The 57671-nt window shown below is 51.1% G+C and carries 41 protein-coding genes (1 of these 41 only partly in view); 38 read left to right on the top strand and 3 right to left on the bottom strand.

Translation table 11 applies throughout. The annotated features are described in order from the left end of the window. The 7 genes from GGC63_RS01160 to GGC63_RS01135 all read left to right on the top strand — a co-directional run. On the top strand, positions 1-1313 hold the 3' portion of the coding sequence (locus tag GGC63_RS01160; protein ID WP_192700773.1) for a response regulator transcription factor. The gene continues 211 nt to the left of window position 1, outside the view; 1313 of the gene's 1524 nt are visible here — the last part of the coding sequence; its start codon lies beyond the left edge, outside the window; the stop codon is at positions 1311-1313. A 176-nt stretch (positions 1314-1489) separates the two neighbouring features. Then, positions 1490-2815, top strand: a complete 1326-nt coding sequence (locus GGC63_RS01155) for an ABC transporter substrate-binding protein (protein ID WP_192700772.1) — start codon at positions 1490-1492, stop codon at positions 2813-2815. A gap of 24 nt (positions 2816-2839) precedes the next feature. Next, positions 2840-2995: a hypothetical protein gene (locus GGC63_RS34230; RefSeq protein ID WP_225947852.1), complete on the top strand. Its 156-nt coding sequence runs from the start codon at positions 2840-2842 to the stop codon at positions 2993-2995. Further along, on the top strand, positions 2985-3725 hold the full coding sequence (locus GGC63_RS01150) for a carbohydrate ABC transporter permease (RefSeq protein WP_225947851.1): 741 nt from the start codon (positions 2985-2987) through the stop codon (positions 3723-3725). The genes GGC63_RS34230 and GGC63_RS01150 overlap by 11 nt, the downstream gene beginning before the upstream one ends. Next, positions 3722-4558 carry a carbohydrate ABC transporter permease gene (locus GGC63_RS01145; RefSeq protein WP_192700770.1) on the top strand — a complete coding sequence of 279 codons (837 nt, stop codon included), beginning with the start codon at positions 3722-3724 and terminating at the stop codon, positions 4556-4558. The genes GGC63_RS01150 and GGC63_RS01145 overlap by 4 nt, the downstream gene beginning before the upstream one ends. Before the next feature lie 196 nt (positions 4559-4754). Beyond that, a complete protein-coding gene (locus GGC63_RS01140; RefSeq protein ID WP_192700769.1) occupies positions 4755-6056 on the top strand; it encodes an ABC transporter substrate-binding protein in 1302 nt (433 codons plus the stop codon). A 117-nt stretch (positions 6057-6173) separates the two neighbouring features. Next, entirely contained in the window at positions 6174-9329 is a 3156-nt protein-coding gene (locus GGC63_RS01135) for a beta-galactosidase (RefSeq protein WP_192700768.1), read from the top strand. 228 nt (positions 9330-9557) lie between these two features. On the opposite strand, the gene manA is transcribed toward GGC63_RS01135, so the two are convergent. Then, a complete protein-coding gene (gene manA, locus GGC63_RS35030) occupies positions 9558-11492 on the bottom strand; it encodes a mannose-6-phosphate isomerase, class I (protein ID WP_318780960.1) in 1935 nt (644 codons plus the stop codon). A 100-nt stretch (positions 11493-11592) separates the two neighbouring features. Between manA and GGC63_RS01120 the strand changes: the two genes are divergently transcribed. The 17 genes from GGC63_RS01120 to GGC63_RS01045 all read left to right on the top strand — a co-directional run bounded on the left by GGC63_RS01120 (position 11593) and on the right by GGC63_RS01045 (position 33450). Next, the gene (locus GGC63_RS01120; protein WP_192700767.1) at positions 11593-12636 is read left to right on the top strand and encodes a LacI family DNA-binding transcriptional regulator; all 1044 of its coding nucleotides are present in this window, start codon (positions 11593-11595) and stop codon (positions 12634-12636) included. A 48-nt stretch (positions 12637-12684) separates the two neighbouring features. After that, on the top strand, positions 12685-12969 hold the full coding sequence (locus tag GGC63_RS34225) for a hypothetical protein (RefSeq protein ID WP_225947850.1): 285 nt from the start codon (positions 12685-12687) through the stop codon (positions 12967-12969). Then, positions 12969-13481: a phosphotransferase family protein gene (locus tag GGC63_RS01115; RefSeq protein ID WP_264081997.1), complete on the top strand. Its 513-nt coding sequence runs from the start codon at positions 12969-12971 to the stop codon at positions 13479-13481. The genes GGC63_RS34225 and GGC63_RS01115 overlap by 1 nt, the downstream gene beginning before the upstream one ends. Before the next feature lie 161 nt (positions 13482-13642). Continuing rightward, positions 13643-14023 (top strand): VOC family protein, encoded by a 381-nt coding sequence (locus tag GGC63_RS01110; protein WP_192700766.1) that lies wholly within the window; start codon positions 13643-13645, stop codon positions 14021-14023. Positions 14024-14402: 379 nt separating this feature from the next. Beyond that, positions 14403-15836 (top strand): L-fucose/L-arabinose isomerase family protein, encoded by a 1434-nt coding sequence (locus GGC63_RS01105; RefSeq protein WP_192700765.1) that lies wholly within the window; start codon positions 14403-14405, stop codon positions 15834-15836. A gap of 12 nt (positions 15837-15848) precedes the next feature. Next, on the top strand, positions 15849-16706 hold the full coding sequence (locus GGC63_RS01100) for a transketolase (protein ID WP_192700764.1): 858 nt from the start codon (positions 15849-15851) through the stop codon (positions 16704-16706). Continuing rightward, the gene (locus GGC63_RS01095; protein WP_192700763.1) at positions 16696-17634 is read left to right on the top strand and encodes a transketolase family protein; all 939 of its coding nucleotides are present in this window, start codon (positions 16696-16698) and stop codon (positions 17632-17634) included. Before GGC63_RS01100 ends, GGC63_RS01095 begins: the two co-directional genes overlap by 11 nt. An 11-nt stretch (positions 17635-17645) precedes the next feature. Further along, on the top strand, positions 17646-19145 hold the full coding sequence (gene glpK / locus GGC63_RS01090; protein ID WP_192700762.1) for a glycerol kinase GlpK: 1500 nt from the start codon (positions 17646-17648) through the stop codon (positions 19143-19145). Between the two features lie 539 nt (positions 19146-19684). Next, positions 19685-20548, top strand: coding sequence for an ABC transporter permease (locus tag GGC63_RS01085; RefSeq protein ID WP_192701380.1), 864 nt, complete (start codon positions 19685-19687; stop codon positions 20546-20548). Next, the gene (locus GGC63_RS01080; RefSeq protein ID WP_192700761.1) at positions 20548-21417 is read left to right on the top strand and encodes a carbohydrate ABC transporter permease; all 870 of its coding nucleotides are present in this window, start codon (positions 20548-20550) and stop codon (positions 21415-21417) included. The genes GGC63_RS01085 and GGC63_RS01080 overlap by 1 nt, the downstream gene beginning before the upstream one ends. 68 nt (positions 21418-21485) lie before the next feature. Then, positions 21486-23027, top strand: coding sequence for an extracellular solute-binding protein (locus GGC63_RS01075; protein WP_192700760.1), 1542 nt, complete (start codon positions 21486-21488; stop codon positions 23025-23027). Positions 23028-23132: 105 nt separating this feature from the next. After that, positions 23133-24428: a Gfo/Idh/MocA family protein gene (locus tag GGC63_RS01070; protein ID WP_192700759.1), complete on the top strand. Its 1296-nt coding sequence runs from the start codon at positions 23133-23135 to the stop codon at positions 24426-24428. A gap of 60 nt (positions 24429-24488) precedes the next feature. After that, positions 24489-26666, top strand: coding sequence for a glycoside hydrolase family 105 protein (locus GGC63_RS01065; RefSeq protein ID WP_318780959.1), 2178 nt, complete (start codon positions 24489-24491; stop codon positions 26664-26666). Between the two features lie 94 nt (positions 26667-26760). Next, positions 26761-29037, top strand: coding sequence for a helix-turn-helix domain-containing protein (locus GGC63_RS01060; RefSeq protein ID WP_225947921.1), 2277 nt, complete (start codon positions 26761-26763; stop codon positions 29035-29037). A gap of 38 nt (positions 29038-29075) precedes the next feature. Next, positions 29076-31127, top strand: coding sequence for a glycoside hydrolase family 65 (locus GGC63_RS01055; RefSeq protein WP_192700757.1), 2052 nt, complete (start codon positions 29076-29078; stop codon positions 31125-31127). 26 nt (positions 31128-31153) lie between these two features. Next, positions 31154-32293, top strand: a complete 1140-nt coding sequence (locus GGC63_RS01050; RefSeq protein WP_192700756.1) for an oligogalacturonate lyase family protein — start codon at positions 31154-31156, stop codon at positions 32291-32293. 17 nt (positions 32294-32310) lie between these two features. Beyond that, the gene (locus tag GGC63_RS01045; RefSeq protein WP_192700755.1) at positions 32311-33450 is read left to right on the top strand and encodes a glycoside hydrolase family 105 protein; all 1140 of its coding nucleotides are present in this window, start codon (positions 32311-32313) and stop codon (positions 33448-33450) included. 203 nt (positions 33451-33653) lie between these two features. Here GGC63_RS01045 and GGC63_RS01040 read toward each other — a convergent pair whose 3' ends face one another. Then, complete coding sequence (locus GGC63_RS01040; RefSeq protein ID WP_192700754.1) at positions 33654-34892, bottom strand: MFS transporter; 1239 nt, start codon at positions 34890-34892, stop codon at positions 33654-33656. Positions 34893-35032: 140 nt separating this feature from the next. Here GGC63_RS01040 and GGC63_RS01035 point away from each other — a divergent pair, with 140 nt between their 5' ends. Beyond that, positions 35033-35677: a TetR/AcrR family transcriptional regulator gene (locus tag GGC63_RS01035; RefSeq protein WP_192700753.1), complete on the top strand. Its 645-nt coding sequence runs from the start codon at positions 35033-35035 to the stop codon at positions 35675-35677. A gap of 157 nt (positions 35678-35834) precedes the next feature. Here the strand turns inward: GGC63_RS01035 and GGC63_RS01030 are convergent, their stop codons facing one another. Then, positions 35835-36785, bottom strand: coding sequence for a DMT family transporter (locus GGC63_RS01030; RefSeq protein WP_192700752.1), 951 nt, complete (start codon positions 36783-36785; stop codon positions 35835-35837). Between the two features lie 434 nt (positions 36786-37219). On the opposite strand from GGC63_RS01030, the gene GGC63_RS01025 reads away from it, so the two are divergent. The 13 genes from GGC63_RS01025 (at position 37220) to GGC63_RS00965 (ending at position 57259) form a co-directional block, all read left to right on the top strand. After that, on the top strand, positions 37220-41740 hold the full coding sequence (locus tag GGC63_RS01025) for a discoidin domain-containing protein (protein ID WP_192700751.1): 4521 nt from the start codon (positions 37220-37222) through the stop codon (positions 41738-41740). Between the two features lie 220 nt (positions 41741-41960). Further along, the gene (locus GGC63_RS01020) at positions 41961-42389 is read left to right on the top strand and encodes a MarR family winged helix-turn-helix transcriptional regulator (RefSeq protein ID WP_079908911.1); all 429 of its coding nucleotides are present in this window, start codon (positions 41961-41963) and stop codon (positions 42387-42389) included. Positions 42390-42426: 37 nt separating this feature from the next. Continuing rightward, positions 42427-43389, top strand: a complete 963-nt coding sequence (locus GGC63_RS01015) for an acetylxylan esterase (RefSeq protein ID WP_192700750.1) — start codon at positions 42427-42429, stop codon at positions 43387-43389. 138 nt (positions 43390-43527) lie between these two features. Continuing rightward, positions 43528-44151: a class I SAM-dependent methyltransferase gene (locus GGC63_RS01010; RefSeq protein ID WP_192700749.1), complete on the top strand. Its 624-nt coding sequence runs from the start codon at positions 43528-43530 to the stop codon at positions 44149-44151. A gap of 538 nt (positions 44152-44689) precedes the next feature. Beyond that, positions 44690-46234, top strand: a complete 1545-nt coding sequence (locus GGC63_RS01005) for an ABC-F family ATP-binding cassette domain-containing protein (protein WP_192700748.1) — start codon at positions 44690-44692, stop codon at positions 46232-46234. A 111-nt stretch (positions 46235-46345) separates the two neighbouring features. Continuing rightward, positions 46346-47761: a HEAT repeat domain-containing protein gene (locus tag GGC63_RS01000; RefSeq protein ID WP_192700747.1), complete on the top strand. Its 1416-nt coding sequence runs from the start codon at positions 46346-46348 to the stop codon at positions 47759-47761. Positions 47762-48172: 411 nt separating this feature from the next. After that, complete coding sequence (locus GGC63_RS00995; protein WP_192700746.1) at positions 48173-50263, top strand: right-handed parallel beta-helix repeat-containing protein; 2091 nt, start codon at positions 48173-48175, stop codon at positions 50261-50263. A gap of 121 nt (positions 50264-50384) precedes the next feature. Further along, on the top strand, positions 50385-50999 hold the full coding sequence (locus GGC63_RS00990; protein WP_192700745.1) for a nitroreductase family protein: 615 nt from the start codon (positions 50385-50387) through the stop codon (positions 50997-50999). A gap of 193 nt (positions 51000-51192) precedes the next feature. Beyond that, positions 51193-52227, top strand: coding sequence for a metallophosphoesterase family protein (locus GGC63_RS00985; protein WP_192700744.1), 1035 nt, complete (start codon positions 51193-51195; stop codon positions 52225-52227). A 373-nt stretch (positions 52228-52600) separates the two neighbouring features. Then, positions 52601-53506, top strand: a complete 906-nt coding sequence (locus GGC63_RS00980) for a carbohydrate ABC transporter permease (protein ID WP_079908927.1) — start codon at positions 52601-52603, stop codon at positions 53504-53506. After that, positions 53503-54327: a carbohydrate ABC transporter permease gene (locus GGC63_RS00975; protein WP_079908928.1), complete on the top strand. Its 825-nt coding sequence runs from the start codon at positions 53503-53505 to the stop codon at positions 54325-54327. Before GGC63_RS00980 ends, GGC63_RS00975 begins: the two co-directional genes overlap by 4 nt. 76 nt (positions 54328-54403) lie before the next feature. After that, a complete protein-coding gene (locus GGC63_RS00970) occupies positions 54404-55765 on the top strand; it encodes an ABC transporter substrate-binding protein (RefSeq protein WP_192700743.1) in 1362 nt (453 codons plus the stop codon). A gap of 228 nt (positions 55766-55993) precedes the next feature. Further along, positions 55994-57259: a M48 family metallopeptidase gene (locus GGC63_RS00965; RefSeq protein WP_192700742.1), complete on the top strand. Its 1266-nt coding sequence runs from the start codon at positions 55994-55996 to the stop codon at positions 57257-57259. Positions 57260-57671 lie beyond the last annotated feature (412 nt).

Raw genomic sequence — 57671 nt, 5'->3', positions numbered from 1 at the left:
AAAAAATAAAACCATCGCTCGCTTTCATCGTTTTAAGCGGCTACAGCGAATTCGAATATGCGCGGCAAGCCTTAAGATTTGGCGTCAGCGAGTATTTGCTTAAGCCGGTGAATAAGCAGGAACTGTACGGCGCCTTGGAGCGGCTGCACGAAGCGATTCGAACGGAGCAATTACGCCAACAGAACGAGCAGGCGGAATCCTTGAAGAAGCTGTTAGACATACAAGGCTCCGTTGAGGAGGCGGAGAAAGCCATTCGCCATTTACCTCAGGATTTATTGGCTAAACCTGTCACCGTACTCTGCGTAAAATCCGATCTGCCTATGGAAAGAAAGGCTGTAGAGACATGGGAGAAGGAACAGTGTGCGTCTTCGTTCTTCAAGGTTCTGATGTTTTCCGAGTGGGAGGCCTGCGTTGTCTGCACCCATGAGCCTATGACCGAGCAGGAGCGGTATGAAAAGTCTGCTGGGCTTGCGGAATCGTTAATGAGTCGGCTTAGCGGTATTTTATCCGCGGGAATCGGACCTGCCGTTTCGGATTGCTTTAAGCTTGGCGATGCCTATCAGGAAGCAATTCGCGCGTGTGATTATGCCATCTATTCTCCATATCGAACACAGACCGTAGGCTCCAAGGAGCTTCCCGCGGCTCCGGCTTCCATAGCCATAGGCAAGCTTGAGAAGAGAATGAAGTCGTCCCTGGACCTGCTGGATATTCATAAAATCCGCGAGGAACTGCAAGCTGCCTTTGTGGAGATGGCCCAAATGAAGGCTGAGAAGAAGCGGGTTATCGAAGCCTGCTCGAAATGGATCTACTTCATTCAGCATGAAGTGCCGGAATTCCATGAGGCTGCTACGCTGCACTTCGGCCAGGACATCTCTGTCGAGACGCTGTTGTTACGTCATCTTCGCTTTCATGACATTCAGAATCAAATGGTCCGTCTGGTTACGGAGACTCTAACTCTGGTCAAGGATACGCGGGACGGAAGCAAGAGCCGTGTTATCGACAAAATCAAAAGAATCATTGCCGAGCAGTACCGGAATGATATTGAGCTGCCCCGGCTTGCAGACCAGGTGTACTTGACGCCAAGCTATTTGAGCAAATATTTCAAATCGGAAACAGGCCAGACGTTAACCGAGTATTTGATCAGCATTCGTATTGAAAAGGCCAAGGAGCTGTTAAAGCATCATGCCGAAATGAAGTCCTACGAGGTGGGGGACCTGGTGGGCTACCCGGATCCCGCCTATTTCAACAAGCTGTTCAAACGCATCGTAGGTCTAACGCCAAAAGAATATAAGGATAAGGTTAGATTGCCCTAGCGATAGGGCTATTTGCTTGTTCATTTGATCGTATTTGTGTAAAAGAAGACAAGAAATACGAATTGAGTACATTTAACAAGCATCCGCGGCTCATTATAATGAATCCATGAAAACGATATCAAACAGCCTGCCGGGGTATGCTATGTAAAAAGAGACTAGGAGATTCCTGCTAAAAGATGAAAAAGACACTATTCCTGCTTTTCTCTGTATCGCTGCTGCTGGCATCCTGCGAAGCCGATGAGATCCATCGTAACCCGGCTGTACCCGATTCGGTGCAGTACGCGGAGCATCCGTCCCCGGAACCGAAAGTAAAAGGGACCATCACCGTTACAACCAACCGTGTGGATTTGGTGAATGACGGAACGTTCCAGCAATATGCCAATGCGTTCAAGGCCAAGTATCCCGATGTTGAAAGCGTTGTATTCGAGCCCATCTCCAATTACGAAAGTGATATCCGAATTCGTCTTACGACGGGCTCCGCCGGCGATGTGCTGCTGATCCCGGGCAATATCGCCCAAGATCAGCTGGGAGATTTTTTTGAGCCGATTGGTGATGTGGCCGACAGCCTGGGGAAGCTGCATTTCAAAGATTTTAAAGCTTACAACCAGGACATTTACGGCATAGTTTCCGGTGTTTCCGTCGAGGGGATCATCTATAACAAAAAAGCGTTTGCCGATGCCAAGATCACGCGGCCTCCGACGACGCTGGATGAATTTTATGAAGCCTGCAGCATGCTGAAGCGTGCCGGTAAGATCCCCCTATATGTGAATTATGGTGATCAGTGGCCCTTGAAGCAATGGAGCGAGATCCTGGCGACGATGATGAGCGGCAAAGGCAGCTTTCTGGATGAAATGACCGGTCAAGACGCTCCTTTTCAAATCGGTAACGAATTCGGAAAGTCATTGACCATTCTTCGCACCCTGATCCAAAACCGCTATGTTGAACCGGATCTAAGGAATAGCAGCTGGGAAGCTTCCAAGATGGATCTATCCACCGGCAAAGCGGGGATGTATTTCCTGGGCAATTGGGCTATCAATCAGTTAATCGGAGCGGGGGCGAAATCGGAGGACATCGGCTTTTTCCCGCTTCCTTACGATAACAGCGGGACATACCATGCTTTGATGAATAACGATTGGTTTTATGCCGTAAGCAAGGTCAGCAAGAATAAAGAGACCGCGAAAGCATGGATCCGCTTTATGGTGGAGGAATCGGGATACGATATCCGATCCGGCTTTATCCCTCCTCAGATTGAGAGAGAGTGGACGCTTCCCCAGCTGGATGAATTTTTCTCATATGGCCCGGAGCTGTTTGAGAATGCGCCTGCCTCACCCTTGTGGTATGCCATAGCGAATGCATCCAAAATTGATTTCTTTGAAGGAGAGTATTTGCAAAAAGCGGCTATTGCGGATGACTTAAGCAGCAGCTTTGAGGAGCTGAACAAGAAATGGAAAGAGGGCAAATTCCGTGCCCAATATGGTCAAATGGATGGACCGGCAAAGTAACGACATCAGATCGAGAGGAAAGGGATGAACCAAGGTGAATTTAAGCTACAAAACGCAAAGGACAGTCATATTGGTTTCCTTTTTGACTATCCCCTTATTGCTTTTAGCCATATTCTCATATTATCCGGCAATCAACCTGATTTATTACAGCTTTCTGAAGTGGGATGGATTGACCGATAAAACGTTCGTAGGGCTGCAAAATTACAAGGAAATTTTGACGAATATCGAGTATTTCGGTGTGCTTAAGAACAACCTGTACTACTTTGCAGGCGGTCTCCTGCAGACGATGTTTGCCTTGTACTTTGCCGTGGTGCTCAACTCGAAGCTAAGAGGCCGCAATGTGTTCCGGGTTATTTTGTTTCTGCCTTATATCATGCACAGTGTGGCCATCGTGTTTATGTTTCAAGCGCTTTACAATAATCAGTACGGCACCTTAAACGCGCTGCTCGACGCGGTCGGACTGGGCAGTCTGCAGCAGGATTGGCTCGGCAACAAAAAGCTGGTGAATTACGCATTAGCCTTCGTATCGATGTGGAAATATATGGGACTCAGCATGGTCATCTTCCTGGGTTCCCTTCAATCGATCCCCCATGACTTATACGAAGCCGCAAGAATCGACGGTGCATCGACTTTTCAGCAGTTTTGGAGAATTACACTGCCGAGCATTCGGAGGGTGATGGAGCTCTTGCTGCTGCTTACGCTGACAGGTGCTTTGGAAGCGTTTGAAATTCCGTATATTATGATGCTCGGCGCCAATGGCACGGACACGTTCATAATAAAGACCGTCGAAGTCGCTTTCCAGTTCAAGGAAGTGGGCTTGGGATCAGCTATGGCTGTCATCATGCTAATCATCGTATTGCTATTTGTAGGACTTCAGCGCCTATTGTTTAAGGGAGGGGAGAACGTATGAGGGGAGAGGAATCCAAATCTATTAAATCCTTTTACTACCTGACTTTGTTTATCGGAGCCTTCGTCGTATTGTTTCCTCCGTATACGATCTTTATCACATCGTTAAAGACGAAGCAGGAGTTTTTGCAAAGCCGGTTTGCGCTTCCGGAGCATTGGCTCAACCTGGATAACTACATCTATATTTTTCAGAAAACCAAAATTATCTCCACAGCGCTGCCCAATACGTTGTATATTATCTTGCTTTCCGTCGGCGGCAACATCATTCTTGGGACAATGGTTGCCTATGCGCTCGGGAGATTCGAATTCCGGCTTAAAAAATTTATCATTGGCGCTTACCTGCTGGCTTCCGTGATTCCTCTTGTGACCACACAGGTCGCCACTTACAAGCTGATGAATACACTCGGGCTAATCAATAACATTCACGCGCCTATTTTATTGAATCTTGGAGCCGACGTCATTTCAATCATTATATATTTGCAGTTTAGCCGAAACATTTCTTATACATTGGACGAGAGCGCAATGATTGAGGGGGCTTCTTTGTTCCGAATTTACTGGAATATATTTTTCCCGCTGCTCCTTCCAGCCACAGTAACCGTTGTTATTTTGCGGACGATTTACATTTATAATGATTTTTATATCCCGTTTCTGTATATGACCAAGTCGTCCTTGCAGGTGGTTTCGACCTCGATATTCCAGTTCGTCGGCCCTAACGCGGCAAGCTGGAACTATATCTCGGCTATGATTATCGTTATTTTTATTCCGGCCATTATTTTGTTCTTGTTTCTTCAAAAATTCATTTATGCAGGTGTCACGAGCGGATCTGTTAAAGAATAATCAACCTGCTAATAACAAGCTTTCTGCCGCTGCCGGTATGGAAGCTTGTTTTTTGTTGTGTTCTAAGCCTGACCCAAGGCTGCAAGAGGATAATTGAAGACAAGAATTATTAACCTAAACCAATGTAATCGTTCTCTTTTCCCTATACAATCTCCTTGTAAGCGATATCAACTTGTAGAAGGGGAGTATGTATCAAATGAAGAAAGTAGTAGGAACCATGCTGGCGGTAGCTCTTTCCGCAACGGCTCTTGCAGGATGCTCGACGGATAACACAAACGGGACGGCACCGGGAGGAGATCAAGCAAACGCAGCGGCAGGCGGCAACGCCAATGTCAAAGGGAAAATTACGGTGGTAACGAACCGTACGGATCTTATTAACGACGGTACGTTCGATAAATACAAGCAAGCCTTCAAGAAAAAATACCCTGGTGTGCAGGATGTGGAGTTCGAGGGCATCACGAACTATGAGAGCGATATCCGTGTCCGCTTATCAGCGAATAACGTTGGAGACGTGCTCATGCTTCCTTCTAACATCTCCACGCAGGATCTCGGTAAGTTCTTCGCGCCGGTCAATGATGTGGCGGATGCTCTCGGGAGTCTTTACTTCAACGATGTCAAAGCGTACGAGGGAAAAATATACGGTATCGTATCCGGTGTCAGCACAGAGGGGATCGTATACAACAAAAAAGCCTTCGAGAAAGCCGGCATCACTTCGATTCCAAAAACCTTGGATGAATTTTACGCAGCCTGCGAGAAGCTGAAGGCGGCAGGCATTGTCCCGATCTACATCAACAATGGCGCACAATGGCCTATGAAGCAGTGGGGCGAGGTTCTGGCTCCGTTCATGAGCGGCAAGGCTGATTATTTGAACACAATGGTTAACACGGATGAGCCGTTTAAAGTGGATAATGAATTCGGCAAAGGCTTTACGATTGTGCGAACGCTCAAAGAGAAGGGCTATGTGGAGAAAGATCTGCATTCCAACGTTTGGGAAGCATCCAAAGGGGAAATCGCTTCAGGCAAAGCAGGGATGTACTTCTTAGGCAATTGGGTCATCAATCAGGTTATCGGCGCTGGAGCCAAATCCGAGGATATCGGCTTCTTCCCGTTACCTTATGACAACAGCGGCAAGCTTAATGCTCCGCTCAACTATGATTACTTCTACGGCGTCAGTGTAGCGAGCAAAAATCAGGAGACGGCCAAAGCCTGGATCAAGTTCATGGTGGAAGAAGCGGGCTATGTAGAGGCTTCCGGCTATATTCCGCCGCAAAAATCCAAGGAGCCCAGCCTGGCTCAGCTAAAAGAATTTAAATCTTATAACCCTAATTTTATTGAAAATGTAGCGACATCCTCCAAATGGAACGATATCGGAAATACCGCAAAAATTGATTTCTTCGGCGGCAAGTACATTCAAAAGGTGCTGGAAGCCAATGACCTGAAGACAGAGCTGGACGCGTTGAACAAAAGCTGGAAGGAAGCGAGAGCTTCGGTCAAATAATCCCCTAAACAAACATAGCCTTATAAGGATATAGGACGAAGCTTGCTGCCGCGGGGCTGCAAAATTCCGTGGCAGCAACAAATACGCAGCTACTATTCACATTCTGGAGGACACACAATGAGTACGATAGTCGTCTTTTACGATTCAAGCTTTCCATATGCCGGCGAAAGGCCCGATGAAACGGCGCTCCAGGCGCTCCGGGTCAATTATAGAGTAGCCGATGCGGCCGGCCTGCCGGAAGCTCTGGAAGAAGCGGATGCGTTAATCCATTTGCACGGACCTTATGTTCCGAAGGCGGCCTGGAATCACGTATTATCCTTTCTGCGCCGGGGCAAAGGCTTGCTGACCGTTGGCGGCGCTCCCTTTACGGCACCGGTGTACGAAGAGGATGGGAAGTGGGTCTGCGAACCGAAGCAAACGGGCTATCACCGCCAATTGCAAATTCATGAAGCTTTGCCGGTAGACCCGGCTCCGATCAAGAAGCTGGCCGCCAGCCCGGATATTCCTATATTTCAAGGATGGGAGCAGCTGTTCACCGTGGCGCCGACCTATGGTCTTGTGCTTCACGTAACCCGCACGGACGATCAGCCGGGGCAGCTGGGCTCCTCAGGACCTATGGATGCGCATATTTATCCTTTGCTGAAGGGCATCGGCGAGGAGCCGCTTCTCCGCGAGGTTGCAGCACCTGCGGTGCTTCTGGAGAATACAAAGGGAGATTTTGCCGGCGGTCGGTGGGTTCTAATTCCTCAAGAGATTTCAAGCTGCTTTTGGCAGCTTGGCGGCGCGCAAGCGCTAGGGGAGTGGGCCGAGTTTACGGCTCGCGGTGTGACAGAGCTCTGGTTCAAATCGAACTATGCGTCCTATGAGCCCGGGGACCGTGCGACGCTAACCCTGCAAGCGCAAAAGCTCGGCAGTCAAGCCGCACAGAAAACGAAATGGACATTCAACATTCGAGTGCTCAAGGCCAAGGAATCGGTATGCGTTAAGCCTGACCCTGCTTTTACGTATGAAGAGGCTGATTTCGACTGCCTGGAAGAGAAGGCGCTTGAGCTTCAGGCAGGCAAGGAGCTCGAGTTTGTAAAAATGCATGTTTCGGCGGCACTGGAAGCCGGACTTTATATTGCAGAATGCAAAGCGGTATCTGAAGAGGGAGAGACGAGGCTGTTGCGCCAAGGCTTCTGGGGCATGGATGAGGAGCTATTGAAACAAGGCGATTACATCACTTGCGACCGCGATTACTTCTGGAAGAACGGGAAGCCGCTGCCGGTCGTCGGGATGACCTATATGACAAGCGATGTGGCTCGGAAGTTCCTGTTTATGCCGAACATTGCGGTATGGGATCGGGATATGGCGCAAATGAAAAGGGCCGGAATCAATCTGATCCGCACAGGCATTTGGTCGGCATGGCGGCAGGTCATGTTCGTGGATGGCCATGCGTATGAGGAAGTGCTTCGCGCCATCGATGCCTTCATCCTGACAGCCAAGCGCTATGATCTGGAAGTGACGTTTAATTTCTTTGCCTTTACACCGGAGACTTGGGAAGGCGTCAATCCTTATTTGGACCCAAGAAGCATTGAAGCCCAGAAACGCTTCATCTCCGCCATCGTTTCCCGACATGCAGAATCCAAGCATGTTCATTGGGATCTGATCAACGAGCCGTCGATGTTCGATCCGAAACGGATCTTTCAGCAGGGGCCGCGCTCAAGCCGGGACCGCTTTGAACGCCAGCGCTATATTGAATTTCTTCGTGAACGGCACGGTTCCATCCAGCAGCTTCAAGAACGCTGGAGCATGACGCCGGAGGAGCTCCCTTCTTTTGAAGCGGCAGAGCTGCCGGAGCCGGAGTTTATCGGATTTAATACGACGGAATCCTTGCCCAAGAAGAGCGGTCAATGGCTCGACTACACGCTGTTCTCTATGGAGATGCATAACCGCTGGGCTGCCCAATTGATAGAGACGATTCGTGAAATACAGCCTAAGCAGCTGGTGACCGTCGGTCAGGACGAAGGGCTTGGCGCGCAGCGGCCTTCACCGTTTTTCTACGCGGAAGCGGTTGATTATACAACCGTCCATTCGTGGTGGAAGATGGACGATCTTGTCTGGGATGGTATATTCGCCAAGGATACGGATAAGCCGAACCTGATTCAAGAAACAGGAATCATGTATGTGGAAACGCCGGACGGCCGCGCGAAGCGCAGCGAAGCCGAGCTTCGCAATATATTGGAAAGAAAATATGCCTATGCATTCTCGACAGGCGGCGCCGGTGCTGTCCAATGGATATGGAATATTAATTTCTATATGAATAATGTTAACGAGTCCAACATCGGGGCCTTGCGTGGAGATGGCACGGAGAAGCCTGAAGCGGAAGTGTCCTATGATTTCGGCGCGTTTATGGAAAGCGAGAAGGAGCTTTTTGCAGGAAGAGAGCTGGAAGAGGTTGCTGTTGTGTATCCTTATTCCAATGATTTCTCTAACCGCCCGCTTGCGGGGGAAGCAACCACCCGCGCGATCCGTACGTTAGCCTATGAAATGAATGTGCACCCGCGAGGGATCGGCGAATATCACCTGGCATCGCTCTCTACGCACAAGCCGAAGCTGATTATCGTGCCGAGTGCCCATAACTTCCGAAGCTCGTCGCTGCAGGAATTGCTTCACCATATTGAAGCACATGGGGGGACGCTTCTCTTCACGGGACCGGTAGGACTCGACGAATACTGGCGTCCGGTTGACCGGCTTGCCAATGTGCTTCCTGCGGGTGCTGTGACGAACGTACTGCGTGAGGAGATGGTACAAATCGGTGATGAGCTAGTACCGGTTTCCTTCGGCGGGGCGAGAATCGCGGATACGAACAAACAGCTGGTGACTCCTGTTGAAGCGACCCGTCCAGCCGGAATTCAAAGGGTCGCGGTCGGGAAAGGAACTCTGTTATGGTGTCCGCTGCCTGTAGAGCTGAACCATCGGACGGATGCGATCAAAGCGGTCTATGCCCATGCCCTTCAGGAGGCGCATGTCCAAGAGGAGCTCGAGTGGCTGGAGGGCGGAGAGCTTGCCGGCGTCTACGGCAGGAAGCTGTCCTTCGCTCAAGGCGCGTTGTTCATCTTTGTATCGGAATACGCATATCCTTCACGAATCGCCGTTCGTGATCCGCAAACAGGAAAGGCTTATTCCTTTGAGCTGGAAAGCGAGCGCACCGTAATGTTTGCGGCGGATGCGGAAGGAAATCTGAAGACGGTCTACCGGCCTGGTCAAGTGACCGTTAACGTACAAAATTAAATAAATCTCCTTGAAAATGACCTGACAGGCGGAACCTTCGCACCAAATGCCGTCATTGATCAGATCACGATTAGTCAGTTCATGGGCGCAAGAAATGGACGGCTCTCCAGCAGGAGGGCCGTCCGTTTGCCGTTGATAGTATAAATATCGGGGCTCCCCACGAAGTACCTGAATCAGCCTCAAAGCCGAAGCGTCACTTTGCGGGGTGTAAAATATATGATGGCTGGATTATTTCTCGCCGGGACCGGAAACTATGAGCTCGAGCCTGCCGCTGATCCGGTAGGGACCAACGTTTCGCGGAAGCAGGAAATGGTCGCCTTTGCGCAATGCATACAACGTATCCTCGCATTCGAGGGCGCCTGTACCGTCGATGACGCTGACGATTAGAAAATGGTCAGAGGGCTCTTCGTATAGAGAGGTTCCGGTAATGCCCCATTTTTGAACGGTAAAAAATGCGTTGTTGATCATTGTCGTCCGCACGCAATCCCCCTGAACGGTGGAATGGATAGGAGGCTCTACCGGTTGGTGAGGTACGCTGGTCACTTCCATGGCTTTATCCAGATGCAGCTCACGCGGCTTCCCATCCTGTCCGATACGGTTATAATCATAGACCCGGTACGTAGTATCGGAGCTTTGCTGCGTTTCCAACACAACGATCCCTCTGCCGAGGGCATGAAGGGTTCCGCTCGGGATGTAATAGAAGTCCCCGGCTTTTACTTTGACCCTGGTTAGTAAGCCGGACCAATTCCCGCTGCGCACCTCTTCAACGAACTGCTCCTTGGATTGTGCCCGGTGTCCGTAAATAATTTCCGCATCAGGCTCGGCGTCGAGGATGTACCAGCACTCGGTCTTGCCAAGCTCTCCGTTCTCGTGAATGGCGGCGTAGGTATCGTCAGGATGGACTTGTACGGATAGATCGTCCGAAGCGTCGAGAATTTTGATCAATAACGGGAACGGCGCGTCGGGGCTGACCAGAGCCGGATCGCAGAATAAGAAGCGATGCCGCCACCACAGCTCACCGAGAGGCAGTCCTTGATACTCGCCGTTACGGACGATGCTTTGACCGTTTGGATGGGCAGAGACCGCCCAACATTCGCCTGTATTGGCATAGGGAATGTCATAACCAAACTTATCCCTCAGCTTCGTTCCGCCCCAAATTCGTTCTTGGAAGACAGGCTCCAGAAATAGAGGATGGTTTCGCTTATCAACAGACGGGCGCTCTTGCAGCCTCTCTTCCTTCGGGCTAACCCCCGGTTCCTTGCCTATGTGAATAAGTGCGGCCGCTCCGATGAGCCCGGCATCTTGACCGAGTGCCGCCGGAATGATAGGCGTATTGCGGCCTGACGGATTCAGTGCATGCAGAGCGACATAGTTCTGAATTTCCTGGAACAACCGCCCGCCGATTTTGGATACACCACCGCCGATGATGATTTTCTCAGGGTCTAATACATTAATTAATGAGACACAGCCAACGCCAATTTGGCGAAAAACGGCTTGAAACAGCTGTTTCATAGACTCGTCTCCTTGCTCGGCCAATGAGAATGCCTCTTGTGCGGTAACCTGACGGCCAAGCATGGAGGATGCTTGACGCGCGATAGCCGTTCCGGAAGCTGCGAATTCCCAGCATCCGTCTTGACCGCATGAGCAGCGTCCTGCAGCGGGGTCGACGACCATATGCCCGGCATCCCCTGCATTGCCGGTTGAGCCGGTAATGAGCTTGCCGTGCAGGTAAATCCCTGCGCCGATTCCGGTGCTGATCGTCAAGTAAATAAAGTGATCGCTATCCTTTCCGGCCCCGATCCATTTTTCGGCTAATGTCGCGGCTGTAGCATCATTTTCCATAAGGACAGGGTTATCGAAATATTTGTGCAGCTCGCCTACGAGCTGAAATCCTTTCCAGTCCGGCAAGTTTGGCGGACATACAATCAAGCCGCTTGCTGGGTGCAGCGGACCTGGGGCGCCAATTCCAATCCCTTGTAAATGGGCGGGTTCGACCGAAGCTTCGCTGCACAGCTCACGGATTGCGGCAGCTATGCGCTCCACCATCGTCTCCGGTGAACCCTCTGTGGATAGAATCCGCTTGGCTTCGATATGTCCAGTGGAATCGACGAGTCCGATCGCGGTTTTGGTGCCTCCGATGTCAATGCCGATTGCATAATTCATGATATGACCTCCACAATTTACTTTACATCACTTGACAAAGTACTGATAAATCAAGCAATATGTAAATGAATTGTACCATATTCTTGGGGTGGGGGAAATCATGATTCGCAGAAAAAAAGTGTCCATGCAGGATATAGCCGACTATTTGCAAATATCGAAAAATGCCGTATCGATTGCTCTCGGGAATAAGAAGGGCGTCAGTCAAGAAATGCGCGAACGGATTTGGTTAGCCGCCAAGGAGCTTGGTTATGGAAAGTACAACGAACAAGACAAGAAGCCTTCAAATATATTGGTACTCGTTCCGGAGAGGATCATCAGCTATGAAGATAATGATCACTTTCTGTTCTATCACAATCTGATATGGACGCTGGAAAAAGAGATTCGAAATAATGGGTATAACGCCGTTATTGCACGCATTGACGGGCAAATGGAGGAGGAGCTGCAGCTCCCTAATCTTTTTCACGATATAGACTTCACCGGTGCCATATTATTCGGTATCGTGAGCAGCTCTTATACGGCGATGGTAGCTGAGCAGGGCAAGCCCTTCATCATGCTTGATTCGTACCACCGCGGAATTAATGCTCCATCTGTGACCTCGGCCAACATAGAAGGTGCTTACGAAGCCGTCACTTATTTGGCCGGCTGCGGTCATCGACGCATCGGCTTCATCGGGCCAACCAACCTGACGACCAGCCACGAAGAGCGCTGGATGGGGTATTGGACAGCTATGCGGGATGCGGGGCTGCCGATTGATCCTGCCATGTGCTTGACGGAGTCGAAGGGATTCAACGCCAATGAGGAGGAAATAGGCAGCTACTGGGAAAGGATGCAGACAAAGCCGACCGCAATATTTTGCGGAAATGACCGTGCGGCGATTCTGCTCATACAGATGCTTCGCAAGGCCAATCTTCGCATCCCGGAGGACGTTTCCGTTATGGGTTACGACGATTTGCAGATGGCCGATACCTTGAACCCGGGCTTAACGACGATGCGCGTAGATGTCCACGGCATGTGCCAAGCGGCAATTAAGCTGCTGAACAAAACACTGGATTGCAAAGATGCCTTGATTAGGTGGAGTGTTCCGCCAGAGCTGGTCATTAGAGAATCGGTAAAGGCGTACGCTTCGGATTCGTCGACCGGTTAATTCCTGCCCGGCTGTAATTAGAATGAATTCCAGAGGGAGGAAAGATGAATGCCGCCAATTTCCGAGCAAGAAATCCCGTTTGAAATCAGGGCCAAGCTGGGTAGCATCAACGGAATTACTTTTCCCCGGCAGGGCTATACATCGGATGTCGGCATCATTGACGGGAGGCATGGAAAGGCCGTACTAAAGAGAGCCAAAGGAAAGCAATACGGCGAATGGCTGGAAAGAGAAGCATCCGTTTTGTCTTGTTTGGCTTCAACAGGGCTTCGAGTCCCTGAAGTCTATCATTTGATGCAGACGGGGAACAAGAAGGGATTCAATGCTGGCTGTTAATGGAATACCTGCAGGGGGAGACCTTGCGCAGCGCTCTCACATATGAGAAAGATTCTGCCCTTAGGTACGATATTATTTATGCTTATGGAAGGATTCTGCAGAAAATCCATTCGACACCTTGTCCAGATGAGCTTAAGAAAAGCGAGATCTGGCTCGACGCTATGCTTACCCAAGCCGAGTACCATTTGAAGCATTATCAGGTAGATGGTACCCCTGCTTTACTCGAGAAAATCAGGCATCAGAGGCCCAATGAAATGGAGCCGACACTGATACATGGCGATTTTACAATCGATAATGTCCTTGTTCATGAAGGCAGCGTAGCTGGAATCATTGATTGGAGCGGAGGGGCCTACGGGGATCGGCGGTATGATGTGTCCTTAGCCGTAAGACCCAAGCCGAATATATTCCAATCCAGCCATGATCAACGTGCGTTCTTTGATGGTTATGGCGCGAAAATAATAACGGATGAGGATTACGATTATTTTGTCGAGGGTCTTAACTCGTTTTTCTAAATGAAATTCGCAATCGAGAAGAAATCACTGCGTTCTCCATATGCTACTCTAGTTTCAGTAAAACAAGCGGAACGAGTCTGCCCCGATAACCTTACACCTTATCATTGGAAGGGTTTAAGGGTACCTGAATTTTGGTAAACTTTAGATAAGGAGTGATAGGCATGATTAGTAAAATCGGTCAAATTATGCTGTATGTAAACAACCAGGACGCTGCTGTGGAATTTTGGACGGAAAAAGCAGGGTTTAAAGTCTTGTCAGAGGAAAATAACGGGCAGGGCATGAGATGGATTGAAATCGCTCCGGCGGAGGGAGCCGAAACAAGTATCGTGCTTCATAATAAGGAGTTCGTTGCTAAAATGTCGCCCGAGTTAAATCTAGGGACACCTTCGTTAATGTTCTTCACGGAAAATCTGGACCAATTGCATGCCGACTTGACCAATAAAGATGTTAAGGTCGGAGATATCGTTACCATTCCTTCCGGAAGAGTATTTAACTTCGCAGACCATGAAGACAATTACTTTGCTGTCATAGAAAGAAAGTAACTCCCCTTCACAGACGCCTGGTTAACTTATGCAGGTTGTTCGACAGGACAGTGTAAAAAGAGTCAGACGATACGGATTATCGTCTGACTCTTTTTGCTGTCCTAGTATTATTGTAACAAGAAAATAATCTAAACAAATTTAGTTTATTGATTTGTGAGTGAAACTATACAAATATGATTATAAACTAAAACTATGCAGATTTTTAAAGCGGAAACGACTAAACAACAACTAAAAATAGGGTTGACCATGGAAAATTTTGATGATATTTTATAGTTAAACATAAACAAATTACAGTTATTACCTGATTATTTTAGTAAAATGTTTAGTTTGTTTAGTGGTCATTTTATTCCTTATAATTTCATTGGGAGAGGGTGCAGGGATGAAGAAGCTTAAGCTGGGGTATGCGCCTACGCGCCGGTTTGTATTCAGTGCGGAGGATGCTTTTCGTTACAAGGTATTGATCAAGGAGAAAATAGAAAGCTTCGGTATGGACATTGATATTGTCGATCTCGAAGGTCTTAATGAGGAAGGGCTTCTGTACAACGACCACATCAATGCCGACCAGATTGCGGAGCGGTTTCGCCAGGAGAAGGTGGACGCGGTATTTTTCCCGCACTGCAACTTTGGTACCGAGGATACGGTGGCGAGGGTCGGGAAGGCGCTTGGCAAGCCAGTGCTTTTGTGGGGGCCAAGGGACGAATCCCCGCTCGAAGATGGCATGCGTCTGCGTGACACGCAGTGCGGTCTGTTTGCCACAGGCAAAGTGCTGCGGAGGTTCAATGTACCTTTTACCTATGTGACGAACTGCAGGGTGGATGACCCTGTCTTCGAGCGCGGCTTTACCAATTTTATCGCCGCCGCCAATGTCGTTCGCCAGTTCCGCAGTCTGCGCATTCTTCAGATCGGTCCCCGTCCGGCTTCTTTCTGGACGATGATGTGCAACGAAGGTGAACTGCTGGAGCACTTCGGCATTGAGATTCATCCGATAACGCTGGTGGATATCCAACGTGCTTCGAAGCGCATTGAAAGCGGTAACAGCTCGGAGCTTGCCGAGGCAGTGGATCTTATTAAAGCTAAGCTGGATTGGTCGGAGGTGACGGAGGCGGATGTGAAACGGATCGCCGCTCTCAAGGTGGCCATGAAGCAGCTTGCGACGGAGACAGGCAGCTCGGCCATAGCTATCCAGTGCTGGTCCTCCTTGCAGGACGCTATGGGCATTATGCCTTGTCTCGCAAATGCGATACTGACCGATGAGCAGATTCCGGTCACCTGTGAGACCGATATTCACGGCGCAATTACCTCCGTCATGGTGCAGGCGGCGACGATGAACCAGCATCCTACCTTTTTCGCGGATCTGACGGTTCGGCATCCCGAGAATCCCAACGGGGAGCTGCTTTTCCATTGCGGCAATTTCCCGGTATCCCTGAGTGTGGAGGAGAAGCCGAAGCTTAGAAAGCATTTTCTGTTCGATGACCATTCCCCGGGAACCCATGAGGGCGAGATCAAGGGAGGTTCTATGACGCTGGCGCGATTCGACGGCGATCATGGCGAATACCAGCTGTTCCTTGGCAAGGCACGCGGGATTTCGGGTCCCTACACTAGAGGCTCCTATGTGTGGGTTGAGGTCAACGATTGGCCGTTATGGGAGGAAAAATTGGTGAAAGGGCCTTACGTCCATCATTCCGTAGGCATTCATGCGAATGCAATCCCGGCCTTATATGAGGCCTGTCAGTATATTCCGGGTCTGACGCCGGATCCGGTTGACCCGACCGAGCAGGAAATCAAGGCCTGGCTCCGCGGTTCGGGGCTGTAAAGGAGGATGGCTATGGACATAAGGGAGCTACAGGAAAAAGCCATCCAAATTCGCATGGATTTGCTTCGTATGATCCACGGGGCGCAAACCGGGCATACGGGCGGATCCCTCAGCAATACGGATATTCTTACCGCACTTTATTATCGCGTTATGAAGGTGGACCCGGCAGATCCGAAGCATCCCGACCGCGACCGTTTTGTTGCGAGCAAGGGACATTCGGTGGAGTCCATATGGTGCATTTTGGCAGACCGCGGCTTCTTTCCGAAGGAGGATTTAAGTACCTTCAGCCGTTTCGGGACCCAGCTTATCGGTCATCCCAACAATAAGGTGCCCGGCATCGAAATGAACACAGGAGCGCTGGGTCATGGACTCGCAATCTCCGTAGGCATGGCGCTGGCTGCCAAGCGGGACGGAAGGGCATATCGCGTATTCTGCCTGATGGGCGACGGGGAGCAGGCCGAGGGCTCCGTATGGGAAGCGGCAATGGCCGGGGCGCACTACAGGCTCGATAATTTGGTAGGCATTGTAGACCGCAACCGGCTCCAGATCAGCGGCTCAACAGAGGAGGTTATGGGACTCGACCCGCTCGATGAGAAATGGGTGGCCTTCGGGTGGAACGTCGTCTCTCTTGACGGCAATCATATGGGGGAGCTGGTTGAGGCTTTGGAAGCAGCTCCGTCCGCAGCAGGCAAGCCGACGTTGATCCTGGCGAACACCGTAAAGGGAAAAGGCGTATCGTTCGCCGAGAATGTGCCGCATTGGCACCATCATGTGCCCAATGACGAGGAGCTGGAGAAGGCGCTGGCGGAGCTGACTGCTCAGTTGGACAGCTTGAAGCAGGAAGGGAAGGTGCAGAGCCATGGCCAATAAAATACCTAATCGGCAAGCTCTCTGCGAGACCTTGCTCGAATTGGCCCGGCAGGACCGGGACATTATGGTGCTTGCCAGCGATTCCCGGGGCTCTGCCGCCATGGCGCCGTTTGCGAGCGCCTATCCGGAGCAATTTGTCGAGGTTGGCATCGCCGAGCAAAACATCGTCGGCATCGCCGCCGGTCTCGCACACAGCGGCAAGAAGCCGTTCGTCACCTCACCGGCATGCTTTCTCAGTATGCGCAGCATCGAGCAGATCAAAGTGGATGTGGCCTACTCGGCAACAAATGTGAAGCTTGTGGGGATTAGCGGCGGCATCAGCTACGGCGCTCTTGGAATGTCGCACCATTCGGTGCAGGATCTTGCGGTCACCCGCGCCATTCCGGGGCTTGCCGTGTTCATGCCGGCCGACAGGCATGAGATGAAACGCATGACGGAGGCACTTGTCGGCTACAAGGGAGGCGCATATATCCGAATCGGCAGGAACCCGGTAGAGGATGTATACGAATCGGACGATTACGAGTTCACGATCGGCAAGGCCGTCACACTGCGGGAGGGCACGGATCTGACCCTCGTCGCTTCAGGAGAGACGGTTCGCGTAGCCCTGGATACGGCGGCGGCTTTGAAGGAATCAGGGATTTCCTGCCGCGTTCTAAACATGCATACGATCAAGCCGCTTGATGAGGAAGCGGTTCTTCGGGCAGCCCGGGAGACAGGACGCATCTTATCGGTTGAGGAGCATAGCATTCATGGAGGTCTCGGCGCTGCCGTGGCTGAAGTGGTTATTCAGAACCATCCGGTGCCGATGCGGATCATCGGCATTCCCGACGAGCCCGCTATTGCCGGCAAAACCTCGGAGGTATTCGAGCATTATGGAATCAGCGTGCAGGGCCTCAAGAAGGCGGCGCTTGAGCTTATGGAACGGTAAGGTGACCCCCAATGGACAACTACATTCTGGCTATTGATCAAAGCACGTCCGGCACCAAAGCATTGATCGTGGACCGGGAGGGCTGTATCGCCGCCGTTAGCACCTCCCAGCATACACAATATTATCCCGCACCCGGGTGGGTGGAGCATGACGCGCTTGAAATCTACGATCAGGTGCTGCAATGCTCGGCGGACGTACTGGCCAAAGCGGGCATTGGACCCGAACGGATAGTGGCGGTCACGATAACGAATCAGCGTGAAACGGCTGTTGTATGGGATAAGCGGACGGGGATGCCGATTTCCCGGGCCATCGTATGGCAATGCCAGCGAACGGCAGCGATTTGTGAACGTCTAACCTTGGAAGGGCATGAAAGCATCGTGAAGGAACGGACCGGGCTTATGCTGGATCCTTATTTTTCCGCGACGAAATGGCACTGGATATTGAAGCATACGGAAGGCGCGCAGGAGAAGCTGGCCGCCGGGGATTTGCTTGCGGGAACCATCGACAGCTGGCTGCTGTGGAAGCTTACAGGCGGAGCGGCTCACGCAACGGATTATACGAATGCGAGTCGAACGTCGCTTTTTAACATTCATACTTTGCAGTGGGATGAAGATTTGTGCAGGCTGTTCGGTGTGCCTGCCAGCCTGTTACCGGCTGTAAGGCCATCAGACGTCGTGTTCGGTTATACGAGCGGGGCGGGATCGCTTGCAGACGGCATTCCTATTGCCGGCTTAATCGGCGATTCACAAGCTGCGTTGTTCGGCAACCTGTGCTTTGAGAAGGGAATGGCCAAGGCCACCTACGGGACCGGAACGTCGGTGCTGATGAATGTAGGAACAGCACCTGCGCCAGCAAGCGACGGCCTGGTGCAAGCCATTGCCTGGGGACAGGGAGGCAGCGTGATGTATGCTCTGGAGGCCGTTATCCGGACATCGGGCGACAGCATCAAGTGGATCCGGGATAATCTGGGGTTGTTTCAAACCTTTGATGAAATGGAACAGCTGCTGGCCGAAACCCCCGCCAACGATGGTGTGTATCTGGTTCCCGCCTTTGTTGGATTGGGGGCGCCTCATTGGAAGCCGCATGCAAGAGCCGCCATTACAGGAATGAATCGCGGAACGGGTAAGGGCCATATGATTCGCGCGGCGCTGGAGAGCATCGCCTATCAGGTGTGCGATGCCGTCGAGCTGCTCCAGACGAAATCAGGCATGGATCTTCGCGAGCTGCGTGCAGACGGAGGCGCCTCGAATAATAGTACGCTGATGCAGTTTCAAGCGGATATGCTGGGGAAACGAGTACGGAAATCCGGCATTGCCGAGCTTTCCGCGCTGGGCTCTGCCTATATGGGAGGGCTTGCCGTAGGCTACTGGGCCTCACTGGAGGATATAGTAAGAAACCGAAGGGATTCCCGAACCTACGAACCGCAAATGGACCAGAACGAGCGGATCCGTTACTACGATGGCTGGAAGCGGGCTATCGCTTCCGTTATAAGCGGCACGGCTGTGATATAATTTTTTGAATATGAATCCATACGATGTTTCCTTCTTTACAACCAAAGGGATAAAGAGGAATGTTCTCATCTTTGATCATTAAGCAAGCGGCTCAGCTTCAGCATAACGGCTGCCCTTCGACACCAATCGGGGGCAGTCGTTTTGTTTTGCACTTTTTTGCACTCCAACAGAAGCCTAATTGCTCATATCCATTCTCCAAAATGCAACCAACCAATCCGCCACGCAACCAACCGCTCCTCCAATTGAAAGCGGTATTTCCTTGTTTTATGCGCTTTTGGGCCCCATAGCTCATCAATGATTCCGACATGCCGCACACGAATTGGACAAGGGCTTGAGGATAGCGGATTTGTGCATGCGATAGAGGAATGAACGATTGTCCCCCCAGGCATGGGACGGTATGATGTCGGTAACGACTAACGAAGGAGGTTGTGGTGGTGGCAGAAGCATATACTCAAACGAATACCAGATCCACCAAAGCGCCAGCAAACAGGATATATCATTATTTGAATCTTTTCCTGACCAATGTAAAAAGACATTGGATGCTGTATTTGATGGTTCTTCCCGGCGTGCTCTTTTACATTGTATTTAAATACGTGCCGCTGACGGGAAGTGTGATAGCGTTCCAAAACTATCAGATATTAAAAGGAATAACAGGCAGCACTTGGGTAGGTTTAGACAACTTTAAGTTTATTTTTACGTATCAGGATTTCTACCTTGTATTAAGAAACACGGCAACCATCGCATTCTATCAATTGCTGTTCAGTTTTCCGGCACCGATCATCCTGGCGCTGCTCTTGAATGAACTAAGAATTATGATGGCCAAAAGGGTGATTCAAAGCTTGTTCTATCTCCCGCATTTTCTGTCGTGGGTTGTTGTGGGAGGGATTGTATTTGAACTGCTGTCCTCCCAGGGCGTAGTCAATATGATTCGTGGCTGGTTCGGCTTTGAACCGATTCTGTTCATGCAGCAGCAAGCTTACTTCCGCACGATCGTCGTCATATCCGGTATATGGAAGGAAATAGGGTGGGGGACGATCATTTATCTGGCCGCGATCGCAGGGATTAACCCGAATTTGTATGAAGCGGCGGTCATGGACGGAGCGAACCGCTGGAAGCAAACCATTCATATTACGCTTCCGGTCATGTTCCCGACCATCCTGGTCCTCTTCCTGCTGCATATCGGCAACTTCCTGGAGCTGGGCTTCGATCAGATGTATAACCTGTTAACGCCAATGACCTATTCGGTCGGTGATATCATTGAAACGTATGTGTATCGGGCCGGGGTTCTGCAGGGGCAATATAGCGTAACGACCGCCATTGGATTATTTCAATCCGTCATCGGGTTTGTGCTGCTGTGGGTTTTTAACCGGATGGCGCGAAAAACAGAACAGGGGTTATGGTAATGAAACAAACCTTAGGAGAAAAAATATTTCAAGTATTCAACTATTTGCTGCTTACAGCCGCTGCGGCGACGATGCTGTTTCCTTTATTGAATCTGCTGGCCGTATCCTTCAGCGCGCCCATTGCCGCAGATTCCAAGCAGGTGTTTTTGCTTCCTGTCGAGTTCACAACGGCATCCTGGAGCCATATTTTGCAAAATAAAGGATTATGGACGGCCTTTGGCATCACCATATATATAACCGTCGTGGGTACGCTGCTCAGTATGCTGTTCTCCGTGCTCATGGCCTACCCGTTGTCCCATAAGGAGTTTCTTATCCGCAAGCCGATCATGCTGGGCATCATAATTACTATGATTTTCAACGCGCCGCTCATTCCGTTTTTCATTACGGTACGGGAGCTAGGCATGATGAATTCGCTCTGGTCTTTGATTCTTCCGGGTTTGATAGGAACCTTCAATATGATTATCATACGAACCTTCTTTATGGGGCTTCCCGCGGAGCTGTATGATTCGGCCCGGATTGACGGCTGTAATGACGGAGGGGTATTATTCCGGATTTATTTGCCTCTGTCCAAGCCCGTCCTGGCGACAGTAAGCTTATTCTATGCCGTCGGGTATTGGAATACGTTCCAGCGTGCCGTTCTGTTCATTCGAAACCCGGACAAATGGCCGCTTCAGGTGAAGCTTCGCGCTTATCTGACCTCTCCCGAGGAATTGGCAGCCGTCAACATGTTCCTGGGTGACTATGATTTCAATACAACTACCTTGAAGGCCGCCACTATATTGTTCGCGACGATTCCTATCGTCCTGGTATATCCTTATTTGCAGAAGTACTTTGTCAAAGGCTCCATGCTGGGGTCACTCAAAGAGTAACTCAATACGATATTAAGCTCCATGCTCAGCTTGATATATAGAACATAATGAAAAGGGAGGACAACAGCATGGCCAAACATGTGCTGAAGAAAACGACGACATGGTCCGCGTTGATCGCGCTCGTCACAGCTGCCGCGCTCAGCGGATGCTCCAATGCAGGGGAGAAATCATCTGCTTCACAATCTAAGGACGGCAAGCCCGTACAAGTCAAAGTGTTCAAAAGTCATATGGGGGTCGGGACCATCCCGGACAGCAACAACGCTCATGTGAAATATGTCGCCGAGAAGACAGGGGTGGAGTATAAGCTGATCACTACGCCTCCAGGCTCGGAGCCTACGGAGTTTCTGAATCTGCTGATAGCATCGGATGACCTGCCAGATATTCTTCGCCCGATCGGCGGTGTCGAGCAGACGCTGATTCAGCAGGGCGGCGCTTTGCCTCTGGATGACTTGCTGCCGAAATACGCCCCGAATGTATGGAAGAACATTCCGAAGGAAGCTTGGGATATCGTACGCTCGGCTTCGCCGGATGGACATATTTATTACGTGCCGAAGGTATTCCTGGTGCCGGAGCGCGCTCCGATGATTCGCAAGGACTGGCTGGACAAGGTAGGCTTACCGATGCCGAAGACGGTGGAGGAATACAAAGAGGTTCTGAAAGCCTTCCGCGACAAGGATCCGAACGGGAACGGCCAGAAGGACGAGCTCCCGACCTCCGGACGTGAATTTGGCAAATGGATGGATCATCTCTTCGGAATGTATGGCGTTGCGATGTGGGAAGGAAGTCCGGAATGGGATATTTATGACGGTAAAATTCAATATGCCGGCGTGACACCGAACATGAAGGCTGCTATCGCTTTTATTCGCGACCTTTATAAGGAGAAGCTCCTCGACAACGAGACTTTCTTGAACAAGGGTGACGTTTGGCAGGCCAAAATCAACAACAACCTGGTCGGCAGCTGGTACCATCTTCCGGCCAACGTACGCGATCGTTACACCGCCATGCTGAAAGGGGCTCCGGATGCCTATATCGTCGGTATGCCAATGCCTAAAGCCGAAGGCTTCCAGGGCTTTGTTACCCAGAAGAGCATGGGGGAACCGGAATGGATTATCCCGGCGGCGGCCAAAGGCAAAGCGGAAGCTTCCTTAAAACTCCTTGACTTCTTCTATGATGAGAAGAATGACGATTTCGTTCGATTCGGCATCGAGGGCTTGCAGCATAAAGTGGAGAATGGCAAGAAAGTGCTTCTCCCTCCTGAGGATAGCCGACCGCTCGCACTCGGCATGAAGAATTTGACGACGAAAGCGGATATGGATATCCGTATTAAGGAAACGGTTCCTGAGAATATGCAGAAGATGGTTCAGGACATGTTTGTTGTCAACACGGCTGATGCCCGCCGCATCGCGGGAGACGGACTTCCGAACACCGTCTATGAAGGCTATCCGGATATTCAATCCCACAAGCTGTTCCAGGAATATTTGACCAAAATCGTCATCGGCGACTGGCCTCTGGACAAGTTCGACGAATTCGTGGACCGCTGGAATAAATCAGGCGGCGAAGCCGTTACGAAGCGCGTTCAGGAATGGTATGCGAAGGTGAACAAAAAATAGGGAATCATCAGCAGGTGACCTGCCGGCTATCTTCAACCCGGCACCGGCACCTGCTGCTCATTCCCAAGCACATCTGGCTGATAGGAAGAAAGGACTGTACAAATAATGAAAAAACGATATGCAATCTGCGGAGTTAGCGGAAGGGCGCTCGGCATGTTCGCCAAGCCGATCTTAACCACTTTTGCAGGCACCTGTGAGCTTGTAGGTCTGCTCGATCGGGACCCGATGCGTTTTGACCTGTACCGGTCAAGGTTTCCCGAGCATGCGGACGTGAAAACGTACAACGAGCAGGAGTTCGACCGGATGGTTGATGAAACGCGCCCGGATGTCATCATCGTCGCCGGCCGGGACGATACACACGCGCAATATTTGATTCAAGCGCTGCAGCGCGATTTGGATGTCATCACGGAGAAGCCGATGGTGACGACAGGAGAAGATAGCCGGCGCGTGATGGAAGCGGAGCAGCAAAGCAAGGGGTCTGTCACAGTAACGTTTAATTACCGGTACGCTCCCATCCATACCCGGATCAAGGAGATGATACTGGAAGGAAAGCTGGGACGGATTACCTCGATCGATCTGAACTGGTATTTGGATACCTTCCACGGCTCCAGCTATTTCAAGCGCTGGAACCGGGTTCGCGAGCTGTCCGGAGGCTTGTCGATTCACAAATGCACACACCATTTTGATTTGGTAAACTGGTGGATCGGACAAAAGCCGGTGGAAGTGTTCGCTTATGGGGCGCTGAATTACTACGGCGCAGAAGGAGAGCTGAATCCTAAGAAGGAGGATGGCCGGTTCTGCAGCACCTGTGAATATACAAGCGATTGCGCCTACTATTCACGCTGGAACGCCCGCAGTAAAAACATCCGGGTTCCCGATGATCATCTGGGCTCGCTGGATTCGGGAACGTCGTCCTTCCCTTATTCCGATTATCGGCCGGACCAGTGCATCTTCGACTCGCAAATTGATATCGAGGACACCTATTCCGCTTCGATCAAGTATAACGAAGGGGCGCTGCTCAGCTATTCGGTGAATTTCTCGCTGCCGTACGAGGGCTATCGTCTTGCCATCAACGGAACCAAAGGCCGGCTGGAAACATTGGAATATCATATGCCGGGCAGAACGCCGTTTCCGACGCCGGTCCAAACCATCGATTATTTCCCGCTCTTCGGCTCCAAAGAAACGATTCATGTGGTTCACCGGGAAGGGGGACATGGCGGAGGCGATCCGCTGCTCCTGGAGGATCTGTTCATGGGAGAAGACCCGAGGCGGCCTTACCGGATATTATCCGGCGCTGTAGACGGAGCTTATTCCGTGGCGGCGGGAGAAGCCGTATGGCGTTCCGTCAAGGAGCACCGTCCGGTTACCATTGAGGAAGTGTTACAGGGTGTTCGCGGATAGACATGAATAGGCTGCATAGCCTATCCAATAGTAAAGGGAAATGAAGGAGGAACCATAGCAGTGAGCAGCTACTTTCATCCAATCGAAAGCATGGGTTCACAAACAGCCGGATGCGATATTCCGCATGTTCTGGCTGTCATGGCCCAGCGGTACATCGGAGCCAATCCGCCTCACGAGCCCGTCTACCGGGTTACAAGAACTAATGAAATCCGCAAGCAGGAGCATCATCTGTATCAATTTCCTGTAAGCAGCATGTTCCCCGAAATGAACGAAACCCAGCGTGTTTATGCTTGGGGCAAGCTGTGGAGTGAACAGCCGGAGGACTTTATTTTCCATTTGCGCTGTTATGGGCCTGTGCGGCTTTATCATAATGGCGTCAAACGGTTCGGCTCCGCGCCGGAGGAGGAGAAGGGAGATTCCGGTACCCTGCCGATCAAGCTGAAAATATCTCTTACTCGCGGGTGGAATCACTTCGTGTTTGAATTAGGGAAAAATGCCGGCGGAGGCTGCGGAGCGGAATTCGGCACGGGTAACAGGAAGAACAAGCCTTTTCATTTCCTGGCTCCTTCAGCCGAGCGTGACGGGGAGGAAGGATGGATTTATACGGCCCCATTGAGCTTCGCTATCCGGTCAATCCCCGGCGGAAACCAATCTGAGGAGGAAACCGGAGCGAAATGGCTTCCTGAGCGGGAAACGCCGCATATACAGGCTGGAAGGCTGGAGCAAATGTACGGGCTGCGTCCGGGTGCCACGGCCTATGCATGGACGGCAATTTCTAATGCCGCCTCCTCTGTCCAACGAATAACAGTTGAGGGCACAGCCTATGGCCCAGTATCCTTCACGCTTAATGGCGGAAAAGTGCTTGGCGTACCGCAGAGCGGTGATTTTGTCCTGCAATTCGATGCGGGTCCCGGCAAAGCGGATTTGGTGGCTCAATGTATCGCGGGTGAAGACGGCTGGGGATTCGAGATCCGCAGCTTGTCCGCTGGAGCGTCGTTAACGGCCCCGCGCAGAATCCATGGTTATCGTGGCAGCTGGCTCTATTTGGGTCCGTTTGCTCCCGGTACACAAGTGAATGTATCTGATTATTTGGCATTGGATACGGTAGCTTATGGAGAAGAGGGCTCTCTTTTCTGGACCACCGAGCAGCCGGATGCCAATATTCGGCCTTTTCTTGAGAACGAGCTGTTTGGCCGCTGGAATTACCCGCTTGGCGTCACACTGTTTGGCTTGCTGGAAACGAGCCATGTCCTGCAGCGGACAGACTTGTCCGATTATGTCCTGAAGCATGTCGAGTTTGCTACTTCGACGTACGCCTACTCGCTTTGGGACCGGGAGCGTTATGGAGCAGCAGGCTTGAACAACCAGCTCTCGCACATCGACAGCCTCGATGATTGCGGATCGTTCGGCGCACTTGCTATTCTTGCGAATCGGCTGCGTCCGCTGAAGGGAGCGCCAGCCGTATTTGACGACATCGCCCACTACATTATGGACGTACAGGATCGTATGCTGGACGGCGCTCTGTATAGGCACAACGGGGTTTCGCCAAGCATGCACAACACTATGTGGTGCGACGATATGTATATGAGCGTGCCGTTCCTGTGCAGATACGCAGAGCACACCAGAGATATACGTTATATCGATGAAGCGGCACGGCAGCTATTACTTTATAAGAACTATTTGTTTATGGCGGAACAAAGCATTATGTCCCACGTGTATGATGTGAACCTGGGCAAACGTTCGCAGACCGCCTGGGGCAGAGGGAATGGCTGGGTATTCTTTTCGCTGGCGGTTTTGCTTGCGGTACTGCCTCAAGATCATGCAGCCTATCCTGATATTCTCTCGTTTTACCGTGAGCTGGCAGAGGGATACCGGAGGCTCCAGGGTGTTCATGGATTATGGCATCAGGTGCTGACCGATCCCGAATCCTACGAAGAGGCTTCCTGCACTTCCATGTTTATGTATGGCTTCGCGCTTGGCGTTCGGCACGGGTGGTTGGAGCAGCCTGAGCCATATATCCAGGCTGTGCTGTCCGGATGGCAGGGCTTGTGCGAGCGAGCCATCGATAAGCAGGGTAACCTGTATGGTGTCTGCAAGGGCTCCAGCTGGTCCTATCACCATGCTTATTATAAGCATGATTTGGGCTGGAACCTCAACGATACGCACGGCATCGGCATTGTGCTTCTTGCTGGTATCGAAACGCAGCGAATGAAGGAGCAATTAGGAATCACAGGCTGAAACAATGAGGAAAGCCAGGTCAAAATGGGTATCTTGGGGGGAGAAATCGCGTTATAATGAAACATATTCGACATAAGGTGGGAAGGAACCCGTGATGCAATCCCTCAAGAAATGGCTGAAGTACAACTGGGCCCATACGCAGATCCGGCTTGTCTTGATTTTGACCGTATCGGTTTTCCTCATTATTCTGGCTGTCAGCTTAACCTCTTATTACACGTCCAAGGCGGTGCTGCAGGAGGAGCTGAGCGAGCCCCAACGGCAAATGCTTCAGCTCAATATGAATGTGATCGACGAATCCATCAAGGAAAGCGATCAGGCTGCGATTCAAGTCTCGTTAAGCGCCAATGTATATCAATTCTTGACGAGCGAGAACCAGAATTCATTCAGTAATATCACGGAAATCTATCAGCTGTTGACCACGTTGGTTAACAATTCGAAATATGTGAAAAGCATTTATGTCTATGATCTTAAACGAGAAAGCTTCGTGGCCATTCCCCAGGGGTACAGCTCCAGCAAGCTGACATTCGGTGATTCGGATTGGGTCAGCGTGGCCGATGAATTCGGGGACAAGCCGACCGTGATCAAGAAGCGGGAGGTGCCGGAGGGCGCCAGCCGTGGTGGCTCCGATGTGACGCTGTTTCGAAAGATCAAGATTCAAGGCGAGTTTAGAGGCATTGTGGCTGTGAACCTCAAGGATGAAGAGCTGTTCGCCCGGCTGGACTCCAGCTTTAACAACATTAACAGGATGCGGTACATCATCGATGAGCATGACGATGTCTTATATTCGGTTTCGAATTATGAATTCGATCAAGACGCGATCCGGCAGGCACTTGCCGTAGTGAAGGAAGATAATACAGGTGATATCACCTACCAGAACCGCAAGCTGCTGGTGAATCAGCTGACATCGCCAGTCACCGGTTGGAGGTATGTCTCTATTGTTGTACAGGACAGCCTGTTGGCCAAGTCCAAGAAGGTACGGGATACCGTATTGCTGGTATCGATCGCCGCATTGGCGCTTGGCGGAGCGACCATCTTCTATATCAATGCGGCGGCCTTCCGTCCCGTGAGGCGGCTGAGGCAATTGTTCAGCGCTTATGAACGTAAGGAGAGCGGCGCCGGGGGAATTGATCTGGAGAAGCTGACCGATGAACTGCTGAGCAACCATGCCCATCTGTCCCAGCTCGTCAGGGAGACGATGTCGGAGGCATCCTCCAAGCTGCTAAGCGATATTTATTCCGGCCATTTAACCGGCAAAAGGGATATTCAGGACAAATGGAACCGTTATTTTGGCGATTGGCAAGAGCAGGCTCCGGTTACCGTAGCCATACTTTCCATCGACCGTTATAAGGAATGGTCGGCTTCTTATTCCGACTCGGACCGGTCGCTCTTGAAATTCGCCCTTGCCAATATTATGGCGGAGCTGTTCGAGCCGCAGTGGAGAATCGTATGCGCCGATTTCGGAAAGGACAAGACGGCTATCCTGATGCAGCCGAGGGAGCCTGGCGCCTCACCGGAAAAAAAGCTGAAGGAATCGACGAATGTGGTGCTAGAATTGCTCAAATTCAGCGTTACGGCAGGCATCAGCACGCCCCAGACGGACATTACCCGTTTGAAGCAAGCGATGCTGGAGGCGGAGAATGCGCTTGCTTATCGTGTATATCAGGGCTATGGCCAAGCGATTCCGTTCCATAAAGTATCCGAGCACGAAGTCAAAGAGCCGCTGCCCGGCGGACGTGCCGTAGAAGAGCTGCTGCATGCCATCCAGGCGGGGGATGAGCCTGCCATATCAAAGGCTGCGGACCAGATTTTCGAGCAATTGCGTATCCAGTACGAATATCCTTCGGCTGTGGTCAGTTTTCTGCAGGAGCTTGTCGAGCGGATTGGACAGCTGCAGCCCGGGGAGCAGCAGGAGACAGAGGCTGCATATGAACGGTTCGAAACCCTGCATTTGGATGACATGAGGCAGGAGCTGGACTCCAGAATCGCTCCTATTGTGGAGCAGTACCGCCGTCTGGCCGACAGCAAGGATTTCATGATGTGCCAACGGATGATCGACTATATGAAGCAGCATCTCGGCGAACCGATCGGCATTCCGGAGATTGCCGATTCCATAGGTATCAGCAGCAGTCTCGCCAGCCAGGTCTTCAAGCAAGAGACAGGCGAGACCATATATAACTACTTGACTCAACTGCGAATGGACCGGGCGGCCGAACTGCTGCTCAAAACGGACTCCCGAATTTCGGACATCGCCGTCATGGTGGGGTATCAGCATGAGAACAGCTTCATCCGTATCTTCCGCAAATATAAAGATATCACCCCGGGCAAGTACCGGGATATGATGAAAACCCGGATGGATTTTCAGATCGAATAGCCGACTGTGCCCTCCGGGTTCATTCCAAGGAGGAACCCATGAACAGACGACAAATTGTTGAGCGGCACCATCCAGAATTAAACAAATTAGACCCGCTGTCGCCCTTCTCGGTAGGCAATTCGGAATTTGCCTTCAGCAGCGACATTACCGGCTTGCAGACCTTCCCGGATCAATATGAGGTGCCGCTTGGCACCCAATCCAACTGGGGATGGCATTACACAGGAGGGCGTCACCGATTTACGGAGAAGGACGCCGAGCATCAAATGTTCGATACCTACGGGCGGCTTGTAGGCTATCCTATGAAGCCGGGAGAGAAGGCTGAAGCCTATCACTGGCTGCGGCAAAATCCTCATCGCCTGCAGCTTGGCCGAATTTCCTTCCGGTTTCTTCTCGAATCCGGCGAGGAAGCCACGGCAAGCGATTTAACGAATATACGCCAGCGGCTGAACTTATGGACAGGCGTGCTAACAAGCGAGTATGACGTACAAGGCGTGCCTGTAAGAGTAACAACCGCTTGCCACGGCGAAGCCGATACGGTCGGCGTCCGTGTGGAGTCGCCTCTGATTTCCCAAGGACGGCTTCAGATGTTCATGCGGTTTCCTGCGCCCGATATGGTTCATACGGCATGGGCCAAAGCGGTGTTTCCCGATTGGGACCATGATGACAGACACCGAACAGAGCTGCTTCAACAGGAAGCCTGCAGGGCGTTGTTGGAAAGAACCATGGATGAGGACCGATACGAGGTAGGCTGGGAATGGACTCAGGGACGGCTGGAAAGAACCGGCCCGCATGAGGTCACATTAGTGCCTGAAGTGCAGGGCGAATTGTTTGAATTTTCTGTCTCGTTTGCTCCGGAAGCACCAAGAACGGCATCCGTCGATAGTATCATCCATGCCAGTGAACGCCGCTGGGAGGACTTTTGGATGAGCGGAGCGGCTATTGATTTTGCCGGCAGCTCCGACCCACGAGCTTTCGAGCTGGAGCGCCGTGTTGTCTTGTCCCAGTTCCTGTGTGCCATTCACAGCGGGGGTTCCATACCGCCTCAGGAAACCGGGCTGATGTACAACAGTTGGTTCGGCAAGGCGCATTTGGAGATGCATTGGTGGCATGCGGCACATTTTCCATTGTGGGGTAGAGAAGCCTACCTGCTTAAGAGCATGGGCTGGTACCGTGATATCCTCCCTGTCGCGCGTGACTTGGCAGCGTCACAAGGCTACGAGGGCGCCCGCTGGCCTAAGATGGTCGGCTTCGACGGCAAACCGTGCCCTTCCCCGGTTGCTCCCGGACTGATATGGCAGCAGCCGCATCCGATGGTGCTTGCCGAGATGTGCTACCAGGCGAATCCGACACGCGAAACGCTGGAGCAATACCGCGACATCGTATTCGAGGCCGCCGATTTCATGGTATCCTACGCGCATCTGGATGAAGAAAAGCGCGTGTACGATCTAGGACCTCCGCTGATTCCGGCACAAGAATGCCACCATCTGCAGAGCAGCAAAAATCCTCCGTATGAGCTGGAGTATTGGAAGCAGGGGCTGGAGATCGCGGTTCAATGGGCTGAGAGATTTCAGGCGCCCGTCAACCCGCGGTGGGTTGAAGTAGCGGCATCCATGGCACCGCCTCCGCAGGCGGATGGGGTCTATCTCGCTCACGAGCTGTGCCCGGATACCTTTACCGGTAAAAACCGGGACCATCCCTCCATGCTGGGTGCTCTCGGCATATTGCCCGGAACGCTCATCGATCGAGAAGTGATGCGGAATACCTTGATGAAGGTCAAGGAGGTATGGATGTGGGATTCCGCCTGGGGCTGGGATTTCCCGATGTGCGCCATGACCGCGGCAAGGCTCGGAGAGCCGGAGCTTGCCGTTGATTTCCTGCTGATGGATGCGACCAAGAACACCTATTTGACTAACGGGCATAATTATCAGCGCCCGGGCTTAACAGCCTATTTGCCGGGTAACGGAGGCTTGTTGACCGCTGTCGCCATGATGGCCTGCGGCTGGAAAGGCAATGAGCAGGCGGACAATCCGGGCTTTCCGAAGGATGGGAGCTGGAAGGTAGCATGGGAGGGGCTTAAGCCCTGGCTGTAATAAACCTTCATGAAAGGAGCACGCAAATGGCTAAAGGCACCATCTGGCCGTCAGAGCGGAAGACGTATGTCGACCGGCTGACAGGGCTTGAAGTTACGCAATTAACGGATTATAAGGCACACAGCCATCATCTATATTTTACCGAAAACGGCTGGTACGACGGGGGAGAGCGTCTGTTGATGGTCTCCGACAGGGCAAACAGTACGAACCTGTACAGCCTGCACCTGACGAGCGGGCTCATTACCCAGCTTACGGACTATTCTGCAAACGATCATTTGGATGCATGCTTGCAGCCCGACGGAAGCGTGGCCTTTGTCAAAAAAGACCGCTGCCTATTCCGGCTGGACTTATCGACGCTGGAAGAAAAGCTCCTATACGAAGCGCCCGAGGGCTATCATCTCGGAAACGCAAGCGCGACCGCAGATGGCAAATTCGTCTTGACCTGCGTGCAGGAGGACCTCTCTTCCCGCATCCGCCTGGACCTCGGGAACGGATACGTCGGTCACCGCGAGCTTATGGAAGCGGCTCCCCACAGTATGATCGTCCGGATTGACTCCTTGCAGGGTAGGGCGGAGACGGTTTATGAGGCCCGGCGCTTCATCACCCACATCAATGCTTCACCTGTCGAGCCCTGGCTTTTGACCTTTTGCCATGAAGGGCCATGGCATCTTGTAGACCACCGGATTTGGGGGCTGGACCTGCGGACCGGGGAAGCGTGGCAAATCAGACAGCGGCTTGAACCGGGTGAAAAGGTAGGACACGAGTTCTTTTATCCGGACGGGCTGACGATCGGGTATCACGGCTTCCGCACAAACGGCACCAACTTCTTCGGCTCCATCCGTTATGATAATACGGGGATGGAGGAGACGGAATTCGCTTTCGATACGTGGCATGCCTATGCGGACGGTTGGGGTCAAGCGATCGTGGACGGCAAGGGTGCCGTGAAGTCGCTTACGATGTGGCGTAAAATCAACGGGGTCTATGATGGCCCCCGAACGCTCTGCGAGCTCCGCTGCAGCTTTCATTCCCAGAAGGTGCATGCTCACCCGCGCTTCAGCGCCGACGGAAAGCAAGTCTTATTTACAAGCGATAAGAACGGGTACGGCAATCTGTATCTGGTCCAGGTTCCGGACGATTTCAACAGCTTGCCATTAAGCACGCCCTAATCCAGGAGGTATCCATTATGCAGGCAACTGCTCAAACACAGACGGAACAGCACATGTCCGTCAAAATTGCAGAGACGATTCTATCCCGCTGCGTGGACGGATATCATCCCAACATCAGCAACAAATGGGGATATGTCGCCGGCATGGCGTTAACCGCGATAAGCCGTCTTGGCGACTGGACGAAAGATTCCCGTTATCACGAGTTCGTAAAGCGTCAAATGGATGTGTTCATCCAGGAGGATGGCTCCATCCAAGGCGGCTTTAGGCTGGAGGATTACAATCTCGATCATATCAATAAAGGCAAGCATTTGATGCGGCTGTGGAAGGAAACAGGCGAGAACAAGTACGAGAAGGCGGCACGAGAGCTGGAAACGCAGCTGATCGGCCAGCCGCGCACGGAAGAAGGCGGATTCTGGCACAAGAAGATTTATCCTTTCCAGATGTGGCTGGACGGGTTGTATATGTCATCGCCCTTCATGGCGGAATTTGCCGCTACGTTTGGGGAGCACGGCTGGTTCGATGAAGCGGCTCACCAGCTGCTGCTTGTCGAACGCCATACGCGTAACCCTGAGACCGGCCTGCTTCACCATGCCTGGGACGAGAGCAAGGAGCAGCGCTGGTGCGACGGCGCTACCGGACGTTCGCGCCATGTTTGGGGGAGGGCGATGGGCTGGTATGCAATGGCTATCGTCGACGCACTGGAGCACTTTCCTGCCCGTCATCCGAAGCGCGGACAGCTGCTCGGCATCTTTGAACGCATGGCGAATGCCGTCGTGCGCGTACAAGACCAGGAGAGCGGACTCTGGTATCAGGTGATGGATTGCAATGGTCGCGAGGGCAACTATCTGGAGGCATCGGGCTCGTGCATGCTCACCTATGCCTTGGCGAAGGGGATTCGACTTCATTATTTATCCGAGATTGACCGTAAGGTCGTTGAGCGTGCTTACGTAGGAATCCTCACCCGATTCGTCTCTGAGGACGAACAGGGAGTGCACTTGCACAGCATTTGTCAAGGTGCAGGGCTTGGAGGGCGCAAATACCGCGATGGCTCGTATGAATATTATTTGAGTGAACCTGTTGTTAGCGACGTGCTTATGGGTGTCGCACCTTTGCTTCTCGCAAGTATCGAGATCGAGCGGTTAAGTGAGGAGCTCTAAACCCAAAAGGGATATTTCCCTCTATATGGATGTTTAGGAGTAAAATATAAGCAAGCAGCACCCGGACGGATTTTTGAAGTCCTGTGCTGCTTGTTTTTGCTTTTTCGACTAGGAACAGATGGATGATACCTGCCGGTTCCCATCCGTTTCATGAGGTCCGGATTTACGAAAGAGAATCCGATACTGCCCTATGTAATGGCTCTTTAACCTGCTTGGTACAGCTCTCTTTTTCCTTGACCAAACGGGTGAAGCTTCAGAATCATATATCCGGCTGCCGCTATTACGCAGAGTACGGCGTCTATGCCGATCAAGATCTGATAGCTATTGAACATATCATAAGCAATGCCGCCGACCAAAGCGCCAAGGATGCCGCCGGCTTGATGAAAGAGCATTAAATTGCCGATCAACGTCCCTTTTCTGCTCGTAAGCTCGTTCGCAATGACCATTCCTCCCGGAACAGCGCTTAAGTAGGTCAAGCCGAAGGTCACGGCAAATGCGACGGGGGACCAGGAGGGGTGCCACAGCAGAATCAAAAAGCTGATTACCCTAATCCCGTACAACAAGGCCATGGCCAACCGCTTGTTGATAGCATCCATGGTGAATCCGAACACCAGCGACCCGGCTATCTCCATAACTCCAAGAACCCCCATCGATAGGGCGATCATCCCCGCCGATACCTCAGCCTGCTGATGGATGGCAACCAGATTCATCTCCACTGTCCCCATATTGATTCCACATGTAAAGATTGCAAAGGCGATGATCAGGAAAGGCAAGCGAACAAGCTTGCCGGCAGTCTCCTTTACCGCAGGAGCGGGCTCCTCAACAGGACGGGATTGCTCGGCAGCATCCTCGATGTCGACGTCCATTTCTGCGGGACGTATAACGAACATAATGAGGGGCAAGGTTATCGCTAAGCCCAGTAATGCTGAAATCAAAAATGCATATTCCCATGTCAGCTGACTGTTGGTTACGAACAAGGGGGTGCAGACGGCAAGACCGACGGAGGATGCGCTGCTCAATAGGCCCGCCGCTTTAGCTTTATGACGGCCAAACCATTTGAATACCAGCACATATGCTGTCGAGGCTCCAAGACCGGTCAACCCCGATAAAATACCGTAGCCGGCAAAGAAGAAGGCCGGATGATGTCCCGGAAAAACAAGAGCAGTGCCGGCAATGCCGAACAGGCTGCTGATGAACATGATCCTCTTGGGTCCATACCGATCGACGAGCCGGCCGCCTATTGGAGCGCATAAAGCGGCAATAAATAAATTTGTCGACCAAGCTGCGGATATAAATCCTCTGCCCACTTGCAAGTCCTCTGCCATTTGGACCTGGTAGGAGGTCATAATGAAGCGGGAAATCGTCCCAATAAATCCGATAACCCATAGGGCTATTAGTCCAATCCATGCATAGTGCCGCGAATACCATCGAGCTTGCGTCAACTCTATCCCGCCTTTATAATAAATTCATAAAAGATACCGTTCGGTATCTTTTATTGTAACACACATCAGGCGGTTGGCAAGAGGCAAAGCCGTAAATATTTGGTATAATGAGGGCAGACTACATCGCGTACGGAGGGCTCATGAAAAAAGGGGATAAAACACGGGAGCATATTATCATGAAATCGGCAGAGCTGTTTAATCAGCAGGGCTATGCGGGTTCGTCGTTAAACGATATCATTGCCGCAACCCGGATCAAGAAGGGGGGCATTTATCGTCATTTTAACAGCAAAGATGAAATCGCCCTGGAAGCGTATCAATATGCGGCAAGCAGGGTCGGCAGGAAGTTTTCGGAGGCTATAGAACAGGAGGAGTCTGCAGCAGGCAGGCTGCTCGCCTATTTCCGCGTTTATGAGGACGTCGTGAACAACCCACCGTTTATCGGCGGGTGCCCTCTGCAGAATACAGCCGTAGAGAGTGATGACACTCATCCTGTCCTGCGTGACAGAGCCAGGCGAGGACTCCATTCGACCTTGGACGAAATGAAAAGCATTATCCAGGAGGGGATTCGAATGGGGGAATTCAAGGAAGATTTGAATGCGGACGCCTTGGCTACTTTTGCCTTTTCCTTATTGGAGGGGGGCATCATGCTTAGCAAGCTGGAGGGCAGCAACAGGCACATGCAGATGAATATGACTAGCTTCACAGCCTATTTGCAGCAGTGCTGCTTGCATCCTCAGCGGACGATGCCGGAGAGATCCCTTGGCGAAACAGACGCGGCTGGGTAAATATACGAAGAGAGGCGAAACGGTTGTTGTTACAATAAAGAGCCAAGGGTCTGGACATCCATGGGATATTCCAGTTCTTGGCTCTTTCGGTTGACCTGTTATTCCACCTATATCCCAGCAGACAGAACATGAATGGCACGAATGCTTACCTAACGATCTATACGTCTACTGATGAGGGCTGTTTCACTGTACCTGCGCTTTTTTTTCGCCCCAGAAGATTCGTCCCTAGAACCCCCGCAATAATCAAGAGAGAGCCGATGAGATGATACACCGTAACGTCCTCCCCAAGAAAAATCGCCCCTGCCGCGATAGAGACTATGGTCGCTAAATTGTTGAACACGCTCATCCTGGATGCTTCGATTTTGGACAAAGCGTAGTTGGATGTTAAAGCAGTGACTAGCGAGGACATAATCCCCAGATAAAGCACTGAGAGGATAAAGAAACCGTCGGAAAGCGGTTCTAGAAGAACGTCAACTGTCCCGGACGACGTATGATCCACTAAGGAAATGACCAGAAACGAGACGAACCCAACGCCCAGCATGAAGTAGCTGATTTCCGCGGGGGTATAAGCCTTCATGAGCGAACGGGCCAGTACGCTGTATCCGGCGGAAGCCAGGCTCGAGAGAATCAATAGCAGAATCCCCAGCGTGCTGGACAGCTCGAAGCCGCCCCCTTTCATCACAAAAATGAACGCTACACCGAATACCGACAGGAAGATCGACAGCTTTTGCAGGCCGGTTGTTGTTTCCTTTAAAAAGATAGAGGCGAGCGCTGCCGTTATGACGGGAGTGAATGCAAACAGGATGCCCCCCTCGGCGGAGGTGGCGTGCTGCAGCCCGAAGGCTTGAAATGCAAAGAAGCCTAACGGATACATCGCTGCAAGCAGCAGCGCTTTATATAGCGGTTTCCCGCGGTAGTTCAGCTTAACCCACCCGAACGCAACCGGGATCGACATAACCCCGAACGAAGCGGCGAATCGAAACGCCAGTGTGTCTATAGGGCTCGCTTGCGCCAGCGCCATTTTGGTAAACAAGAAGGAGAAGCCAATAATTACTGCGTTTAAAATCATGCATACATAAGCTAGTCTTAAGCTTTTGTCAGTATTCATCATAACCACCTTATCCGCTCAAAGCTCGGTTTATTGTCCGTGAACATGTTCCATTAACTGCATGGTATAGCAAAGGACCGACCCAAACAACATTCATTTACTGAACTGTATCGGTACAGTAGCGGCCATAAGGAGCAGTGTGCCTGATTGATTCCTTGAGGTCGGCATCTTGTGAAATGAAATGTTAATTTTAAACAAGTAGTGGTTAATTTGTTCCATAGTCATCCTACAGGTTTGTTTCTATAATGAGAACACATCGAAACGACAGGGAACCTTTGGCGGCTTCCCGGCGCTTCGGGCACTCTCGACTTTTGCCGGACCATTGCAGCAAATAAAAGAGAATGGGGGGATTTTTTGAATAGCGGTTAGTTCAGTTCGGTCATTGACCATCCACTTACCAAACCCATCCGTAAGAAAGTGAGTTGATTTTCATAATGAAACACCGTTCAACGATGGCAAGCTTGATTTTATTATTTCAAATGTTTGCAGTCATGGATACAGGCGGCGCTTCAGCTGCAGCGGTGAACCCTGCTGATGCCGGCCCGACCGTCTCGGCTGCTTCGGCGCCGGCTCATCCCTATTACCCGCCAAGTGCCTCCGAGCTGCAGGCGTCGATCGCAACTGCTGATAGATTGCTCAGCCAGTACACGGAAGAGCAATGGCTGAATCTCGTGCCCAAGCAGTCCCCGCGTTCGGTATTGAACGAACCGTTCGATGGAAGCGATGGCTGGGTATGGAGCCCTGCAAACCCCGATAAAATTCAAACAACGAAAGGCCTTGCCTTCCCAAACTCCCAGTATCCTTATCAGTATATATCCGTAAAAGTCATGAGCGGAAAGACGGTGGAGGTCCCCTATGTGCAATACAACGGGAAGAAATACCTCATCCAGGCGCGCATTGATTATGAAAAAACCAGCTTCATGTCGAGCAACCTTCCGATTTTGGCAAACGCTTACTTGGCGACCGGTGATGAGAAATACGCCCGCAGAGCCGCTATCGCTTTGGATGCGTGGGCTACCGCTGTGCCGGATTTCTACATGACCAGCAAAAATGTGGCTAATCTCATCAGCGCCGATGAGGTTGCCAAATATTACAATACGGATATCCAACGGGTCAGCGACCATAACGGGATCGCGCATGAAATGCATTCCGGCGAGATCTTCGCTTTCGACCGGATCTATGATAGTGCGGCGCTCCAAGAGCTGTCCCAAAGCAAGGGATACGATGTGCGGGAGCATATCCGCAATGACTTTTTTCTCAATGTCGTAAACTGGCTGACCACCTATCAGTCGATGAAGGTCCATACGTCCACTAACCTCTCCGGAGCTGTTGAGGCCATTGCCCGCGTGGCTACGGTTCTTCACCAGCCGCAGCTGTTGGATTGGCTGAGCCAATACATGGATATCACCGTCGGAGAAAATTTCAAGCGGGATGGCATGTTTCCTGAATCGTTCTCCTACCACGCTGGCTATGCCAACTCCAACTACACGATTTCGCAATTGATCCAAACCTATTTCCAGACGCATCAGCCGGAATCGCCTGCCCAGCAAGCGTTGAAGGAGAAGATCGTCAGACAATCCGATTTCCTGGCGAATGCCAAGGAGGCCCAGAAGATTGTTGCGTTTCCGGACGGGGATTTGCCTCCGTTCGGCGATACGACCAAAGGAGGAGCCTCCAAACGCAATGCGACGCAGTCCCGCCTGCTTCCCGCATACGGACATTTAATGCTGGGTGACGGGGCAGGGAGATTACAAACACAATACAACCTCAATTTCAACGACATGGCGAATCATGTTCATCCGAATGTGCTCTCTGCGACCTTGTTCGGCTTCGGGAAGGAATTGATCGGGGGTATACGTTATTCCCACACTGCGGCACGCGATTTTACCAGCGATACGCTGGCTATGAACACGGTTGTCGTGAATCAATCGAATCAATTTCGCGGGAATAAGCAGGGTGCCGGTAACGTCGGCCATGCGTTTACAGGCGGCAATCTTTCCCTGTATGAGCCCGGCATCGACGGCATTGAGGCGTCCGAGGTGTACAGCAATTGGGCTTACCCCGGCACTGCATCCAGATATCAGCGCGTGAACGTGATGAATACTATCGATCCGGAGCATCCCTATCTGATCGACTTGTTCAAGGTTACAGGCGGAAACACACATGAATATTTCCTTCACGGATCCACCCAGTTTGACGAAACGGCGGAAGCCAGCTTTCCGCTGCAAAACATAAATAAGCCCTATCCGCTCCTCCCGGATAATGAAAAATGGACCGATCCGGTAAAGGAAGGAGACGTGCGGAACTGGTACGGCATGTTCAGGGACGTCAGCACGGGCCAATCTCCGGGTCAATGGGACGTTACCTTCCGTGATGCGGAGGATGGGGGGATCGGAACACGGATTATGATGGTAGACGATGGCAATAATCAGGTCTACCTTGGCAAGAGCCCTCATTCCTACCGGGATAAGCAGTATGACGATATCTATCAATTCTGGCGTCCGTCTTTGATAGTTAAGCGGGAGGCTCCGGGTCAAGGCAATCTGGACAGCTTGTTTATCAGCGTCATGGAGCCGTTGAACGGCGAATCGGCCATAGCAAGCATCAGCCGGGTACCGCTTAAGGATAACGATCCGGAGCATGTGGCGCTCTCCGTCAAATTCAATAACGGTCGTGAGGACGTCGTGCTGGTGAACTTGAACCATCCGGATGTCACTGGAAGTAACCCAGTGGACCAAACCATTACAACCGCAGACGGGCAATATTCCTTGAACGGCAAGATCGGAATTATGTATGAACGAAGCGGCTTCACTAAGCCTTATCTGATTTCCGGAAGCAAATTCCAATACGGAGATAAGGCGCTGACTATCGGTCCTGCTTCTTATCAGGGGACCGTGACAGGAGCAGTTCGAATCGCGGACGGCTCGGATGTCAACGCACTTATTACGGATGCGAACCTTCCGGAAGGCGATGCTTGGAAAGGAAAATGGGTGTCCCTGCAATTCGGCACCTACAAGGTCATTCCCGATGGAAACGGCTCGTACCCGAACGGGATTAGTGAGCAAAAGGGCTTTAGTGAAATGTTCCTGGTGGATCATGTAGAGAAACGGAACGGACTTACCTATATCGTCACAGCAGATGACCATGCCCTTGCCATCGGTAACAATACGGTGGAGCAATTAAGGCCGCAGCGCACATTTGAAGGGCATCCGTCCTTCCGTATGGAATTTAGCGCAACAGCCAATGGCACGCCGCCCGTCTTTCCGTCCCCCAAGCTGGATGGCATTCAGGTGAATGGGCAGCCAATTGCGGGATTCGATCCGGCGGTATTCAGCTATAAATTCGCCATGCCGGCAGGAACCGCCGTCATTCCTGTCGTCAGCGCGACCGGAACGAATGTGATTGAGGTGGCTCAGGCCCAGGAACCGTTCGGCACTGCGATTATTACAGTCAAGGACCATCAGGATCCGAGATCGCAAACCCAGTATTCCGTTCGATTCACTTCGATACCGGTTTACGGGGATGAGCCGTCGGGGTTGGTTCCTCACCACATTAAGGGGGTTACGTCGAGCCCTGGTTATAACTCCGGCTTTCCTCCGTCCAATACGATTGATGGGAATTTGGCTACGCGCTGGGCTGCCAAGGGTGAGCATTGGATTGCCTTCGACCTGGGGGAGAGCAAGAGGATCGATACCTTCATCGCATCATTTTTGAATGGCGACAAGGATACTTATTTCTTTGATCTGGACATCTCCGTGGACGGGACCGATTGGAAACGGGTGTATAGCGGGCAAAGCAATGGGAAGACAGGGGGACTACAGCTATTCTCATTTGAGCCGTCTCAAGCCCGTTATGTGAAGTACAGCGGTCACGGCAACACCAAGGATGCTTGGAACAATCTCAATGAAGTGTTTGCAGCAGGTCATACGTCCGCGACCAAGCTGAGCCTATCGGTTAGCGACGCCGTCTACAGCTACAGTGATACGGCACCCCTTCATGCGTACCTAACAGACAAGGACGGGAAGCCGCTGCAGGGGCAAGCAGTCTCATTTTTCTTAAATGAAGGGAGAATAGGGGAGGCTGCAACGGACGCTTCGGGAGAAGCACTGTTGAATTACCGTGTCCAGGCAGGTGTGCCGTCAGGCTCTTCTGCACCATATGACTTGAAGGCGGTATTCGCGGGATCTGCCGACCTGACACTCCAGCCTAGCTCAGCCTCCGGGAAGCTGACCGTGCAGAAGGAGGAGGCGACCCTCGCTCTGTCCACCCCTTTGAACTGGGATCGTACGAATGTGACGCTTTCCGCCGTTATTCAGCAGCAGGATGATGGGGAGCCGGGGGCGGTAAACGATCTTCCAGTTGTTTTTGATCTGAGAGCATTGCGGGCTGACGGCACTTCTGTGCCCGTTGTGTCCTCAACGGTGCAGACGAATGTATACGGTCAAGCGAATCTTACGGAGACATTGCCAGCCGGATTGTATGAGGTGAAAGCGGCGATCGGAGCCAATCCTTATTATACGGAGCATTCCGCATCGGCTGTAATGACGGTGAATGCGGCCACCTACGGCTCCGTTCAGGTGAACGGACATACGAATGCTCCTGTTCCTTCCGGGCTATTCGGCGCCAAGGCGAACAAGGTTCATTTGGAAAGCAAGTGGGAACGTAATGCGGGCAAAGTGAGCGGATCCGCAACCATTCACGCAGAACCGCAAGGACTTCGTCTGACGATGAACGGCGCAGATTGGATCGCGGCATCGGATTCAAGCGCTTTTATCCAAGGCCGTGCCGTAGATGAGCAGGGAGCTAGCTATACCGTACGAATCATGGTAGAAAACGGGCGCCGCAGCTCTTCCTCCTTGATCAGCATCCTGATTTGGAAAGGAAATGCTGCGGAAGGAACGCCTGCTGCCGAGATCCGGGGGCAAAGTTTCAGCGGCAGTATTCAAATCCGCTAAGCGCTGCGAGGAACATACAGGACCGTCGATTTAAAAATAACCATTCCATTGCAGCCAGGCTGCCGGGCGGGACCGGCGGTCTGGTTGTTTTTTTATGTTGTATCAGGTTCGGCATTTCTTCAATATAAAGCGCTTCAAGAAAGAGCCTGACCTGTTATAATGAGACTAGTACATATGTTTAGTAAGGGGAGTTAGCAAAACATAGAAAGGAGGTTGAGGGATGAGCGATTTGAGCTCCTACGCTCTCCGCATACGGATTGCGATGCACAAGACACAGAGGGAAATTGCAAACGCGATGCAAAGCCAGTTCCAGCTGGAGCTGACACGGGCGCAATTTTACATTCTAAAATTGATATCGGAGGACGGACCCTGCACAATTACAGAGCTGGCCAGAAAATTTGGGATCCATACGAGCTCGGTTTCGACGATGCTGAATAAACTGGTTCAGGACAACCTCATTTCCCGGGAATACAGTCACGATGACCGAAGAAAAGTGTTCGTCTCCATCACGGAATATGGGAGCGACGTACTCAAGCAGGAGCTGCAGCATTACAGCCGAATTCTGGAGCGATACCTGTCCCCTTTAAACGAGGAGGAGCTGGAAACCTTCGTACATATTTTTGAAAAAATCTCATCGGTACATAAATAATGCGTGCCTGGAGGTTTCAGGCGGGGAGGCAGTCCTTATGGGTTATTTGGATCGAAAAATAGCAGAATTATATCAATATACTCCGGAGCAGACGGCTCCCGCAGATCTGCATCTTTATTGGAGCAATACCTTGGAAGAATGGGCCCAGCAGGGGAAGGTCGAAGCCGAGCGAGCGCAGGTTTCCACCACGATGCGCGGTGTACAAGCCTACCATGTACACTATAAAGGCTATGACGATACGAGAGTTACCGGGTGGTACCTTGTCCCGAGCATGTGGCAGGAGGCAGCCTATCCTTGTGTCGTGATGTTTCACGGTTATTCCGGGAGCAGCGGACTGCCTGAAAGCTACGCTTCATGGCTGTTGGCCGGCATGGCGGTGTTTGCGATCGACCTTAGGGGCCAAACGGGAGGAACGGGCGATTTGCTGCCTCAAGAAGGGGGCATGGCGAAGGGCTGGATAACCAAAGGCATTGACGATAAGGATACCTGCTACTACAAGGCTTTGGTTATAGATTGCCTGCGTGCGGTAGATTGGGTTAGCGAGCAGCCGGAGGTCGACCCGAACCGCATAGGAGTAGCTGGAGCGAGCCAGGGAGGCGGGCTGGCTATGATCTTAAGCGCGCTAAGCCGGAAGCCTTCCTTTGCCATTGCGGATATTCCGAACATGTGCCATATGGACTGGGGAATTTTTCATTCGACAGGCTCATTAACCGAAGCGGCCGAATATATATCCCGTTATCCTGAACGTTGGCAGAAGGTTATGCGGACGCTGAGTTATTTTGACAACATGAACCTGGCTGACCGGATTGAGATACCCATTATGGTATCCGTCAGCATGAAGGACCCTGTCTGCATGCCGGAGACGGTGTTTGCCGCCTACAACCGTATCCAGTCGGAGAAGGAGCTGCACATCTACCCGTTCCGAGGGCATTCTACAGGGGAACAACATTTGCGAAAAGTATTGGAGTTCGCTCAGCGGCAGATTGCACGTACAAGCTAGGTATAGCTTATCCACTAAGACACAACGGGATATGAAGAACAAGGCGTACCACGGTCATACGACTGCGGTACGCCTTGTTGGTAATAGGTGGTTGGATGTATACCCATTTAGAATCCGTATGAAAAAAGGGGACGGACAATGAGTTCATTTTTTCACAAAACCTATGATCTGTGGATGCAGCCTTTGGAGCATTACGCCTTTGGTGCGATCCGTAAGCGGCTGATTGGACAAGCCAGGGGAAAGGTTCTGGAGATTGGAGCGGGTACGGGAGCCAACTTCAAGTACTATAAATCCGCGAACCAGGTTGTTGCAGTCGAGCCCGACGAAGTGATGCTTAAGAAATCCCTTCCGCTTGCTGAGGCATCTGCAGTTCCCATTCATGTGGTTCGAGCAGGGGCGGAGAGCCTGCCCTTTGAGGAGGATACCTTTGATTGTGTTGCAGGTACCTTGGTATTTTGTACGATACCTGATCCTATGGCGGCATGGCGCGAAATAACAAGGGTATGTAAACCCGGGGGACATATCATCTTAATGGAGCACGTTCGAATCTCTCATCCGGTTTGGGGAACGCTTCAGGACTGGCTGACACCCTGGTGGAAGCGGTGCTGCGGCGGCTGCCACCTGAACAGAACCACTTTGGATGATTTGCAGCAGGCGGGACTGCACATTATAGAGCTGGAGCAGATGTTTAATGGGCTATTCGTTATTGCGAAGGCTGTGAATAACAAAGCTTGCATCATGTCCGGAAAGTTAGAGACATAACTTAATGAAGGCTCCGGTGTGCCGATGTCTCTTCCATCCAAGCTTCCTTGACTGCCTTCGTTGCTCAGTTGAGCTTGAATTCATTGAATTCCCTTGGGATGAATATGACTTGACAAAAGGAAGCAACCATAATAAACTGTGACCAAATGAAAGGAAGGTTTCAAATGGAACGCTTGAAAACGGTTAAACGCATTGCCAAAGGCCGCTCCGTACAAACGGATAAAAACGATGAAACGTTGTCCGGAGCTTAATCAAAAAAAGCGAATTGCTTTTTATTTCATCGACCGATAGCCCGAAAAAAATAGTGTGTTCATCACGCTTATTTTGTCGTGCCGTCGGTTGGTGATAGAGATTAAGAGGCTGCAGACAAGGTTTTGTCTGCGGCCTTTTGTGTATAACCGTTCAGCTTCCATCGCTGAAGTTATATTCCCGGTACACGGCTTGCTGTGTACAGAGAAGCAGAAGGCTTGCACCTGAGGGTGCAGTTGCCTTCTGTTTTTTTTGTTTATCACATATTTAAGGAAAAGAGGAATGCAAAATGAGTTTGCTTGAAGTGTACGATATGTCCCATGCTTACGGGGATAAAGTTTTATACAGGAACGTTCAGCTGGAGCTTTATAAGGGAGAACATTTGGGAGTCGTCGGCCAAAACGGGACAGGGAAGAGCACCCTGATCCGTATTTTGACGGGCGAGATCATCCCGGATAGCGGAACTATTAAATGGCAGCCCCATTGTAAAATAGGCCATCTTGATCAATACGCCGAAATCAGTGGAAGCAAGTCGATTCTGCAGTACCTCCAAGCCGCTTTTGCGGAGGCTTACGAGCTGGAAGCGGAGCTGCACCGATTATATGAACAGAGCGCAGCCACGGGCGATGAAGCGCTGCTGCTGAAAGCCGCAGAGGTACAAGAGCGCCTTGACGCTCTCGATTATTTTTCTATCGATAGCCTTATCAACAAAGTAGTGCACGGTTTAGGAATCGATGCGATAGGGATTGACCGGTCCATTGAGAGCTTAAGCGGCGGTCAGAGAGCTAAAGTCATCCTGGCAAAGCTATTGCTCGAGAAGCCGGACGTGCTGCTGCTGGACGAACCGACGAATTTTCTTGATAAGGAGCACGTTGACTGGCTGGCCGAGTATTTATCCCTTAGCAAGCAGGCCTTCATTGTGGTAACCCACCATTATGAGTTCCTGGAAGCCGTGGCTACGAGCATCTGCGATATTGAAGGCCAAACCGTAAGGAAATATTACGGCACCTTCAAGCAATTTTTGAAGCAGAAGGCTCACTTGCGGGAGGACCATATTCGTCAATACCATGCCCAGCAGAAGAAGATCGAGCAGACCGAAGCCTATATCCGTAAAAATAAAGCGGGTGTCAATTCCCGAATCGCAAGAGGCCGGCAAAAGCAGCTTGACCGGTTGGAACGAATCGCCCCTCCGACTTTCGTCTCTAAGCCGTCCATTACATTCAGGGAGCTGCCGCTTACCTCGCAGGCGGTGCTTGAGGTCAGTCAATTGGAGGTAGGCTACGGGAAGCCGCTGCTGCCTAAATTGAATTTTTCCATGGCCAGCGGGGAGAAGCTGGTTATTACCGGCTTTAACGGCATAGGCAAGTCCACTCTGCTGAAGACCTTGGTAGGAAGGCTCCCCCATCTTTCCGGCACATTCAAATTTGCGGAGCAAGCAAGGCTCGGCTATTTTGAGCAGGATTTGCGCTGGGAGGACGACGGAATGACACCGGTCCAGATTATAGCCGAGGCCTTCCCGCAAATGAATGGGAAGGATATACGCCGGCATCTGTCCCGATGCGGTATCAAGGAAGCTCATGTCATGCAATCCATCCGAACACTGAGCGGCGGAGAGCAATCCAAGGTGAAGCTGTGCCGAATGCTGCTTAAGGGTTCCAACGTCCTGATTCTGGATGAGCCGACCAATCATCTGGATGCCGAGACCAAAGATGCGCTGCAGAGTGCTTTAATCAAATTTACGGGTAGTATCCTGCTCGTATCTCATGAACAGTCGTTTTACCAGGAGTGGGCGGACCGTGTTCTCGACATGGAGGACCTTGGTTTGTTCGAATAATCCTTACTTTTGTGCAAATTTGAATTAGCATTCTGTATGTGAAGCCTCCAGCCCGATGACTATAATTTGATTCAAGAACACAATATGAACCAAATTTAAGGAGGCAATGTCATGGGCCGCGAATTACCTGTACTATTAAATGATGAGCAAATGAGAAGGTTTATCACGGAAGGGTTTTTGATCCTTAAGACAGATTTTCCGGAGGAATTTCATCAAAGGCTCACAGAGCAGCTGAATCAGGTATACGAGGAAGAGGGGAATCCGGGCAATAACCTGCTGCCGCGTCTCCGCGATTTGCAGAAGGTGTTTGACCACCCTATCGTGACAGGGGCTTTAACGAGTGTGCTTGGACCGAACTACCTGATGCATACGCACCGTCACGGTCATTTCAATGCCTCTCCTAAAGCGGGAGGGTGGCACAAGGACAGCTACTGGGGCTACAAAAAAATGCGCAATCACCATCCTTGGTGGGCAATGGTCATGTATTTCCCACAGGATACTCCGGTGGAGCTGGGACCTACCGGTGTCTTGCCGGGAACTCAAAATTACGAGACCCGTACATTTGAATCGGATGATGTGGAGGGAGAAGCCGTTGCAAGCGGCAAGGCAGGCACCTTCGCTTTGATCCATTACGATATTTGGCATCGCTCGACACCGAACATTCTTGGCAAGCCAAGATATATGCTTAAATTCGAATTCATGAGAACGGAGGCCCCGACGTCTCCGAGCTGGGATTGCACGGACCGTGAATGGAGGAAGCCGGTGTCATTCAGCACCAGCATCGTAGAGCATGAAGATATGTGGAGAGACACCTGGAACTGGCTCTCCGGTCAAGTAGGGAGTCTGGCCGACACCGTTCAGGCGGATGACGCTCAAGTGCAGGAGCTTGCAGCTCAGCTTGAGGATGCTTTCGAGCCTAATGCGATTAACGCCGCATACGGTCTGGCCGCTAGGGGAGCCAAGGGAATCGAAGCGCTGCTTCAAGGGCTCCATCACAGCAGCGTTAAGGTGTCGCGGACAGCCGCCTACGGATTATCGGCAGCAGGTGCCGGAGCCGTGGCCGGGCTGGAGGCAGTTCTCTCTGCAGAGCGCACGGAGACCGTTGTTCATGCCGCCTTCGCTCTCGGTGAGCTGCGCGGGCTGGCTTCCTCTTCCGTTCCGAAGCTTCTGGCCTTGCTGGAGCCGTCCCCCCCTGCTGTGATTCGCCAAACCGTTGCCGAGGCGATTGCCTTGATCGGTGAACCAACCGAACAGGTTGTGGACGGATTGATCCAATGTCTTCAAGATGAGGACGTCCAGGTCCGTTTCACAGCAGGTCTGTCGCTTTGCCGGATGGGAGCAGCGGCAGATAAAGCGGTTCCTGCGCTGGAGCAGGCATTGGAGGACGATAACCGGTACGTTCGCGGTCATGCGGCGGAAGCGCTGCATTACATCGGTACGGATACGGCCAAAAACGTGCTGATCGACTTTCTGCTGAAATCCCGCTGGTGTCCGACAACGACCCCGCAAAACACCTTTTATCCGTAAGCTTTAGCTTAAAGCATCCTTATCCTTTGCCCATGGCGAGGGATGAGGATGCTTTTTTGATCTTATATAAGTTCCGGGAGTTCCCCGCAAAGTATCTGATCCAGCTTTTGAACTCATGGTTTCGCATTGCAGACTCTTCTTATGTCTTTAGACCCAGACCGCGGATAGTTCTATTGTCTTGTATTTTCATCCCCTCTCCTAACATACCTATGGGATAACGAGCATTAGCTTGATTTTGTGACTTTGGTCTTTCTTGAAACATATGCCATAGTATGACAAAATCTTCCTAGGGCTTTATAGAGAAACAGATACGGAAGGGGGAACCGTATTGATTTGTACTAGCAGGGTATGACAGTCCATCTGGTTTTGAAGATAGAGGATAACCAATGCGGAGAGTGGTGGAGAAATGATATGAGGCTTATTTTACTTCTGGTTTTGTTATTTTCCTTTCAATGGAGCGCGGCCGCGGCGGATTCAGCCGGGACAGCTGCCGATGCATCGGATAAGGTGTATCAATTGGTTCCCAAGGATTGGGGAATCTACGACGATGGCACGCATCCGGTAGAAACGACCAAGGGCTTTAATGATGCGTTAAAATGGGCGCATGAGAATGGAAAGACCACATTCAAGGTTCCGGCCGGAACGTATCTGATTAAAAAGCAGGATCCCAAATTATTTTTGGATACCTCGGCTCGGATCAATATGGTCCCCGATATGACCTTTGAGCTTGACGAGAAGGCGGTCATCCAGAAGGAAACGAACGGCTTCACAGGATATCAGACTTTGCACATCGGATACGGGGCCAATAACGTGACCATCAAAGGAGGAACCTTTCGGGGAGATAAGGATAGCCATGATTACTCCGCAAGAGGAACTCACGAAGGCGGCTACGGGATCGTTACCGAAGGCGCTATTAACGTGACGATTGATGGGGTCAAATCGGTTAATTTTACCGGCGACGGTTTATTTATAGGCGGCAAAGGGACGATGATTCAGGATCTCTACGAAACGAGCTTTGTATCGGGTTCAATCGATGAGAAGGGCAACCCGATTGCCGATCCCGGCAAAATCCGTCTAAAGAGCCTGCTAAACTTTAATAATCCTATTTTTCAAACGGAGCGGGAATTCGAGCTGTCCAACCGGCAGAAGCTCCCGAATACATTTGATGTCTTTTTCTACAAGCAGGACGGAAGCTTTTTGACCAGCTTAAAGGATCAGCAGGTACGTCAAATTATGAAAATCCCTGATGGAGCAGCCAGCTTCAATATCGTGTTCAAGCAAGCGGGAAGCGTCGGGTCCTATGTGGAATTTTGGCAGCGTGCCGTATCCAAGGAGGTCGTGGTCAAAAACTCGGAGTTTGCATTTAACCGCAGACAAGGGATAACGATTGCCGGGGGCGATCAAGTCACGATCACCAATAACGAGCTGCATGATATGAAGGGAACGGCTCCGCAGGCAGGGATCGATGTGGAAGCGGGCTATGGCGAGAACGGCCATATGAACAGCAATATTTTTATTAAAGAGAACCGGTTTTATAACAACGCATCCTATGACGTGGTTCTGTATGATGGCCATCATGCAACGGTCGAGGGGAATCATCTGGCCTCGAAAGGCGTCATTGGCTTGGCGGTATCGCCTCCTTTTACGAACGCCTTGATCAAGGACAATCATTTTGACGGTACCAGCATTTATGCGTACCACGATGTGAAGTTCGAAGGGAATGAGATGAATAATTCCTATACCTTCCTCGAGGGGCCGAATATTAGCATAGACGGTATGACATTCACGGATTCCAAGTTTGCGATCAGCAGCAAACAGCCCTTCGGCGTTGAAGCTTCCAATGTAACGATGAACAACAATAAGAGCGGCGAGCTGTCCATCTGGGGAAGCCCGATACATTTAAGCAACATTGTCTTGAACGGGGGAGCAATGACCGGAGGCGTAGCCAAAGGGAGTATTTTTGATCGTATCAAAATTGTCAATGCCACCTCGATGAATTTGCCGCTTGGGACGTACAATGATTGTGATCTGGAGTCATTAGGCGGTTCCATTAACGGGGGCATCATGCTGGATGATGCAGGAGCGTATGCGTTTAACGGGTGTACGATAAGAGTCAATCAAGGCATTCTGGTTAACAATGAGAAGGCTGAAGTGACTGTAACCGATTCTTCCTTTGAGCTGATTGATAAGCTGTATGCCTTTAAAGCGGTCAAAGCTGCTAAGGTCGTGTTCGAAAACAACGTGCTCGAAGCGAATCAATTTGCCAGACCGACGGATTACATGGTCATGATCGGAGATTATTGGACCCGGAATAATCCTTCTACCGTTAAAGAGGCGATCATCAGAGGCAATACGCTGACCTCTAACATTGAGTCCGAAGGGATATCGACCCGATATGCAGGTACGGGCAGCTCCAATTATACGGTGGAGAACAATGTTCTGACGAATGCCAAGGTCAAGCTGCTGGAAACGGACAGGAAGGCTAATAATCTGGAGCAATGATTCAGGGAACGGACTGCGAAGGCAGTTCGTTTTTTCTTGCCTTCCCCATGGTATAGCCATCCATATCAAGGCAAATACTACGTCAGTTGCTAAAAATATATGGATATTGGAGGGATAGACTATGGCAGGAACCGTTAGTACTGGCAAGGACTTTATGACGGCCGTACGCGAAAGACGTACGATTTATGGCCTCGGCAAGGAGTCGCCGATCCCCGATGACCGGATTGTACAAATTATCGAAGAGTCGGTGAAGCATACGCCATCCGCCTTTAATTCGCAAAGCGCAAGGGTGGTGGTTTTGTTCGGAGAGCAGCATAACAAGCTGTGGGATTTGACCAAAGAAACGCTGCGCGCCATCGTGAAGGGAGACTTCCAGTCAACGGAGCAAAAAATGAACGGGTTTCGGAGCGGCTGCGGAACCATTTTGTATTTTGAAGACATGGCTGTCGTCGAAGGCTTGCAGGCCCAATTCGCCTCGTATAAGGAGCATTTCCCGAACTGGTCGATGCAATCGAACGGAATGCTTCAGATGGTCATTTGGACTGCTCTGGAAAGTGAGGGGCTGGGCGCCAATCTACAGCATTACAATCCGTTGATCGACGAGAAGGTGAGAGAAGCCTGGAAGCTGCCCGATACCTGGAAGCTGATTGCCCAAATGCCGTTCGGAAAGCCGACGGCTCCTCCTGGAGAGAAGCAGTTCAAACCGATAGAGGAACGGATGAAGGTATTTAAATAATCTGTAATAGTCGAGGCTGGGCGGACAGAGAGCTGCTCAGCCTCTTTATCTCGCGCACTCTTCCACCTAGTCTATCGTTATAAATAGGTCTATCGTAGATTTGAAGATAACGAGGGTTATTGTTATGATAGGGTAAGGGCTCCAAGTCCTGGATTACATAATGATATTGTTGCGTAACAACGGAAGGGATCGTATGACTAGACGTGAATTTGTAAAAATGCTGCTTAGCATGAGTGTTGTAGTAGACGGATCGGTCAACGCTTTATTTAAAATGCTGTACCAATCTTTTACTTCGAAGGCGGAGCAAGAAACCAAGACAGATACGGTCATAGAAGAAGTAAAGCCCGTGGCTTCGACAGAGCCGCTGTTGTCTTTTTTTGTATTAAGCGACCTGCATGTTTCGATCTATGATAAAAATACGCCACGTAAATTGAGAAACGCGCTGTACCAGATTCAGTATTTCAGCCATCCGGTAGATGCGCTGCTGTTGGGCGGGGATTTAACGGATTACGGCACGGAACTCGAGTACAAGTCGCTGCAATCGATATTGAGCAGCTACAAGCTGCCGCAGCTGTACGCCAATATGGGCAATCATGATTATTATAATATATGGATCGACAAGAGCGGCGCATTCAATACGACCTCGATGCCGAACGGCAAGACCGATGCCGAGTCGAGGGAACGATTCCAGAAGATGTTCTGGTATACGAAGCCGTATAACGATTTTGATATCAAGGGCTATCATTTCATTCTCATGTCGCAGGAATCCTATCTTCAGGAAATGCCGGAGGTAGGGGAAGGCGCCTGGTATTCCGACGCGCAGATGGCATGGCTGGAAGCCAAGCTGAAGGAGACTACGGACGGGAAGCCGATCTTCGTGCTCATTCATCAGCCTCTGCCTGCGATCGGGCAGGACGGAGGCTCACATCGATTAATTCGGGCCAATCAATTCAGGGAAATCTTGAAGCCGTATCCGAATGTCTTCGTCATTTCCGGCCATACGCATCAGGATTTCGACAACGGCTCCAACCACTACACCAAAGAGACGTTCCATTGGTTCGTCAATGCTTCTGTAGGGCTTACGCGCAATCCCGAGCCTCTGACCAAATCGCAGGGCATGTACGTGCAGGTCTACGAGGATAAGGTAACCGTAAGGGGCTGGGAGTTCGCGAACAGCACCTGGATTCCGGAAGCAGACTGGACCATTCCACTGGAAAAAGTGAAATAATCTGATATTAAGGGCGGATGCGATACATCCGCCTGTTCTGTTTCCGGAACACAAGAGGCGGGACATAACCTTATTAGAATTAATAGACCGCAGGACAAATAAAAACGGAAAATAATGGTTGACAGTACGATTGATAGCGTTTACAATAAGTTCACAAGTTAATACATTGTGTAGGAGATCCGGAGAATATACACATAGGTTGCTTCGATTGATGAAGGCGATTTATGTGTTTTTGTTTGCCCATAGATCTCGAACATTGCGGAAAATACTAAGTTTCTCCTAATGGTGAAGCCGCAGGGAAGGGTTGATTTAGGCGACAGGAGTAAGCGCTTTACCTTTTTGTCCAATTTTGAAAAGGAAAGGAGGCTCATCAATGTCTGCGTCCACGAATGCATCTGCAAAAAAATCCCAAAAGAAAGAAGAGCTGCTAGGGTTCTTGTTCTTGGCTCCATCACTGCTTGTGTTTATCTGCTTCCTGTTTTATCCGATGCTCCGCTCCGTCTATCTTAGCATGACTTTAACGGATCCGCGCGGGCGTGTAGCCGCCTTCGTCTGGCTGGATAACTATGTGGACCTGTTTTCCTCCGGTCAATTTTATTCCAATCTGAAGGTAACCCTGATGTTTATTGTGCTGACGGTACCAACGACGATTGTATGGTCTCTCTTGCTGGCGGCGCTGACACATAACAAGCTGAGAGGAATGAAGGTATTTCAGTTCGTATTTTCGCTGCCGATTGTCATTTCCGTCGGTACAGGCTCGATCATTTGGCTGCTGCTGTTCCACCCTACGGCCGGGATGCTGAATTATTTTATCGGATTCCTGGGGATATCTCCTATCTCCTGGCTGGCCGACCCCTCTTGGGCGTTGCTGTCGGTTTCGTTAATGACGGTCTGGATGAATATGGGCTTCGTCTATATTATCCTGTTGAGCGGCTTGCAGGGTGTGCCGGAGGAGCTGTATGAGAGTGCCAAAATCGACGGCTCCGGACCTGTCCGAACCTTCATCCAGATCGTGCTTCCTTTGTTGTCCCCGACTTTATTCTTTGTCCTCATCGTCTCGGTTATTTCCGCCTTTCAGGCCTTCGGCCAAATCAATATTTTGACCAAGGGCGGTCCGATTAACAGCACCAACGTCGTTGTTTTCTCCATCTATCAGGATGCATTCATCAATTTCCGCTTCGGCATCGGCAGTGCGCAGGCCTTGATATTGTTCCTAATTATTTTGCTCCTGACAATCGTCCAGTTTAAAGTTCTGGAAAAGAAGGTGCATTACCAGTGATCCTACGAGGACTATTCCGAACGCTTCTGTATCTTCTGCTGGCCGCACTCGCGTTGGCCGTGCTGTATCCGCTTTTGTTCACGATCCTTTCCTCGTTCATGACGGAAAAAGAGGTCGCGGTCTTCCCGCCGCCGTTATTCCCGCATCAGTTGTATCTCGGCAATTTCACTAAGGCTCTCCAGACTGTGCCTATTATCCGCTTTATCGTGAACAGCTTTGTCGTATCCTCAGCCATTACTGTCTGTCAAGTCGTTACTTCCAGCATGGCGGCCTTTGCTTTTGCGTTTTTGACCTTCAGGTTTAAGAATGCGCTCTTCCTGTTATATTTGTCCACCATGATGATTCCTTGGGAGGTCACCGTCATTCCCAACTACTTGACTATCAAGTCGTTAGGGTGGATGGACAGCTATCAAGGGCTGATCGTTCCTTTCATGGCCGGCGCTTTCGGCGTATTCCTGCTGCGGCAATTTTTCCTGCAGCTTCCGAACGAGCTGTTCGATGCGGCCAAAATCGACGGCTGCGGACAGCTTCGCACCTTTTTCTCAATCGTTCTTCCATTGTCGCGTCCTGCAGTAGCTACCTTGTTCGTGTACGTGTTCATCAACCACTGGAACGCCTATTTATGGCCTCTGCTCATTACGAACAAACCGACGATGAGAACGGTTCAGATCGGGGTGTCCATGCTTCAGCATGAAGAGGTCATGTCCTGGAATTTAATATTGGCCGGTGTTTCCCTTGTATTGCTGCCATCCTTTATTATGCTGGCCTTCGGCGTCAAACAGCTGATTCGCGGCATTACAGCCGGTGCTATCAAGGGATAGGCGAGAGAATCAATCGGTTAGAGATACTTCGATATCGAAGTTTTCTATACATCAAACAGATTAGGGGCGTGAAACGATGAAGCTTAGGAGCAAAAAGGGGTTATGGAGTCTCGCGGTTGCAGCTATCATGCTGGCTACGACAGCCTGTGGAGGCAACCCGGAAACAGGAGCTGGCGACAAGGGGGGAAGCTCGTCTTCAGGACAGAAAAAAGTGGTATTCTGGCATGCCATGGGCGGATCCAATACCAAAGTGGTCGATCAGCTCGTAGCGGATTTTAACGCATCCCAGGATAAGATCAAGGTAGAGGCGATTTTTCAAGGCACCTACGACGATTTGCTCAGCAAGCTGAAGGCGAGCATGGGCTCCAAGGACGGCCCGAGTCTTGTCCAGATGTACGAGATCGGAAGCCGCTTTATGATTGACTCCAAGACAATTACCCCTATGCAAAAATTCATCGACGAGGACAAATTCGATTTAACTCAGCTGGAACCCAATATTACCGGCTACTATACCCTGAACGGGAAGCTGAATTCCATGCCGTTCAACACGTCCAACCCTATCCTTTATTACAATAAAGATCTGTTCAAAGCAGCGGGACTGGATCCGGAGAAGCCTCCCAAAACGTTCGAGGAGGTGCAAAAAGCGGCGGATGCGATTACGAAAACCGGGAAAGCGACAGGGGCGAACTTCGCCATATACGGTTGGTTCATGGAGCAGTTTTTTGCCAACCAGGGAGCCGAGTATGTGAATAACGGCAACGGGCGTACGTCAATGGCAACAGAGTCCACTGTGAACAGTGAAGCAGGTATCAAGACGCTGACCTGGTGGAAGGAAATGATCGATACGAAGGCAGCTAACAATCTCGGCCGCAAAACCGATGATTCCAAGAAGGCGTTCTCGGCCGGGCAGGTGGGGATGATTCTGGAATCGACAGCCTCTCTGAAAGGGCTGGTCGATAATGCGGAAGGGAAATTCCAGGTAGGAACAGGCTTCCTGCCGAAGCCGGCGAATGCCAAGGAAGGCGGTGTTGTCGTCGGCGGAGCCAGCTTATGGATAATGAATGACAAGCCGAACGACGAACAGAAGGCGGCCTGGGAATTCATCAAATTCCTGACTTCACCTAAGGAGCAGGCCTACTGGCATATTAATACCGGTTACTTCCCGATTACTAAGAAAGCTTATGACGAACAAAGCGTGAAAGACAATCTGAAGAAATTCCCGCAATTCCAGACAGCTATCGATCAGCTGCATCAAACGAAGCTGAATACGGCGACCCAAGGAGCTGTGATGGGCGTGTTCCCTGAAGCCAGACAGATCGTTGAGGGAGCCATTGAGGAGGTATTAAATAACAAAAAATCGCCGAAGGACGCACTCGACGCAGCCGCTAAGGAGATTACGTCCAAGATTCAGCAGTATAATAAAACGGTTAAGCAGTAACAAGCTTCGCATGTGTAGAGAACGAAGCCTTGGCATCAGCCAAGGTTTTTTGTTCTATCAATTTCGGGGCTCCCCGCAAAGTGACAGAATCCGCTTCGAAGCCAAGGCCTCACTTTACAGGGTTAAAGTTAAGACTTGCTCCTCCCTCGATGTGATAAATAGGAAAAGAATGGACTATAATGAGGAGATAGCCTGTTTGATCCGAGACATCCGAAGGGGAGGAGAATTATGAAACGAGGACTCATCGGCTTGGTCATTCTAATCGTTTACTGCGCTGCGGTAAGCTACTACTTCCTTCATCAGCCCGAGGCTTATGTACCGGAGGCGCTTCGCGGAGGTCCTGCCGATCCGGGAACCTTTATGACGGACGAGCAAATTCGAAGCATACACCGGCTGTCAACAATCGGCTATCTCTCTTACTTTATATCGACCCCGGTCATGTGGGGGATTTTATTCCTGCTGCTGACTTTGGGGATTTCAGCCTGGCTGCGACGGCGATCTGAAGGACTCTTTCGATGGTCGCTATTGCAAATGGCCGTCTATCTGCTGATGCTGCAGCTTCTGCTGGAGCTGATCCAATTTCCGTTAAGCTATTATTTGCATCAATTAGACCGGTCCTACGGATTGACCAATCAAAGCTTCGGAGCGTGGATGCTGGATCTTGGCAAAAGCTTCGGCGTGAATCTGATCGTCTCCATTCCGATGTACTGGCTTTTGTACTGGGTCATTAACAAAAGCCCGAGACGGTGGTTGCTAATAGGCTGGGCGGCCTCGATCCCGCTGACATTGTTCTTTACCTTTATCCAGCCGGTGGTCATGGAGCCGATCTTTAATGATTTCAAGCCTTTACAGAATCAGGAGCTGAAGCAGCAAATATTGGACGAAGCCAGGCAGGCGAATATCCCTGCGGATCAGGTGTACCAGGTTGATAAATCCCGGCAGACGAATACCTTGAATGCCTATGTCAGCGGGATCGGAGCTACGACCCGAATCGTGCTCTGGGACACGACGCTGCAAAAGCTGAAGCCGGATGAAATCTTGTTCATTATGGCTCATGAGATGGGGCATTACGTGAAGAAGCATGTACTGTGGGGGACGTTATGGGGTATTGTAGAAAGCTTTATCGGGTTTTGGCTGGTATACCGCTTATGGAACTGGATTCATCAGCGATGGGGCTCCACCTTGCGACTCAGGGGTCTTACGGATATTGCCAGTCTTCCGGTCCTGCTGCTGGTGGTATCCGTGCTTACCTTTGCAGCATCTCCCATCGACAATGCGATTTCCAGAATGCAGGAGCATAGTGCCGATGAATATGCCATTCAGCTGAGAGAGAATCCCGATGAGGGGATACGGGCATTTCAACAGCTGGCTGCCAACAGCCTGTCGGATGTCAATCCTCCGCCGCTGGTGCAATTCTTCGTCGGCTCGCATCCGACCTTGGCCCAGCGCATCGACTTTGTACAGCATTATGCCGGGGAAGGCAAAGTAAAATGACTTCCCTGAATAGATCAGGAAAATAATGGACTCCATGGCCGCAGGGAGTAATACTTCTTAGGAATTGCTGCGGTGACCATACCTTAAGCTTTTATTCAAAAGTAAAAGAATGGATGCTCGGGGTATTGAAAAATCAAGTTTGCATATGTTAATATAGTGACCAACAAGAATATCCAGTTTGCTATGAAGAGAAGAAAGCGCAGGGGCTCTTATGCCCAGAGAGCGGAGGGAAAGCTGAAACCTTCGCCGTAATCCTTTGTGCGAAGTCGTCTCGGAGCCTTTGTCCCGAAAGCCGTACCTTTGTCCCTATGAAGGTAGGAAGCGGTGAGTAGTCTCAAACGGAATGGCACACGTTATCGTGCTGCAGGTAAGATGACCATCTTACCTCATGAGGCCGGAATTGCGAGATTCC

This window comes from Paenibacillus sp. OAS669 (assembly GCF_014873645.1).
In the GTDB taxonomy this organism is placed as follows: Bacteria; Bacillota; Bacilli; order Paenibacillales; family NBRC-103111; genus Paenibacillus_S; species Paenibacillus_S vulneris.
The sequence above is the reverse complement of the archived record's forward strand: the minus strand, read 5'-3'. Positions and strand labels throughout refer to the sequence as shown.

Coding starts and splice junctions, on each gene's coding strand:
- GGC63_RS01075 (WP_192700760.1), top strand. CDS start 21,486: ATGGCCAAACATGTGCTGAAGAAAACGACGACATGGTCCGCGTTGATC.
- GGC63_RS01060 (WP_225947921.1), top strand. CDS start 26,761: ATGCAATCCCTCAAGAAATGGCTGAAGTACAACTGGGCCCATACGCAG.
- GGC63_RS01110 (WP_192700766.1), top strand. CDS start 13,643: ATGATTAGTAAAATCGGTCAAATTATGCTGTATGTAAACAACCAGGAC.
- GGC63_RS00990 (WP_192700745.1), top strand. CDS start 50,385: ATGGCAGGAACCGTTAGTACTGGCAAGGACTTTATGACGGCCGTACGC.
- GGC63_RS00985 (WP_192700744.1), top strand. CDS start 51,193: ATGACTAGACGTGAATTTGTAAAAATGCTGCTTAGCATGAGTGTTGTA.
- GGC63_RS01000 (WP_192700747.1), top strand. CDS start 46,346: ATGGGCCGCGAATTACCTGTACTATTAAATGATGAGCAAATGAGAAGG.
- GGC63_RS34230 (WP_225947852.1), top strand. CDS start 2,840: ATGAACCAAGGTGAATTTAAGCTACAAAACGCAAAGGACAGTCATATT.
- GGC63_RS01080 (WP_192700761.1), top strand. CDS start 20,548: ATGAAACAAACCTTAGGAGAAAAAATATTTCAAGTATTCAACTATTTG.
- GGC63_RS01035 (WP_192700753.1), top strand. CDS start 35,033: ATGAAAAAAGGGGATAAAACACGGGAGCATATTATCATGAAATCGGCA.
- GGC63_RS00970 (WP_192700743.1), top strand. CDS start 54,404: ATGAAGCTTAGGAGCAAAAAGGGGTTATGGAGTCTCGCGGTTGCAGCT.
- GGC63_RS01085 (WP_192701380.1), top strand. CDS start 19,685: ATGCTGTATTTGATGGTTCTTCCCGGCGTGCTCTTTTACATTGTATTT.
- GGC63_RS01005 (WP_192700748.1), top strand. CDS start 44,690: ATGAGTTTGCTTGAAGTGTACGATATGTCCCATGCTTACGGGGATAAA.
- GGC63_RS34225 (WP_225947850.1), top strand. CDS start 12,685: ATGCCGCCAATTTCCGAGCAAGAAATCCCGTTTGAAATCAGGGCCAAG.
- glpK (WP_192700762.1), top strand. CDS start 17,646: ATGGACAACTACATTCTGGCTATTGATCAAAGCACGTCCGGCACCAAA.
- GGC63_RS00995 (WP_192700746.1), top strand. CDS start 48,173: ATGAGGCTTATTTTACTTCTGGTTTTGTTATTTTCCTTTCAATGGAGC.
- GGC63_RS01135 (WP_192700768.1), top strand. CDS start 6,174: ATGAGTACGATAGTCGTCTTTTACGATTCAAGCTTTCCATATGCCGGC.
- GGC63_RS00965 (WP_192700742.1), top strand. CDS start 55,994: ATGAAACGAGGACTCATCGGCTTGGTCATTCTAATCGTTTACTGCGCT.
- GGC63_RS01010 (WP_192700749.1), top strand. CDS start 43,528: ATGAGTTCATTTTTTCACAAAACCTATGATCTGTGGATGCAGCCTTTG.
- GGC63_RS01025 (WP_192700751.1), top strand. CDS start 37,220: ATGAAACACCGTTCAACGATGGCAAGCTTGATTTTATTATTTCAAATG.
- GGC63_RS01050 (WP_192700756.1), top strand. CDS start 31,154: ATGGCTAAAGGCACCATCTGGCCGTCAGAGCGGAAGACGTATGTCGAC.
- GGC63_RS01140 (WP_192700769.1), top strand. CDS start 4,755: ATGAAGAAAGTAGTAGGAACCATGCTGGCGGTAGCTCTTTCCGCAACG.
- GGC63_RS01055 (WP_192700757.1), top strand. CDS start 29,076: ATGAACAGACGACAAATTGTTGAGCGGCACCATCCAGAATTAAACAAA.
- GGC63_RS01020 (WP_079908911.1), top strand. CDS start 41,961: ATGAGCGATTTGAGCTCCTACGCTCTCCGCATACGGATTGCGATGCAC.
- GGC63_RS01100 (WP_192700764.1), top strand. CDS start 15,849: ATGGACATAAGGGAGCTACAGGAAAAAGCCATCCAAATTCGCATGGAT.
- GGC63_RS01030 (WP_192700752.1), bottom strand. CDS start 36,785: ATGAATACTGACAAAAGCTTAAGACTAGCTTATGTATGCATGATTTTA.
- GGC63_RS01105 (WP_192700765.1), top strand. CDS start 14,403: ATGAAGAAGCTTAAGCTGGGGTATGCGCCTACGCGCCGGTTTGTATTC.
- GGC63_RS01045 (WP_192700755.1), top strand. CDS start 32,311: ATGCAGGCAACTGCTCAAACACAGACGGAACAGCACATGTCCGTCAAA.
- GGC63_RS00980 (WP_079908927.1), top strand. CDS start 52,601: ATGTCTGCGTCCACGAATGCATCTGCAAAAAAATCCCAAAAGAAAGAA.
- GGC63_RS01115 (WP_264081997.1), top strand. CDS start 12,969: ATGGAATACCTGCAGGGGGAGACCTTGCGCAGCGCTCTCACATATGAG.
- GGC63_RS01070 (WP_192700759.1), top strand. CDS start 23,133: ATGAAAAAACGATATGCAATCTGCGGAGTTAGCGGAAGGGCGCTCGGC.
- GGC63_RS01120 (WP_192700767.1), top strand. CDS start 11,593: ATGATTCGCAGAAAAAAAGTGTCCATGCAGGATATAGCCGACTATTTG.
- manA (WP_318780960.1), bottom strand. CDS start 11,492: ATGAATTATGCAATCGGCATTGACATCGGAGGCACCAAAACCGCGATC.
- GGC63_RS01095 (WP_192700763.1), top strand. CDS start 16,696: ATGGCCAATAAAATACCTAATCGGCAAGCTCTCTGCGAGACCTTGCTC.
- GGC63_RS01015 (WP_192700750.1), top strand. CDS start 42,427: ATGGGTTATTTGGATCGAAAAATAGCAGAATTATATCAATATACTCCG.
- GGC63_RS01155 (WP_192700772.1), top strand. CDS start 1,490: ATGAAAAAGACACTATTCCTGCTTTTCTCTGTATCGCTGCTGCTGGCA.
- GGC63_RS01145 (WP_192700770.1), top strand. CDS start 3,722: ATGAGGGGAGAGGAATCCAAATCTATTAAATCCTTTTACTACCTGACT.